Origin of the sequence: Cryobacterium sandaracinum, assembly GCF_004403415.1 — a bacterium.
Lineage (GTDB): Bacteria > Actinomycetota > Actinomycetes > Actinomycetales > Microbacteriaceae > Cryobacterium > Cryobacterium sandaracinum.
Genome location: NZ_SOGO01000018.1, coordinates 1 through 57671, shown reverse-complemented (window position 1 = coordinate 57671; position 57671 = coordinate 1). Strand labels below are relative to the sequence as shown.

General features: G+C 68.5%; 48 protein-coding genes, 1 tRNA gene and 1 pseudogene (1 of these 50 running past the window's edge). 30 read left to right on the top strand and 20 right to left on the bottom strand.

Translation table 11 applies throughout. The features are described 5' to 3' along the window. Positions 1 to 367 carry the end of a hypothetical protein gene (locus tag E3T25_RS06055; protein ID WP_104099573.1) on the top strand. The gene continues 656 nt to the left of window position 1, outside the view, so 367 of the gene's 1023 nt are visible here — the last part of the coding sequence; the start codon falls outside the window, past its left edge; its stop codon occupies positions 365 to 367. Positions 368 to 448: 81 nt separating this feature from the next. Further along, positions 449 to 521, top strand: a tRNA-Ala gene (locus tag E3T25_RS06050). Between the two features lie 214 nt (positions 522 to 735). Here E3T25_RS06050 and E3T25_RS06045 read toward each other — a convergent pair. Beyond that, complete coding sequence (locus tag E3T25_RS06045) at positions 736 to 1623, bottom strand: alanyl-tRNA editing protein (RefSeq protein ID WP_134373064.1); 888 nt, start codon at positions 1621 to 1623, stop codon at positions 736 to 738. 79 nt (positions 1624 to 1702) lie between these two features. After that, positions 1703 to 1825 (bottom strand): hypothetical protein, encoded by a 123-nt coding sequence (locus E3T25_RS17665; protein WP_255408599.1) that lies wholly within the window; start codon positions 1823 to 1825, stop codon positions 1703 to 1705. Between the two features lie 186 nt (positions 1826 to 2011). Between E3T25_RS17665 and E3T25_RS06040 the strand changes: the two genes are divergently transcribed. Further along, on the top strand, positions 2012 to 2257 hold the full coding sequence (locus E3T25_RS06040; protein WP_104099571.1) for a hypothetical protein: 246 nt from the start codon (positions 2012 to 2014) through the stop codon (positions 2255 to 2257). Positions 2258 to 2284: 27 nt separating this feature from the next. Here E3T25_RS06040 and E3T25_RS06035 read toward each other — a convergent pair whose 3' ends face one another. From E3T25_RS06035 to E3T25_RS06025, 3 genes are read right to left on the bottom strand one after another with little or no spacing between them, the layout of a single operon-like run. Beyond that, on the bottom strand, positions 2285 to 3631 hold the full coding sequence (locus tag E3T25_RS06035) for a threonine/serine exporter family protein (protein WP_104099570.1): 1347 nt from the start codon (positions 3629 to 3631) through the stop codon (positions 2285 to 2287). After that, positions 3624 to 4790 carry an acyl-CoA dehydrogenase family protein gene (locus E3T25_RS06030; protein ID WP_241980670.1) on the bottom strand — a complete coding sequence of 389 codons (1167 nt, stop codon included), beginning with the start codon at positions 4788 to 4790 and terminating at the stop codon, positions 3624 to 3626. The genes E3T25_RS06035 and E3T25_RS06030 overlap by 8 nt, the downstream gene beginning before the upstream one ends. Positions 4791 to 4799: 9 nt before the next feature. Continuing rightward, positions 4800 to 5696, bottom strand: coding sequence for a DUF4349 domain-containing protein (locus E3T25_RS06025; RefSeq protein ID WP_134373058.1), 897 nt, complete (start codon positions 5694 to 5696; stop codon positions 4800 to 4802). A gap of 137 nt (positions 5697 to 5833) precedes the next feature. On the opposite strand from E3T25_RS06025, the gene E3T25_RS06020 reads away from it, so the two are divergent. Together E3T25_RS06020 and E3T25_RS06015 are read left to right on the top strand one after the other, a co-directional pair. Beyond that, positions 5834 to 6781 (top strand): alpha/beta fold hydrolase, encoded by a 948-nt coding sequence (locus tag E3T25_RS06020; RefSeq protein ID WP_104099567.1) that lies wholly within the window; start codon positions 5834 to 5836, stop codon positions 6779 to 6781. Next, the gene (locus tag E3T25_RS06015; protein ID WP_134373055.1) at positions 6736 to 7731 is read left to right on the top strand and encodes an aldo/keto reductase; all 996 of its coding nucleotides are present in this window, start codon (positions 6736 to 6738) and stop codon (positions 7729 to 7731) included. The genes E3T25_RS06020 and E3T25_RS06015 overlap by 46 nt, the downstream gene beginning before the upstream one ends. Before the next feature lie 275 nt (positions 7732 to 8006). Here E3T25_RS06015 and E3T25_RS06010 read toward each other — a convergent pair whose 3' ends face one another. Both E3T25_RS06010 and E3T25_RS06005 read right to left on the bottom strand, forming a co-directional pair. After that, positions 8007 to 8831, bottom strand: coding sequence for an aldo/keto reductase (locus E3T25_RS06010; RefSeq protein ID WP_134373052.1), 825 nt, complete (start codon positions 8829 to 8831; stop codon positions 8007 to 8009). A 114-nt stretch (positions 8832 to 8945) separates the two neighbouring features. Further along, on the bottom strand, positions 8946 to 10154 hold the full coding sequence (locus E3T25_RS06005; RefSeq protein ID WP_104099564.1) for an MFS transporter: 1209 nt from the start codon (positions 10152 to 10154) through the stop codon (positions 8946 to 8948). Positions 10155 to 10191: 37 nt separating this feature from the next. On the opposite strand from E3T25_RS06005, the gene E3T25_RS06000 reads away from it, so the two are divergent. The 4 genes from E3T25_RS06000 to E3T25_RS05985 all read left to right on the top strand — a co-directional run bounded on the left by E3T25_RS06000 (position 10192) and on the right by E3T25_RS05985 (position 13985). After that, positions 10192 to 11055 (top strand): sulfurtransferase, encoded by an 864-nt coding sequence (locus E3T25_RS06000; RefSeq protein WP_134373049.1) that lies wholly within the window; start codon positions 10192 to 10194, stop codon positions 11053 to 11055. 195 nt (positions 11056 to 11250) lie between these two features. Continuing rightward, the gene (locus tag E3T25_RS05995) at positions 11251 to 12150 is read left to right on the top strand and encodes an ABC transporter substrate-binding protein (protein ID WP_134342425.1); all 900 of its coding nucleotides are present in this window, start codon (positions 11251 to 11253) and stop codon (positions 12148 to 12150) included. Positions 12151 to 12153: 3 nt separating this feature from the next. Beyond that, positions 12154 to 13188, top strand: coding sequence for an amino acid ABC transporter permease (locus E3T25_RS05990; protein WP_104099561.1), 1035 nt, complete (start codon positions 12154 to 12156; stop codon positions 13186 to 13188). Beyond that, positions 13185 to 13985 (top strand): amino acid ABC transporter ATP-binding protein, encoded by an 801-nt coding sequence (locus E3T25_RS05985; protein WP_369827922.1) that lies wholly within the window; start codon positions 13185 to 13187, stop codon positions 13983 to 13985. Before E3T25_RS05990 ends, E3T25_RS05985 begins: the two co-directional genes overlap by 4 nt. A gap of 139 nt (positions 13986 to 14124) precedes the next feature. Here E3T25_RS05985 and E3T25_RS05980 read toward each other — a convergent pair whose 3' ends face one another. From E3T25_RS05980 to hrpA, 5 genes and pseudogenes are all read right to left on the bottom strand, one after another. Further along, complete coding sequence (locus tag E3T25_RS05980; RefSeq protein WP_104099560.1) at positions 14125 to 15135, bottom strand: aldo/keto reductase family protein; 1011 nt, start codon at positions 15133 to 15135, stop codon at positions 14125 to 14127. Between the two features lie 98 nt (positions 15136 to 15233). After that, a complete protein-coding gene (locus E3T25_RS17660; protein ID WP_255572976.1) occupies positions 15234 to 15503 on the bottom strand; it encodes an HNH endonuclease in 270 nt (89 codons plus the stop codon). 24 nt (positions 15504 to 15527) lie between these two features. After that, positions 15528 to 15827: pseudogene (locus E3T25_RS17655) on the bottom strand (DUF222 domain-containing protein); the annotation flags it as partial. 63 nt (positions 15828 to 15890) lie between these two features. Continuing rightward, the gene (locus E3T25_RS16690; protein WP_166785958.1) at positions 15891 to 16541 is read right to left on the bottom strand and encodes a hypothetical protein; all 651 of its coding nucleotides are present in this window, start codon (positions 16539 to 16541) and stop codon (positions 15891 to 15893) included. A 236-nt stretch (positions 16542 to 16777) separates the two neighbouring features. Next, a complete protein-coding gene (hrpA, locus tag E3T25_RS05965) occupies positions 16778 to 20689 on the bottom strand; it encodes an ATP-dependent RNA helicase HrpA (protein WP_134373040.1) in 3912 nt (1303 codons plus the stop codon). A gap of 120 nt (positions 20690 to 20809) precedes the next feature. On the opposite strand from hrpA, the gene E3T25_RS05960 reads away from it, so the two are divergent. The 6 genes from E3T25_RS05960 to E3T25_RS05935 all read left to right on the top strand — a co-directional run bounded on the left by E3T25_RS05960 (position 20810) and on the right by E3T25_RS05935 (position 27136). Next, complete coding sequence (locus E3T25_RS05960) at positions 20810 to 21577, top strand: helix-turn-helix transcriptional regulator (protein ID WP_134373037.1); 768 nt, start codon at positions 20810 to 20812, stop codon at positions 21575 to 21577. 136 nt (positions 21578 to 21713) lie between these two features. Further along, a complete protein-coding gene (gene pnuC, locus E3T25_RS05955) occupies positions 21714 to 22397 on the top strand; it encodes a nicotinamide riboside transporter PnuC (protein WP_104099555.1) in 684 nt (227 codons plus the stop codon). 81 nt (positions 22398 to 22478) lie between these two features. Further along, positions 22479 to 24482: a thioredoxin domain-containing protein gene (locus E3T25_RS05950; RefSeq protein WP_134373034.1), complete on the top strand. Its 2004-nt coding sequence runs from the start codon at positions 22479 to 22481 to the stop codon at positions 24480 to 24482. Between the two features lie 52 nt (positions 24483 to 24534). After that, positions 24535 to 24909, top strand: coding sequence for a DUF488 domain-containing protein (locus E3T25_RS05945; RefSeq protein ID WP_134373031.1), 375 nt, complete (start codon positions 24535 to 24537; stop codon positions 24907 to 24909). A 143-nt stretch (positions 24910 to 25052) separates the two neighbouring features. Then, positions 25053 to 25256, top strand: coding sequence for a DUF1761 domain-containing protein (locus E3T25_RS17355; RefSeq protein ID WP_134373028.1), 204 nt, complete (start codon positions 25053 to 25055; stop codon positions 25254 to 25256). Between the two features lie 149 nt (positions 25257 to 25405). Continuing rightward, positions 25406 to 27136 carry a stealth family protein gene (locus tag E3T25_RS05935; protein ID WP_134373025.1) on the top strand — a complete coding sequence of 577 codons (1731 nt, stop codon included), beginning with the start codon at positions 25406 to 25408 and terminating at the stop codon, positions 27134 to 27136. Here the strand turns inward: E3T25_RS05935 and E3T25_RS05930 are convergent. Then, on the bottom strand, positions 27066 to 28004 hold the full coding sequence (locus tag E3T25_RS05930) for a phosphodiesterase (protein ID WP_174720204.1): 939 nt from the start codon (positions 28002 to 28004) through the stop codon (positions 27066 to 27068). The two genes, E3T25_RS05935 and E3T25_RS05930, sit on opposite strands and share 71 nt — an antisense overlap. Before the next feature lie 283 nt (positions 28005 to 28287). Here E3T25_RS05930 and E3T25_RS05925 point away from each other — a divergent pair, with 283 nt between their 5' ends. Genes E3T25_RS05925 through E3T25_RS05910 form a run of 3 tightly spaced genes read left to right on the top strand, consistent with a single transcriptional unit; the run spans position 28288 to position 32646 of the window. Next, the gene (locus E3T25_RS05925; protein WP_134373022.1) at positions 28288 to 29139 is read left to right on the top strand and encodes a phosphatase PAP2 family protein; all 852 of its coding nucleotides are present in this window, start codon (positions 28288 to 28290) and stop codon (positions 29137 to 29139) included. Between the two features lie 55 nt (positions 29140 to 29194). Continuing rightward, the gene (locus E3T25_RS05920) at positions 29195 to 30448 is read left to right on the top strand and encodes a type III polyketide synthase (RefSeq protein WP_233191158.1); all 1254 of its coding nucleotides are present in this window, start codon (positions 29195 to 29197) and stop codon (positions 30446 to 30448) included. Between the two features lie 20 nt (positions 30449 to 30468). Next, positions 30469 to 32646 carry an FAD-dependent monooxygenase gene (locus E3T25_RS05910; RefSeq protein WP_338145469.1) on the top strand — a complete coding sequence of 726 codons (2178 nt, stop codon included), beginning with the start codon at positions 30469 to 30471 and terminating at the stop codon, positions 32644 to 32646. Positions 32647 to 33198: 552 nt separating this feature from the next. On the opposite strand, the gene E3T25_RS05905 is transcribed toward E3T25_RS05910, so the two are convergent. The 4 genes from E3T25_RS05905 to E3T25_RS05890 form a co-directional block, all read right to left on the bottom strand. Continuing rightward, positions 33199 to 35250: a glycogen debranching N-terminal domain-containing protein gene (locus E3T25_RS05905; RefSeq protein ID WP_134373019.1), complete on the bottom strand. Its 2052-nt coding sequence runs from the start codon at positions 35248 to 35250 to the stop codon at positions 33199 to 33201. A 200-nt stretch (positions 35251 to 35450) separates the two neighbouring features. Continuing rightward, positions 35451 to 36359 (bottom strand): carbohydrate ABC transporter permease, encoded by a 909-nt coding sequence (locus E3T25_RS05900; RefSeq protein WP_134373016.1) that lies wholly within the window; start codon positions 36357 to 36359, stop codon positions 35451 to 35453. After that, complete coding sequence (locus E3T25_RS05895) at positions 36356 to 37450, bottom strand: carbohydrate ABC transporter permease (protein ID WP_134373013.1); 1095 nt, start codon at positions 37448 to 37450, stop codon at positions 36356 to 36358. The genes E3T25_RS05900 and E3T25_RS05895 overlap by 4 nt, the downstream gene beginning before the upstream one ends. A gap of 6 nt (positions 37451 to 37456) precedes the next feature. Continuing rightward, entirely contained in the window at positions 37457 to 38716 is a 1260-nt protein-coding gene (locus E3T25_RS05890; protein ID WP_134342176.1) for a sugar ABC transporter substrate-binding protein, read from the bottom strand. 212 nt (positions 38717 to 38928) lie between these two features. On the opposite strand from E3T25_RS05890, the gene E3T25_RS05885 reads away from it, so the two are divergent. The 5 genes from E3T25_RS05885 to E3T25_RS05865 all read left to right on the top strand — a co-directional run bounded on the left by E3T25_RS05885 (position 38929) and on the right by E3T25_RS05865 (position 45229). Continuing rightward, a complete protein-coding gene (locus E3T25_RS05885) occupies positions 38929 to 39978 on the top strand; it encodes a LacI family DNA-binding transcriptional regulator (protein WP_134373010.1) in 1050 nt (349 codons plus the stop codon). 16 nt (positions 39979 to 39994) lie between these two features. Next, entirely contained in the window at positions 39995 to 40843 is an 849-nt protein-coding gene (locus tag E3T25_RS05880) for an SDR family oxidoreductase (protein WP_134373007.1), read from the top strand. 63 nt (positions 40844 to 40906) lie between these two features. Next, complete coding sequence (locus E3T25_RS17350) at positions 40907 to 42817, top strand: DUF7059 domain-containing protein (protein WP_241980668.1); 1911 nt, start codon at positions 40907 to 40909, stop codon at positions 42815 to 42817. 334 nt (positions 42818 to 43151) lie between these two features. Beyond that, on the top strand, positions 43152 to 44603 hold the full coding sequence (locus tag E3T25_RS05870; RefSeq protein ID WP_134373004.1) for a flavin monoamine oxidase family protein: 1452 nt from the start codon (positions 43152 to 43154) through the stop codon (positions 44601 to 44603). Positions 44604 to 44824: 221 nt separating this feature from the next. Beyond that, entirely contained in the window at positions 44825 to 45229 is a 405-nt protein-coding gene (locus tag E3T25_RS05865) for a hypothetical protein (protein WP_134373001.1), read from the top strand. Here the strand turns inward: E3T25_RS05865 and E3T25_RS05860 are convergent. The 3 genes from E3T25_RS05860 to E3T25_RS05850 all read right to left on the bottom strand — a co-directional run bounded on the left by E3T25_RS05860 (position 45216) and on the right by E3T25_RS05850 (position 47744). Beyond that, a complete protein-coding gene (locus E3T25_RS05860) occupies positions 45216 to 45869 on the bottom strand; it encodes a Pr6Pr family membrane protein (protein ID WP_104099339.1) in 654 nt (217 codons plus the stop codon). The genes E3T25_RS05865 and E3T25_RS05860 overlap by 14 nt on opposite strands. Positions 45870 to 46087: 218 nt before the next feature. Further along, a complete protein-coding gene (locus tag E3T25_RS05855; RefSeq protein ID WP_104099340.1) occupies positions 46088 to 46357 on the bottom strand; it encodes an acylphosphatase in 270 nt (89 codons plus the stop codon). Positions 46358 to 46721: 364 nt separating this feature from the next. After that, positions 46722 to 47744, bottom strand: a complete 1023-nt coding sequence (locus tag E3T25_RS05850; RefSeq protein WP_104099341.1) for a LacI family DNA-binding transcriptional regulator — start codon at positions 47742 to 47744, stop codon at positions 46722 to 46724. A gap of 192 nt (positions 47745 to 47936) precedes the next feature. Between E3T25_RS05850 and E3T25_RS05845 the strand changes: the two genes are divergently transcribed. The 7 genes from E3T25_RS05845 (at position 47937) to rraA (ending at position 57376) form a co-directional block, all read left to right on the top strand. Further along, complete coding sequence (locus tag E3T25_RS05845) at positions 47937 to 49973, top strand: beta-galactosidase (RefSeq protein ID WP_134372995.1); 2037 nt, start codon at positions 47937 to 47939, stop codon at positions 49971 to 49973. Beyond that, positions 49970 to 50932, top strand: a complete 963-nt coding sequence (locus E3T25_RS05840; RefSeq protein ID WP_104099343.1) for a carbohydrate ABC transporter permease — start codon at positions 49970 to 49972, stop codon at positions 50930 to 50932. The genes E3T25_RS05845 and E3T25_RS05840 overlap by 4 nt, the downstream gene beginning before the upstream one ends. After that, a complete protein-coding gene (locus E3T25_RS05835; protein ID WP_369827914.1) occupies positions 50929 to 51846 on the top strand; it encodes a carbohydrate ABC transporter permease in 918 nt (305 codons plus the stop codon). The genes E3T25_RS05840 and E3T25_RS05835 overlap by 4 nt, the downstream gene beginning before the upstream one ends. A 57-nt stretch (positions 51847 to 51903) precedes the next feature. After that, positions 51904 to 53235, top strand: coding sequence for a sugar ABC transporter substrate-binding protein (locus E3T25_RS05830; RefSeq protein ID WP_104099344.1), 1332 nt, complete (start codon positions 51904 to 51906; stop codon positions 53233 to 53235). A 13-nt stretch (positions 53236 to 53248) separates the two neighbouring features. Beyond that, positions 53249 to 55519 carry an alpha-galactosidase gene (locus E3T25_RS05825; protein ID WP_134372992.1) on the top strand — a complete coding sequence of 757 codons (2271 nt, stop codon included), beginning with the start codon at positions 53249 to 53251 and terminating at the stop codon, positions 55517 to 55519. A gap of 183 nt (positions 55520 to 55702) precedes the next feature. Beyond that, positions 55703 to 56812, top strand: a complete 1110-nt coding sequence (menC, locus tag E3T25_RS05820) for an o-succinylbenzoate synthase (RefSeq protein WP_104099346.1) — start codon at positions 55703 to 55705, stop codon at positions 56810 to 56812. Between the two features lie 99 nt (positions 56813 to 56911). Further along, complete coding sequence (rraA, locus tag E3T25_RS05815; RefSeq protein WP_104099347.1) at positions 56912 to 57376, top strand: ribonuclease E activity regulator RraA; 465 nt, start codon at positions 56912 to 56914, stop codon at positions 57374 to 57376. Positions 57377 to 57671 lie beyond the last annotated feature (295 nt).

Sequence of the window (57671 nt, the reverse complement as noted above, 5' to 3'; positions counted from 1 at the left end):
CGCCCGTGTCGGGCAGGCCTTCGAGTCCGTGCACCTCGAGGAGACGCCGGTCGTCGCTCCGAGCTGGACGCCGCTGCCGCTGCCTCGGCCGATGCACCTGTCGCGCGGATCCGTCGCCCAGGCGGCGATGGCATCCGTGGATGCCGCCGCCGAGCTGCGGAAGGTAGCCGCAGAGGCGGAACTCGCCCGCCGGGCCGCGGCGCTCGAGGTGGCCGTCACCCCGCTCACGCGTGCGGCGCCCGGTCGCGAGAATGCTCCGGCCGTGCCCGCAGCGAGCCGGTTCGCGTCGATGGGGGTCGTCGGAGACACCGCTCCCGGCATGAGCGACCTCGACGACGTGCTACGCCGTCGCCGCGCCGTCGGCTGACCGAACCCGGGCCCATTCGGGCTCTAGCGGGCGGTTCGGCGAAACTCGGTCGCCGCGCGTGATATTCTGCATAAGCGGTTAGGGGCTATGGCGCAGTTGGTAGCGCGTCTCGTTCGCAATGAGAAGGTCAGGAGTTCGAATCTCCTTAGCTCCACCGAGATAGTGACAATCGTCAGTCGCAGGCCCCTGGGAAACCGGGGGCCTTCTTCTTTCTGTCTTCGTCTTCAGGCCGACGAGCCATTCCGTCGCCGAACTCGGAGATTTCGGTTCATGCGGCGTGGTGCGCCGGGGTGAACAGCGTGTCGCAAAAATCTCCGAAATGGGAGTTTCTGATTCAAGCCGAGTTCACGTGCCGACCTGCGCCGGCCTCAGCCGCCGAGCGCCGATCGGCCGACGAACGTCTCCATGGTGAGCACGGTCGTGCCCTCCACGTCGGTTGTGGACAGCGCCACGCGCACAGCACCGAGCTCGGCCAGGGAGGAAACGTGGGTGCCGCCGCAGGGGATGCGCACGTCGTGTGCCGGCAGCTCACAGACCCAGTACCGGCGGTCGGTCAGCAGTGGGCCGTCCCGGTCGATGCGCACGCTCGCGTCCGTAGCCACCCACCCGGCGAGAGAGGTGTTCAGCATCGATTCGATCTCGGCCAGTTGGTCGGCCAGTTCCTCCGTGACGAAGCCCTTGCGGCGCAGGGATTTGCCGAGCCGGTAGGTGTCCACGGATTCGTTCTCGCCGATGAGGGACACGTCGATCGCGGTGCCGTCGAAGTCGGGGCTGCCGAGAGCGTCGGTGCGCACGTCCTTCTTCCACCGGTTTGCGAGAGCCAGGTTGAGGGCGAGGGCGGCGAGGTGGCACGCGGTGTGGCCCGCGGACATCCGTCGCCGGTAGCCGGTGTCAACGACGGCGTCGACCGGCTGCCCCTCGATCAGGGCGGCATGGGGCTGCACGATGTGGGCCACGACGAACGCCCAGCCGGGCGTTCCCTTCGGCACCGGGATGTCCCGGCCGAGATGCAGCGCCGACCCGTCCGTTGCTCCGACGACGCAGTCCAGCACCGGCAGCTCGATTCCCTGGGCGCGCAGCACGGCCCGGTCGGGACCCTGGTCGGGCCAACCCGCGTCAACCGGGTGCACGGGGGTGGTGTCGAGGAGCACGGCGAGCAGTCCGGTCGGGAGCGGCTCGACGTGCAGCACCGTCGCGGTGCTCTCGGTCTGCCCGGCCGGGTAGCTCACTTGGGTGTCCATGGTGGGAAGGGTCATCGGCAGGTCCTTTCGGAACATAAAAGGGTGTTGCCGCGGCTAGCGCGGCAACACCCTGAGTTTAATCGTGGAGCAGGCGCTAGGCCTTGCGCGCCTTCTCGGTCGTCTCGTTCGCCTTGGCATGCTTGTCGGCACGCTTCTCCTTCAAGGACTTGCCGGCAACCTTTTTGGATGCGTCCTTCTTGGGTGATTTGTCAGCCATGTGTACTCCTTCGAACCGAGCCCCAGCGGCACCGTGACTTCGACCCTACGCGGGTTGCCGCGAAACGGCACCTTCCCGCTCGCACCGGCACCCGGGCCTGTGCAACTTGCGCGCCCGGCCGTAGGCTGAGACCGACGCGCCCCGCCAGAGAGGCAGACGTCTCCACCCGGAGAAAGGGATCCAAATATGAGCGACACGACCACCTACGAGGCCATTTTCTACGGACCCAACGTGATCGCCGCCGGCACGCCCCGGAAACTCGAGTACGTGAACGGCGAGTACCAGCAGGAGGTCGTGCTCGAGGAGACGGAAGACGGCTCAACCGTGCGCCGCAGTTTCCGGATCGGCCACGAAACCGAGGAACCGATCCCTTACCGCTTCGTTGAGGAGGATACCGAAGACCCGCAGGGCGAAGCGGATATTCCCAACTAGCCGGAACCGCTTGATTCGTCCACCGGGTCAGATCCGGGTGCCGGGGCCGCGGCCGAGCCGAACGGGCAAAGCCATCAGCGGCCCCACGAAGCGGCGCTGCAGCCTGCGCGCCGGACCCCAGACGAACTGCACCACGTACTGGGCGAGGATGGCGCCCGCCGCCAGCGCGGCGGCCACGGCACCTGCGGTCAGCATGCTGAGCAGGCCGTCGATGTTGCCGTCGGACAGCTGCAGCAGGCCGCGGAACAGGATCAGCCCCGGAACGAGGGGGACGAGCGCGGAAACGACGATCACCAGCGGGGGAGTGCGCACGATCCGGGCCGCGATCGCGGCCAGCAGACCGACACCCATTGCGCTGAGAGCCGACGACCAGACCAGGCCGAAGCCGGCGCTCGCCCCACCCAGATAGAGCAGCTCGGCGACGGCGCCGAGCAGGCAGACCACCCAGAACGCCCGCCACGGCACCTGCACGGCGAGGCCGAAACCGGCGACGATGACCATGGCGGCGGCGAGCATCACGGGCAAGTCGGCCAGAGTCGGCGTGAGGTTGGCATCGACGCGCAATTGGAACCCGAAGCGGGCCACCAGCAGTGACGCCCCGGCCACGCCGGTGACCAGGCCGCCCGTGATCAACAGGGCCTCCATCATCCGTGCCGTGCCGGTCAGGTAGAAGCCCGACAGTGTGTCGTGGACCGCGCCGAAGGTGGTGACGCCGGCCAGGAGCATGATGATGGTCGCGATGACGACCAGGGACGGATTCGCCGAGGTGTCGATGAGTGCGACGATCGCGGCGACAATCGGCCCGATCGCCCCGCCCACCACGTTTTGGTAGAAGACGGGAACCTGCCGGCGGTCGAGCGAGGTCGTGATCAGGTCGATGAAGAAGGTGGCGACGAAGGCGGCGACGCAGACGACCAGGCCGCCGCCGATGAGCACGGCGGCCCCGGCTCCGACGAGGCTCCAGCCCAGCCGGCGGTACAGGGCCGGTACCTGCGGCTTGGCGCTGACAATGGTGGCCAGACGTTTGCGGGCATCGGCGACATCCGGCGGCGAGTCGAGGATCTCGGCGATCAGCTCGGAGGTGGCCGCGAGCTTGCTGTAGTTGAGCGAACGGTACTTGACGTTGCGGCTCCGGGTGATGGACTCGTGCGTGGCCGGGTCCTCGTGGGTGAGCGCGATGATCGTGTGCGTGACGTTGGCCTCGGTTCCCCTCAGCCCGTAGGCGCGGGTGATGGCTTCCATGGCGGCCGTGGCATCTTCGGCTCCGGCGCCAGCCGCGAAGATGACCTCCGCGAGCCGCATGGTGAGGTCGAGGACCGAGCGGGTGTAGGCGGCGCTGTCGAAGACGTTGATCGCGCGGGTGACATCAGACATCGAGCGGACCCAGCCAGGCGGCAGCCACGGTGGCGTGCGCCGATTCGGCGTCGGACGGGTGGAAGAGCCCGGCAAGAACGTCGCGGTACAGTCGCCCGAGCTCGTTCCCGGCAAAGTACGACGAGCCGCCGCTGACCCGCAGCGCCTGGTCGACGACCAGGCGCGCGGTCTCGGTGGCGCGATACTTCAGGCCCGACAGGAGCGGGAACCACCGCGGGCCGTGGTCGGCCTGAGTGGCGAGATCGTGGGCGAGGGCGTCGAGCTGGGGGTACAGGCCATCCATCATCATCGCGGCCTCCGCGACGCGCCAACGGATGTCCGGGTCCTGCGCCAGGGTTCGGCCGTCGTGCTTGAGCGACGTGCGCCGCTTCGCCGCCAGCACGGCCAGCTCGACCGCGCGCCGGCCGATGCCGGTGTACACGGCCGCCAGCAGGATCTCGAAATTGGCGAAGATCGCAAAGATCAGCGGGTCAGGGTTCGGCCCGGGATCCAGCCGCCGGAAGACCTGCTCCGGGCGGGCGGATGCGTCGGTGAGCACCGTGCTGCGGCTCTGGCTGGCTCGCATGCCCAGGGTGTCCCAGTCATTCTTCTGACTGACGCCCGGGTCGCCCCGATCGATGAACGCCCAGACGATTTTCGGGCCGTCAACGGAGTCCCGATCGATCCCCATGGTGCCGAGCCGGGTCCAGGCCGGGGAGAGCGTGGTGAAAATCTTGGTGCCGGTGAATCGGTAGCCGCCGTCTGGCTGTGGGGTGGCCGTCGTGATCGAATCGGAGAGCACGAGGTCGTTGCCCGGCTCGCTCACGCCGAAGCCGAAGATCTCGCCCGCGGCGGCGCCGTGCAGCACGCAAGCGAGGCTGTCGTCGCCGCGCTGATGCAGGGTGAGAGCCACGCCCGTCCAGACGAGGTGCATGTTGACGGCGAGGGCCGTGGCCGGGGCGTGGGCGGCGAGCCGGATCTGGTCGTCGGCGACCTGCTGCACGCTGCGCCCGAGGCCACCATGGGAGACAGGCACGAGCGAGCGGAGGTAACCGCGGGCGATCAGGTCGGCCAGATCGTCGGCGGGGAACGTATTGTCCCGGTCATGCTTCGCGGCACGAGAACGGATGCGTTCGAGCAGCTCGTCACCGAGCGGGGAGAGTTCGGTGGACGTGTACACCAAATAAGTTTACGCAGGCGTGCGCCGCTTGCGTGCCAACCGGATCACCAGGTAGACGATTGCTGCGACCAGGCCGAGAGCGAGCAGCCAGGGCAGCGCGAAGCCGATGGCCACGATCGCGGCACCGAGGGCTGTCAGGAGGGCGTTCCAGCCGGCCGCGATGGCATCCCAGAAGTCGTCCGGGGTGCCGGGATCCACTGTGCCGGTCGAGTACAGGTCGAGCGTGATGGTCGAGAAATCAACCTGGTCGGACAGGTAGTCTCGCTGCGCCTGCAACCCCTCGAGCTCGCTCTGCCGCTCGGCCAGCGCGTTCTCGACGGCGATCAGGTCGGTCGTGTTCGTGGCGCTCGTCATCAGGGCGAGTAACCGGTCGACCGAGGTCTGCAGCGAGGTGATCCGGGCATCGAGGTCCTGGGTCTGCTGGGTGATGTCCGAGGCATTGAGTGACACGAAGTTGACGGTGCCGAGCTGCTTCAGCTCCGCCAGCGTGCGGTCGAGCTCATCCGAGGGGATGCGCAGGGTGAGGTTCGCGCTCGCCGGCTGGTTGCCGGTGGCGGGGTTCTCGGTGCGGCTGTCGATCCGACCACCGGCCTGCTCGGTGATGGTGACGGCATCCTGCACGGATGCGATCGGGTCCTTCACGGTGATCGACACCATCCCGGTGGTGATCACGTCGCGCTGGCTGGAGGCGATCTCGCCCGTGCTGCCGTCCGGGAAGGTGCGCGAGTCGAGAGACTCGCCGGGTTCGGCGCCGGGTGTGACGGTCCCCGGATTGACGACGCCCGGTTCGGCGAGGCCCGGGGACGTGGCGGTGCCGCCGGAGTCGGTGGAAGCGCCGGGCACGGAGCATCCGGCCAGCAGCAGTGCACTCAGGAGTACCGCGGCGATCGCGGGCAAACGCTTCATGGCCCCACTGTACGACCGCTGTCGCCGGCTCTGGATCACAATCGAGTCTCGGCATGCGGCGCGCGCTTCGCGTGCATGCGCCGCCTACACCGGTCGCTGAATGGATCGGGGACGCCGTTCACGGCGATACTGGAACCATGACCTGGTGGGCGACCCTCTGCGAACGGCTCGGCTGGACACGCCCGCCGCTGCTGCACATCGCAATCGATGAGGGAACCGGTCCGGTCGTGATTCTCGTGCACGGCATCGCCTCCTCCTCGGAAACGTTCCGGGAACTGGTGCCACTGCTTGTGCCCAGGCACCGGGTCATCGCCGTCGACATCCTGGGTTTCGGCGAATCGCCGATCCCCGAAGGGTGCGAGTATCGGCTCGAGGACCACGTCGAGGCCCTGGCCACCACGATCCGGTCGCTGAAGCTCCGCGAGCCGTTCATCCTGGTGGGCCACTCCCTCGGCAGCCTGATCGCGGCCCGGCTGGCGGCGATGCCCCGCACCCGCGCGTCCCGTCGAACCCAGGTGTCCCGGGTGGTGCTCGTGGGGCCGCCGGTCTATCTGTCGCCGACCGACATCGGTGAACGCTGGGTGCGGGCCCGGGTGAACGCCTACCTGCGCGCCTACGATTTCCTGCGGCTGAACAAGGAGTTCACTCTCGCGAACGCGGCCATCATCGCACGGCTGCTGCCGAAGGGCATCTTCGAGCTGACGGAGCGCAACTGGACCCCGTTCGTGAAATCGCTGGAGCACTGCATCGAATCGCAGACCGTGGTCAGCGACATCGCGGCCGTGCGAGTGCCGGTCGACGTGGTCTACGGTGTGCTGGACGCCTTCATCGCGGCCGGCTCCATGACGGTGATCGAACGGATGCGCCACGTCACCATGCACCGCGTCGAAGCGAACGACCATCTCATCCGGCCGCGGCTCGCCCGGGCACTGGCCCGGGTTATCGACGCGGACGACAGGGCCGGGGCCGGGGCCTTGTCCGCGGCTGCTGCCTCGTCGGTCACTGCTTCCACTTTGACTTCCGTGGCTAGGCTGGAGACATGGACACACGAACCCTCGGAAAAACCGGCCGAATCGTCTCCGTGATCGGGTTGGGCACCTGGCAGCTGGGAGCGGACTGGGGTGACGTGTCGGAGGCCGACGCGACCGCGGTGCTCGCGGCATCCGTCGACGCCGGCGTCACCTTCTTCGACACCGCCGACGTCTACGGTGACGGCCGCAGCGAGCAGATCATCGGTCGATTCCTGGCCGGCAGCGCCGCCGCAGCCGGCATCACCGTGGCCACCAAGATGGGCCGACGGGTCGACCAGCTGGCCGAGAACTATACGCTCGCCAACTTCCGGGCCTGGACCGACCGGTCCCGCACGAACCTCGGCATGGACACCCTGCACCTCGTGCAGCTGCACTGCCCGCCGAGCGACGTGATCGAATCCGACGAGGTCTACGACGCGCTCGACACACTCGTCGCCGAGGGAGCCATCGCCGGCTACGGGGTGAGCGTCGAGACCTGCGACCAGGCTCTCGCAGCCATCGAACGGCCCGGCCTGGCCAGCGTGCAGATCATCCTGAATGCGTTCAGGCTGAAGCCGCTCGAGGCCGTCTTGCCGGCCGCGCGCGCCGCCGGTGTGGGCATCATCGCCCGCGTTCCGTTGGCGAGCGGCCTGCTGACCGGAAAGTACACCCGGGAGACAACCTTCGCGGCGAACGACCACCGCAACTACAACCGCGACGGCAGCGCCTTCGACGTCGGCGAGACCTTCTCCGGTGTGGACTATGAGACCGGCCTGGCAGCCGCCGCGGAGTTCGCGGCGCTCGTGGGCTCCCTGACCGAGGAGCTCACGCCCGCGCAGGCCGCGCTGGCCTGGGTGGCCCAGATTGACGGCATCAGCTCGGTCATCCCCGGGGCCCGATCGTTGCAGCAGGCTCGCGGCAACGCCGCTGCCGGTTCGGTCGCCCCGCTCAGCCTCGGGCTCAACGAGGGCGTGCAGGATATCTACGACCGGATGCTGCGCGAGCAGATCCACCGCCGCTGGTAGCACCTGTCCGGTCGGGAGTGCCCGCTCCGCGGGTCGCTCTCGACCGGAACGGGGACTCTCGCGTGGACCTGTGGGGGCGGCATTGTCGCAAGGCACTGCGGCTCCGGCGAACCAATTCGACGGAGATTTTTGGGTTGAAGCCGGTTTCCGGCTTGTTTGGGCGGGATTCGGTCGAAATCTCCGTCGAATTCGTCAGGGGTGCGGGGAGGGGCGCGGGAGAGTGGCGCGGGGCCCTCAGCGCGACCCGCGGGCACCGATCCGGGTCGAGCCGAGATTCAGTCCAGGTCGTCGGGATCTCTGCCGGTGCGCTGGCCGGCGTCGATGGCGGCGATGGCGGCATGGTCGCCGGCGTCGAGTGTGAAGTCGAAGACGTCGAAGTTTTCCCGGATGCGCACCGGTGTCACCGACTTCGGAATCACCACATTGCCCAGCTCGAGGTGCCAGCGGATGACCACCTGTGCGGCCGTCTTGCCGTGCCGGGCGCCGATGGCGTCGAGGGTCTCGTTGCCGATCGCGCGGCCGCGGGCCAACGGCGACCAGGCCTCGGTGAGGATGCCGTGGGCCGCGTCGTACTCGCGCACGGTGGACTGCTGCAGCCACGGGTGCAGCTCCACCTGGTTGAGGACCGGAACGACATCCGTTTCGGCCAGCAGACGGTCCAGGTGGTGCGGCTGGAAATTGGACACCCCGATCGACCGGGCGCGACCTGAGGCGCGCAGCGTCTCGAGGGCGCGCCAGGTGTCGACGAAGAGGTCCTGGCGGGGTGCGGGCCAGTGGATCAGAAAGAGGTCGACGTAGTCGAAGCCGAGTTTGCCGAGGCTCACGTCGAAGGCGCGCAGGGTCTTGTCGTAGCCGTGCTGGTCGTTCCAGACCTTCGTGGTGACGAACACGTCCTCACGGGGCAGGCCGGAGCGGGCGATACCCTGGCCGACGCCGGTCTCGTTGTCGTAGAGCGCCGCGGTGTCGATGTGGCGGTAACCGGCCTCCAGGGCGACCTGCACAGCGTCGGCCGCCGCGGCATCCGCGATCTTGTACACGCCGAGCCCGAGCTGGGGGATACCGTGTCCGTCATGCAGGGGAAGTAACGGTGAGAGCGTCATTCCCCCATCTAACCTCGTCCTACTGCGCCGAGGCGTGAAACGACACGATTGAGGGGTGCGCGCGACGCTTAACCCCGCAATTGTGTCGGTTCACCGCGCGATGAGCGGAGGCGGCTAGGAGACCTGCACCTGGATCGGTGCGGTGTCGGGGAGCGGGCTCGCATCGCGGCCGCGCAGGTCGGGGTGCCAGCGCCGGCCGAGCGCGGGGATGATCGTGCCGAGCCCCGCGAAGCCGGCCGCGACCAGGATGGCCGCCGTGGCGCCGCTCTGGTCGATCATGAAACCGGCGATGGCGGAACCCAGGGCGGCGCCCATCAGCTGGCCGGTGCCCACCCAGCCGTAGGCCTCCGCGGTGTCACTGAACTTGACGCTCGCGGACACGATGCCGAACAGAACGGCGAAGGCCGGAGCGATTCCGATTCCCGCCAGCAGCAAGGTGGCGGCCAGCCACCAGAAGCTGAGCCCGAGAGTGGCGAGCCCGAGGCCGACGGTGACGATGAGCATCCGTGCGGCCAACGCCCAAGGGCCGATCGGGGCGTGGCCGAGGGCGAGCCCGCCGATCAGCGAGCCGAGAGCGAAGATGCCGAGCACCCAGCCCGAGTCCGCGCTGCCGTGCCCGAACGCGGCCACCACACCCGCCTCGACCGAGGCGCAGGCGGCTACCAGCATGAAGCCGACGATGGTGCTGAGCATGACCGCCGGGCGTTTGAGAACGACGCCGAGTTTGCGGCGGCTACGGGGGATGCGCACCCGGCCGACCTCGGGCAGCACCAGAAACCAGACGCCGCCGCCGATGAGGAAGATGGCGGCGAGCAGGATGCCGGCGACCGGGCTGACCTGGATGGCCACGAACGTGGCAATCACCGGGCCCAGCACCCAGATGATCTCCTGGGCCGACGCGTCGAGCGAGAACAGCGGCGTGAGCTGGCGGGAGTTGACGATCTTCGGGTAGATGGTGCGCACGGCCGGCTGAATCGGCGGTGTGGACAACCCGGCGATGAGCCCCACGGCCATCAGAACATAAATGGGCATGCTGACCAGAGCCATTGTCACGATGGAGGTCGCGCAGACGACGAGGGTGGCCGTGATCACCGGACGCATGCCCCAGCGGCCCATCAGTCGGCTGGTGAGCGGCCCGGCGACGGCCTGGCCGATGCTCATGGCGCCCAGCACGAGGCCGGCGGCGCCATAGGAGTCGAAGACCTGCTCGATGTGGATCAGGAACGCGAGCGACAGCATCCCAAAGGGGAACCGAGCTGTCAGTTGTGCGGCGATGACGCGAGCAACGCCCGGAGTCTTCAAAAGGGTCCAATAGCTGCTCACTTACTCAAGTCTACGTCCGCCGAGGTAGCGTGAGCGCGTGCGAATACTGATCACGGCCGACGAATTGGCAGCCATGCTTGAGTCCCGAAACGACGTTCGGGTGCTGGACGTGCGCTGGAAGCTGGGTGGCCCTCCCGGGCCGGACGAATACCGGGCCGGCCACATCCCCGGCGCCGTGTACGTCGACCTGGAGACCGAGTTGGCCCGGCCCGGCGAACCGGCCGACGGGCGGCATCCGTTGCCCACCCGTGCGACGCTGCAGGCAGCCGCGCGCCGCTGGGGGCTTCGTGACGGCCACACGGTCGTGGTTTACGACGACCTGGGCGGGGTGTCGGCAGCCCGTGCCTGGTGGCTGCTGCGTCACGCCGGGGTGCGCGACGTGCTGCTTCTCGACGGGGCGCTCGCCGCCTGGCGCGCCGCCGGCCTGCCGCTCGCGGTCGGCGAGCTGGCCACGACAGAGCTGAGCGCGGAAACGGTCCGTCCGGGCACGATCACCCTCTCCGACGGGGTGCTGCCTGTGCTCGACACGGATGCCGCCGCCGCGCTCGCGCAGACCGGCGCGCTCCTCGACGCCCGCGCTGCGGAACGCTACCGCGGTGACACGGAGCCGATCGATCCTCGTGCCGGCCACATCCCCGGCGCGATCAGCGCGCCCACGGCCGACAACCTCACCCTCGACGGGCGCTTCCTCCCGGCCGCCGAACTGCGCGCCCGGTTCGAGGCGCTCGGAGTCACGGCGGGCGGCACGGTGGGCGTCTACTGCGGCTCCGGCGTCACCGCCGCGCACGAGGCGGCCGCTCTGGCCATCGCCGGGTTCTCACCGGCGCTCTACCCCGGCTCGTGGTCGCAGTGGTCTAACCTGCCGGGCCGCCCGGTCGCGATGGGCGACCCGCGGGCGTGAAATCCGCGCGAAACACGCTTCCGGTCATACTGAGACACGGGGAAGCCCGTCCACGCTCAGTAGGGCTGGCCCAAAACGTTATCTGCGCACGGAATCCGCGTGAGCGTGCTGTTATATGCTCGCTTTTGTCGAATTCCGTTAACGGACCTCAAAGACGAACCAGACACATCCGACAACCACGAAAAAGGTTACGCAATGCGCGCTCAATACCTGCTCCCGGCTCTCGCCGCCGTCACGGCACTCCTGCTCACCGGCTGCGTGGACAACTCCACGGACACCACGGGCGGAGCGATGGCCGACTCCTCCGCCAGTGAGATCGCCGTGGACGACGCCGCCGCCGCGATGCTTCCCGCCGAGGTCGCCGACTCCGGCACGCTCGTCATCGGGACCGACCCGACCTACGCTCCCAACGAGTTCAAGAACGAAGCCGGTGAGCCGATCGGCTGGGGCATCGAGATCGCTGAGGCCGTCGCAGCCAAGCTCGGCTTGGAGCCGGAATTCCAGGTCGCGAAATTCGACAACATCATTCCGAGCGTGACCGGCGGCAAGGCCGATATCGGCGTGTCCTCCTTCACCGACAACGTCGAGCGGGAGAAGCAGGTCGACTTCGTCAACTATTTCGTCGCCGGCATCCAGTGGGCCTCGGCCGTCGGCAACGACGTCGATCCGGACAACGCCTGCGGGCTGAAGGTCGCCGTGCAGGCCACCACGTATGAGGACACCGACGAAGTGCCGGCCAAGAGTGACGCCTGCGTCGCGGCCGGCAAGCCGGCGATCGACAAGCTGAAGTACGACACCCAGGACCAGGCCACCAACGCGGTCGTGCTGGGCCAGGCCGACGCGCTCAGCGCCGACTCGCCCGTCACTCTCTACGCGATCGCCCAGACCGAGGGCAAGCTGCAGCCGGCCGGAGAGACCTTCGATGTGGCGCCGTATGGCATCGTGGTCGCCAAGGACTCCGAGCTGACCAAGGCCGTGCAGGCTGCGCTGCAGTCCATGGTCGACGACGGCACCTACGGTGACATCCTCGACGAGTGGGGTGTCGCGGATGGTGCGATCGAGACGATCACGATCAACGCCGCGTCGAACGGATAACGTATGAGCATCACAACTCCACCGAAGGCGGGCGGGGCAACCCGCCCGCCCGGGGAACCGGCCCCATCGGTGCCTATCAAGGCCATCAAGCTGCGGCATCCGTGGAGGATGGTGTTCGCCATTCTGCTCGTGGTGGTCTTCGTCTCCATCGTCGTCGACGCCGCGCTCCGGCCGGCCTACGACTGGCCCGCCGTCGGCAAGTACCTCTTCGACCGCCGCATCTCGCAGGCGGCCGTCGTGACCCTGCAGCTGACCGTGTACTCCATGGTCATCGCGATCGTCCTCGGGGTGATCCTGGCCGTCATGCGGCTCTCGCCCAACCCCGTGGTGAAGAGCCTGGCCTGGTTCTACCTGTGGATCTTCCGTGGCACCCCGGTCTACGTGCAGCTGACGATCTGGGGTCTGATCTCGCTGATCTACTCGAGCATCGACATCGGCATCCCGTTCATGGACCCGTGGGTGTCCTTCTCGACCAACGCGGCACTGAGCACGTTCACCATCGCCATCATCGGGTTGGCCCTGAACGAAGCGGCCTACATGGCTGAAATCGTGCGCGCCGGCCTCCTGGCCGTGGACAGCGGCCAGGAGGAGGCTGCGACGGCGCTCGGAATGAGCTGGTCGCAGACCATGACGCGGGTGATCCTGCCGCAATCGATGCGCGTGATCATCCCGCCGACGGGCAACGAGGTCATTTCGATGCTGAAGACCACGTCGCTCGTCACCGCCGTGCCGTTCAGCTTCGAGCTGTTCACCCGGTCGCGGGATATTTCCGCGGAGACGTTCAACCCGATCCCGCTTTTGATCGTGGCCTCGATCTGGTACCTGTTCTTCACGTCCATCCTGATGGTCGGCCAGTACTTCCTCGAAAAGCGGTTCGCCCGCGGCGTGGGCGACCGGCAGCCGGATCGCAAGGATGCCGTCGGCACCGGAACGGGAACCCTCACCGGGGTCGTCCCCGTCATCGGTTCCGGGCAGCCGTCGGTGATCGCACCGCCGCGCGAGAACGATCCACCAGCCAACCCCGGAGGCGTGAAATGACCGACGTGAACACGCAGGCCGGGGCATCCGTCACGATTCCTCCCATGGTTCTGGCCGAGCAGGTATCGAAGAGCTTCGGCTCAAACGAGGTGCTCAAGAGCATCTCCCTCGAGGTGAAGCGTGGCGAGGTGATGTGCCTGGTCGGGCCCAGTGGGTCGGGCAAGTCCACGTTCCTGCGCTGCATCAACCACCTCGAGGTGCTTTCCGCCGGTCGGCTCAGCGTCGACGGCGAGCTGATCGGCTACCGGGAGACCAACGGCAAGCTCTACGAGATGGCACCCAAGGAAGCGTCCCGTCAGCGACGGGACATCGGCATGGTGTTCCAGCGGTTCAACCTGTTTCCGCACATGACGGCGCTAGAGAACGTGATGGAGGCGCCGATCCGGGTGAAGGGGCTGCCGAAGGCCCAGGTGGAGCGGAGCGCTCTCGATCTGCTGGCCAGGGTGGGTCTGGCCGAACGCGCCGACTACTACCCGGCGCACCTGTCGGGTGGGCAGCAGCAGCGGGTGGCGATCGCCCGCGCACTCGCGATGGAACCCAAGCTCATGCTCTTCGACGAGCCGACCAGTGCGCTCGACCCTGAGCTCGTCGGCGAGGTGCTCGACGTGATGAAGGGTCTGGCCAAATCGGGCATGACCATGATCGTGGTCACCCACGAGATGGGCTTCGCCAAGGAGGTCGCCGACTCGCTCGTCTTCATGGACGGCGGTGTGGTCGTCGAAGCGGGCGACCCGGACGAGATCCTGACGAACCCGCAGCACCGCCGCACGCAGGCGTTCCTGTCGAAGGTGCTCTAGAAATGGCGCTCTAGAAATGTTGCTCTAGGAAAACCGCAGCCACCGTTGCCGTTTGTGCCGAGAGTACCCGCCGTTGCGGCGACTCTCGGCACAAACGGCGACTCTCGTTCGGGCCGAGCAGTGTGACGCCGAGCCTGCCCTACGCCGGGCGGCTCTGCGGTGCGGTAGCCGCGGTCATCGCGGAATCGTGCTCCACGACGTCGCCGAGTACCTCGTCGATCTGCCTCATGCTCTCGGCCGGGATCTTCACTCCCGCGGCCTCGACGTTCTCGCGCACCTGCTCGGGGCGGGAAGCTCCGACGAGGGCTGCTGAGACGTTGTCGTTCTGCAACACCCAGGCCACGGCCAGTTGCGCCATCGACAGGTTGAGGTCGGCGGCGATCGGCTCAAGCTTCTGCACCCGGGTGAGCACGTCGTCGTTCATAAAGCGGCTGATCATGTCGGCGCCGCCCTTGAGGTCGGTGGCGCGCGAGCCGGCCGGCGGGGCCTGGCCTGCCTTGTACTTGCCGGTAAGCACACCCTGGGCCACGGGGGACCAGACGATCTGGCCGACGCCGAGCTCGCGCGAAGTCGGCACGACCTCGTCTTCGATGACGCGCCACAGCATCGAGTACTGCGGCTGGCTCGAGATCAGGCTGAAGCCCAACTCCTGGGAGAGGGCGTGGCCGGCTCGCAGCTGCGCGGCGGTCCACTCGCTGACGCCGATGTAGAGCGCCTTGCCCTGCCGAACGATGTCGGCGAAGGCCTGCATCGTCTCCTCCAGTGGGGTCTCGGTGTCGAAGCGGTGGGCCTGGTAAAGGTCGACGTAATCGGTCTGCAGTCGGGTCAGAGAACCGTTGATCGACTCCATGATGTGCTTGCGGGACAGCCCGACGTCGTTGTGGCCGCGCGGGCCGGTCGGCCAATAGACCTTGGTGAAGATCTCGAGGCTTTCGCGGCGGTGGCCCTTGAGGGCGTCGCCGAGAACGGACTCCGCCTTCGTGTTGGCGTAGACGTCGGCGGTGTCGAAGCTGGTGATCCCCACGTCGAGCGCGGCATGCACGCACTGCGTGGCGATGTCGTTCTCGACCTGCGAACCGTGGGTGAGCCAGTTGCCGTAGGTGATTTCGGAGATTTTCAGGCCTGATGAACCGAGATAGCGGAATTCCATGCCTACAGCCTAAGCGGAGCGGTCCCACTGTCGCTGGGTGAAAAAGCGAACGCATGTCGAGCCTGTCGAGCATGTCGAGACCAGGGGCCAGGGACCCCCTATCCGTTTTCCCGTTCGGCCGCGTCCGTCATTCGGGGGCAGGACTTGGTCTCGTTCCGCCATTTGCGGGCCCCGGTCTCCAGCCAGGGTGGTGCCATGATCTGCACGGCGCCGCGGACCATCCGGATTGCCCAGCCGGAGGCGGCGAGGTAGCGGTGATGCCACCAGCACAAACAGACGCCGTTGTCGGTGTGCGTCGGTCCGCCCTCGGAGTGCGGGATCACGTGGTGGATCTCGGTCATCCCGGCCGGGATTTTGCGGCCTGGGATGATGCAGGTGCCGTCGCGGAGCTGAATCGCCCGGCGTTGCGCGGCGGTGAAGCACCGTTCGGGTGAGCCGAGGGCGATGATGCGTCCCTCGTCGGTGATGACGACTTTCTGCTGACCGCCGTTGCTGATCAGGTCCGTGACGGCGCTGATCGAGATCGGGGTTTCGACGCCGTCGATCCAGCCGATGCCGCGGCCCTGACCGAAGTCCGCGTTCAGGTCCTGTTCCCGCACACTGACCAGAACCGTGGCCGGGGCGCCGCCGATGGTCGGGGCCTCCCCGGCCCGGGAGACGACGTCGAGGATCACGGCGAGCACGTCGTGGCGCCGCTGGTCGGGACCCGTCGGGCGCGAGCACGGCCCTCCAGACCCGCACCCTGCAACCGGATCTCATCCGCCGGCAGCGACGCCGGCAGCGACGCCGGCAGCGACGCCGGCAGCGACGCCGGCACCGACGCCGGCACCGGGGTCTCGGAGCTGGTGCCGGTGGCCGAGGCGACCAGCTCGCTCTCGGCTGCCTGCACCGAGTCCAGGTCGGTGTACCGCAGCGTCGGCGTCAACGCGGTGAGGATCGCGTCGGCCGTGTCGACGCCGATCGCCCCGGCGGCCAGGCCGATGGCCGTGGCGGGGAAGGTGGGCGGCAGTGGTTCGCCACCCCGGGGAGTGGCCGGTGCGCAGCTGCGTGCCCAACCGCATCCGTCGCCCCGCGGTCGGCCCGGAGACGAGCGTCAGGCGCTCGAGTAGTTCTCCGGCGGTGCGGCAGCCCAGCTTCGCCGAGAGCTGCCCGGTGCCGAGCTCGGGCCGGGACCGGTCGGCGACCTCCGCCGCGGCCGCCACCCGCAGCGCGTCGACCCGCCGGCCGAGGACCTCGACCGCCGTGGTCACCTGCAGGAGGCCGTCGTCGTCGAGACCGCGCACCGCCGAGCACCGCAGGGATTCCCCGAGCCCCGCCGCGAGAGCATGCAGCCCCGCGACCGCCCGAGCCGCCGCGGACAGGCCGTGCGCGGCATTCGCTTCGGGCTGTTCCAGGAGGTTGATCACCAACCCAAGTTTATCTCATTGTGAACAAATAAACTATGTTAGCTTAGAAAAAACTAAGAATTTATCGTAGTTATATACGCCTTCCAAGGGAGCCCCGCCAGGAGCCCCGCCAGGAGCCCAGCCCGGACCCGTATCGATGAGGGATCGTTTGGAGGACCACCTCAACGCTGACTTCAAGCAGGTGGGCTACCGATGATCCAGCGCAGCGGTGCCGGATACCGAGAACGACGGAGACCTCAGCCGGTCAGGGTCTTGTGGATCCGCTGGAGGGAAACGGGCTCCGCGGCCTTCAGTTCCTGGGCGAAGAGGCTGATCCGAAGTTCCTCGATCAGCCAGCGCGCACGCACCAGGTTGGCGGCCGCGTTCGCCTGCAGGGGGATCGTGCCGCCGGCATCCTCGAACCGGCCCGTGGCTGCCTGGCTCTCATTCATCCAGACCCGGTCGCGGCTCGGATTGTCGCTGAGCTTCACGATGCGCGCGGTGATGCCGCCGAGGTATCGCGGCAAGTGCCGCAGCTGCACGAGTCCCGTGGCGCTCACGAAACCGGGGTAGACGAGCCCGGTCAGCTGCGCGCGGGCATCCGTCAGGGCCGGGAGCAGGGCCATGCTGGTGGACGCCTTGAGCGCCTTGTCGGCGGCGCGCGCGGCGGCGAGGATGCGGGCGACGAGGCCCACCGTATCGAACATGGAATCCATCACGACGCCGGACACCCGGTCCCGGATGGTGTCGAACTCGGCGTGCATGAACACCTGGCCGCCGGGCTTCACCCGGAAAAGCACGTCGTCGACGCTCGCCGCGAGGCAGTCGTCGAACAGCGCCTGGGTGGTGCGATACGGGCTGGTGGCCAGGCTGAGCTTCTCTGCCCCGGTGAGGTGCTGCTGCACGTAGGCCACCGGGGAGGGCGTGGCGAGCAGCAGCAGGCGACGCACGCCATCGGGCAGGGTGCGGGCCTGCTCGGCCTCCGTGCTCATCATGCGGATCGCCACCGACGCACCCTCGTCGACGAGGGTCGGGTAGCCGCGGATGGTGTTGTCACCCTGCCTGGTGTCGAGGAACCGGGGCAGCTCCGGGAAATCCCAGGTGGTGAGTCCGGTGCGCTCGATCGCATTGGTGGGGGTGGCAGCGGATGCCGCGGCCACGCTCTCGCGGGCCTGGGTGCCGAGCCGGCGCTGCAGTTCCAGGAGGTCCTTGCCGGAGGCGCTCGGGCGACCGCGTTCGTCCACGACACGGAACGTCATGCGAAGGTGGGCCGGAACCCGGACCAGCTCGAAGTCGTTCGCCTTCACGGACACGTAGGTGAGCTTCTGGATCAGGGCGGCGAGCGTCTCGGTGAAGGGGACATCGTCGCGGTCGAACATGGAGCCGCGGGTGGCTTCGCCCAGGCCCGACACCCCGACCGAGACCTCGCCCGGCGCCGGCGGCAACTCGTTCAGCAGTCGCTTGGCCCAGTCCCCCGCCGGCACCACGTTGCGACGGATGCTCTTGGGCAGCGACTTGATCAGTGCGGTCACCAGGTCGGCGCGGAGGCCCGGTACCTGCCAGTCGAAGCCGGTGGGAGAGAGCCTCGCGAGCAGGGCCAGAGGGATCTGCACGGTCACGCCGTCGTCGTCCGCGCCGGGCTCGAACCGGTAGCTGAGCGCGAACTTCTGGTCGCCCTGGCGCCAGATCGGCGGGAACACGGCCTCGTCGATCTCCGGCGCGTCCTCGGGCACCAGTGCCTCGGCGGTCATCGTGAGCAGATCGGGCGTCTGGGTGCGCGCCTGGCGCCACCAGGTTTCGAACGTGCGCGATGAGCATACGTCGGCGGGAATGCGTTTCTGGTAGAACTCGAACACGGCCTCGTCGTCGAACAGGATGTCACGGCGCCGCGTGCGCTCCTCGAGTTCGGCGAGTTCCTTGCGCAGGCTCGTGTTCGCCCGGTCGAAGGCCGTGACGCGCTGGTCGATTCGGTCAAGGTCCCATTCACCCTCGACGAGCGCGTGCCGGATGAATAGGTCGCGAGCGTAGGCCGGGTCGACCCGGGAAAACTGGATCCGGCGGCGCGGCACGATCGGCACCCCGTACAGGGTGACCCGCTCGTAGGCGACGACCGCGCCCTGCTTCTTCTCCCAGTGCGGCTCGGAGTAGCTGCGCTTGCAGAGGTCGCCGGCGAGCGGCTCGGCCCACGCGAGGTCGACGACCGCGTTCATCCGGGCGAACAGGCGGCTGGTCTCGACCAGTTCCGCGCTCATCACGGCGTTCGGTTGCTTCTTCGCGAGCGCCGAGCCCGGGAAGATCACGAAACGCTGCTGGCGCGCGCCGATGTAGTCCTTCTTGGCGGTGTCCTTGAGACCGATGTGGGAAAGCAGACCGGCGAGGAGCGAACGGTGGATCCCATCGGGATTCACGCTGGGATCCCCGATGTGGAGACCGAGCGGCTTGGCCATCTGGCGCAACTGCTTGTACACGTCCTGCCATTCGCGCACGCGCAGATAGTTGAGGAACTCGTTCTTGCAGAGGCGTCGGAAGGCGCTGGAACCGAGCTCCTTCTGCTGCGTCTCGAGGTAGTTCCAGAGGTTCAGCAGGCTCAGGAAGTCGCTCGTCGGGTCGGTGAACCGGGCGTGCTGCTGGTCGGCCTGCGCGCGGCGCTCGAGGGGCCGTTCGCGCGGGTCCTGGATGGTGAGCCCGGAGACGATCACCATCACCTCGCGGCTCACCGCCTGCGTCTTCGACTCGATCACCATTCGTCCGAACCGAGGATCGATGGGCAGCTGTGCGAGCTGCTGGCCGATGCGGGTCAGTGTGGAGATGCCGGGCTTGGAGATGCCGGGCTTGGAGATGCCGGATTTGTGGCCGGCGGTGAGCGCAGCCACCGCGCCGAGCTCGGCGAGCAGGTCGAGGCCGTCCTTGATGCCGCGCGAGTCGGGCGGGGTGAGGAACGGGAACGCGGCGATGTCGCCGAGGCCCAGCGAGATCATCTGCAGGATGACCGCGGCCAGGTTCGTGCGCAGCACCTCCGGCTCGGTGTACTCAGGCCGGCGGGTGAAGTCCTCCTCGGAATAGAGGCGGATGGCGATACCGTCGCTGGTGCGGCCGCTTCGGCCCGAGCGCTGGTTCGCGGAGGCCTGCGAGATGGCCTCGATCGGCAGCCGCTGCACCTTCGAGCGCACGCTGTACCGGCTGATCCGGGCGGTCCCGGCGTCGATGACGTAGCGGATGCCCGGCACGGTCAGGCTGGTCTCCGCCACGTTCGTCGCCAGCACGATGCGGCGTCGCACGCCGGCGACCTTAGACGGCTGGAACACCTTGTGCTGGTCGGCGGAGGAGAGCCGCCCGTACAGCGGCAGGATCTCGGTGGGGCTGGTGCGCCCCGAGGAGGCGTACTTGCCCTGCAGGGCGTCCGCGGCGTCCCGAATCTCGGTCTCACCGCTGAGGAAGACCAGAACATCGCCGTTGGACTCCCGTTCGAGCTCATCGAGCGCGGCGGAGATTCCCTCGATGTAGTCCCTGTCCACCGTGGGCGCGGCATCCGTCGTGTCGTCGTCGTCGCCGTCCATCGCCTCGACGACCAGCGGCCGGTAGCGGATCTCCACCGGGTAGGTGCGCCCGGAGACCTCGATGATCGGGGCCGGCGTGCCGTCGGGCGTGGCGAAATGCTCGGCGAAGCTCTGCGGGTCGATCGTCGCGGAGGTGATGATGAGCTTGAGGTCGGGGCGCTGCGGCAGCAGCTGACGCAGGTAGCCGAGCAGGAAGTCGATGTTGAGGCTGCGCTCGTGCGCCTCGTCGATGATGATCGTGTCGTACTTGCGCAGCAGACGGTCGCGGTGCATCTCGTTGAGCAGGATGCCGTCGGTCATCAGCTTGATGCGGGTGTCCGGGCCGACCTGGTCGGTGAACCGCACCTGGTAGCCGACCGTCTGGCCGACTTCCTGTCCGAGTTCCTCGGCGATGCGTTCAGCGATCGTGCGCGCGGCGAGACGGCGGGGTTGCGTGTGGCCGATGTTCTCCCGGCCCAGCTCGAGGCAGATCTTCGGCAGTTGGGTGGTCTTGCCGGAACCCGTCGCGCCGGCGACGATGACCACCTGGTTGTCACGGATGGCGCGCGCGATATCCTCCCGGCGCTGGCTGACCGGAAGCTCGGGTGGGAAGGTGACTTCGACGGGGATCATGAGCCTTCCATCGTATGACCTCGCGGTGAACGACGGATGCTGCCCGGGTTCGCCTGTGATCGGCCCGACGGCTGTGGCTGTATCGGCGCGTTTTTAACCGCACGATGTTAGCATCAAAGAATGATCAACGACGAAGGGACGGGGGACCGGCACGCCGCCCTTGCCTCCGACGCGCGCCGCCAGGTGCTCGACCTCCTGATGGGATCGGCCACCCCGCTCGACGCCGCCGCGGTCGCGGCGCGCATCGGACTGCACGTGACGACCGCCCGGTTCCATCTCGATCAGCTCGAGAACGCCGACCTGATCCGGCGCGCCGTCGGGCGCGCGGGGACGCGTGGCCGCCCGCGAATCCTCTTCACCGCTGGACCCGCCGCCCGGGAAGGCGGCGCCCAGCACGATCTGAGCCGGGTGCTGGCCACCGCGCTCGCCGAGGACGCCGACAGCGGTCGGGCCCGGGCAATCCGCGCTGGTGAGACCTGGGCCGAGAGCTACGCCGACGAGCTGCGGGGGAACGCCGCGGAGGGCATCGCGCCGCTGCTGAGTATCCTCGACCGGCTCGGCTTCGATCCGGAGCTGGTTTCGGCGGTGGAGCCGGCTCCGGCTTCGGAAGCCGAGTCCGCGGCGGACGACGGTGCCTCCGACGGTGCCTCCGACGGTGTCGCCGACGCTGCCGCCCCGCTGATCACCCTGCTGGCCTGCCCGTTTCGCGCCGATGCGCGGGACGCCCCCGACGTCATCTGCTCGGTGCACCTGGGCCTCGTGCGCGGGGTCGCCCGCGAGCTCGGCCACGACCCGGACCAGGTCGGGCTGCGCCCGTTCGTGGGTCCCGAGCTGTGCCATTTGCACCTCGGAAGCGAGTGGGCCGAGCCGAGCCCGCCGGCCGGGTAAGCGCGCAGCCCGACGACGTGAACTGACGCGCTCCGCCTCGCGCGGTCTCGTTCCGCCCTGCCGCCACCGGGAATAACAGCCCGGGAGGAGGGTTAGGTTGGGGAGGGCGGGAACCGCCCGGCGAGGAAGATGACGGATGAACCCGATCGAGTGGCTTTTCGACGCACAGCTGCAGATCGGAACCCAGACCATTCTTTGGCGCGAGATCATCGGCAACGCCTTCGGCATCCTGAGCGCCGTCGGCGGGATGCGCCGTAAGGTGTGGGCCTGGCCGATCGGAATCGCGGGCAACGTGCTGCTGTTCACGGTGTTCCTCGGCGCCGTGTTCGGCACGCCCAACCCGGTCAATCTGCTCGGCCAGGCCGGGCGGCAGATCATGTTCATCGTCGTGTCGATCTTCGGCTGGGTCCAGTGGTCCACCCATCGTCGGGGGAGCGCGCAGGCTGCCGTGGCCCCGCACTGGGCCGGTGCTCGCGCGCGCATCCTGCTCGGATTCGGGCTCGTCGCGGGCACTCTGGTGCTCACGCCGGTCTTCCGTGCGCTCGGCTCGTTCGAGCCCGTCTGGGCCGATGCCTGGATCTTCACCGGCTCGTTGCTGGCCACGTACGGCATGGCGAAGGGCTGGACCGAGTTCTGGCTGATCTGGGTGGCGGTCGACATCGTCGGGGTGCCGTTGCTGCTCAGCGCCGGCTACTACGCCTCGGCCATCCTCTACATCTTCTACGGCGCGTTCACCCTCGCCGGCTTCTTCGTCTGGATGCGCGTGCAGCGCCGCGCCCGCAGGGCCCTCGCGGTCGACCTGGTGGCCGCCCGGCTCTGACCGGCCCTGACCTGCTCCGCTCAGGTTCGTTGAGGAAATACGCAGGGAGCGTTGGGCCGGGGACAGCGGCACAATGGAGGCATGTCCAATCACCTCGCCGACGCAATCAGCCCCTATCTGCGCTCGCACGCCGACAATCCCGTTGCCTGGTTCGGCTGGGGTTCGGAGGCTTTCGTGGAGGCTCGGCTGCGGGATCTGCCCGTGCTCGTCTCGATCGGCTACTCGACCTGCCACTGGTGCCACGTCATGGCCCGGGAGAGCTTTAGCGACCCGGAGCTCGCCGATTACCTGAACCGGCACTTCGTGAGCATCAAGGTCGACCGGGAGGAGCATCCCGAGGTCGACGCCAGCTACCTCGCCGCGGCCAGCGCCTTCGTGGGCGGGCTCGGCTGGCCGCTCAACGTGTTCGTCACCCCCGACGGGCAGGCTTTCTACGCCGGCACCTACTTTCCGCCGCTGCCGTTGCCGGGGCATCCGTCGTTCCGGCAGGTGCTTGAAGCGGTGACGGATGCCTGGACGAACCGCCGCGCCGAGGTCACCGCGAGCGCGTCCCTCGTCGCCGAGACGCTCGCGGCCGCCGCCGCACGACAGGGTGCCGGCGGAGCGCTGCCCGGCCCCGCCGCGCTCGACCGGGTCCAGGCCGAACTCGTGGGCCTGGAAGACCCCCGCTTCGGCGGATTCGGCGGCGCGCCCAAGTTTCCCGTAGCGCCGGTGCTGGGGTTTCTGCTCGGCCGGCCGGGTGTCGTGGGACAGGTCCCGGAAGCGCAGGCCCTCGCCCTGCGCACCCTGAAGCGCATGGGTGCCTCGCCCCTGCGCGACCCGGTGGAGGGCGGTTTCTTCCGCTACGCCGTGAACCGGGACTGGAGCGACCCGCACTACGAGCGGATGCTCTACGACAACGCGCAGCTGCTCGACCTCTACACCCAGGCCTGGCAGCTCACCGGCGAGAAATGGGCGCAGACGGTCGCGGAGGGTGTCGCCGGGTTCCTCACGACCGTGCTGCGCCTGCCCGGCGGCGGGTTCGCCAGCGCCCAGGACTCCGAGAGCACCGTTGCCGGTCGCCGCGTCGAGGGCTTGTACTACACCCTGGACGAGGACGCCCGGCGGCAGGAGGAGCCGCCCGCGCTCGATGAAAAGGTGCTCACCGGCTGGAACGGCCTTGCCATCAGAGCCCTGGCCCGCGCCGGGTTCGCCCTCGCCGATCCCGACCTCACGACGGCGGCCGCGAGGGCCGCCGACCACCTGCTCACGCGTCACCTGCGCTGGGACGGCAGCCTCGTGCGGGCCTCCATCGCGGGGCGCACGTCTGCCGCTCAGGCCACCCTGGAGGACTTCGGGATGTGTGCACAGGGTCTCCTCGAGCTTGCTCTGGCCACGGGCGAGGTGCGCTATGCCACGGCCGCGCGCCGGCTCATCGACGGCACGCTGGGGGGAACGGATGCCAAAACGGTACCGTCCGCCACCGACATCCCCGGCTCCGGCACTCCCGGCACCAATGCCCCCACCGACGCCGCCGGCACGGCCGGCACTGTCGCCGGCGGGATGCCGTTTCGCGCTCCCGACGGGCCCGACCCGGTGCTTGCCGCGCAGGGACTCGCCCTGGACGTCGACCCGTCGGAGGGGGCCTACCCGTCCGGGATCACGGCGACCGCAGAGGCGGCGAACCTGCTCTACCTGCTGACCGCCGACGACCGCTATCGCGCGGCCGCCGTTGCCGCGATGGCGGCCCTCGCCGAGCGCGCACTCGAACGCCCGCTCGCCTTCGGGGCGGCCCTGCGACTGTCCGGCATTCTGACCGGCCCCGTGGAACAACTCGTGGTGGTCGGGGCGGACGTGGTCGGGCCGGGGGCAGGGCCGGACGCGGCCGCCCCCGAGCAACCCGCCGCACTGCTCGACGCGGTGCGCCGACGCGGGAGCGGGCTCGTCGCATCCGTCACCGAGGTTCAGGCGCAGGCCTTCGCCGACGCCGGCTTCGAACTGTTCCGCGGCCGGGTCGCACACCAGGGTCTGCCGACGGCCTACCTCTGCCGTGACTTCGTCTGCCGCCTGCCCGTCACCGATCCCGCCGACCTGCCGATGGCCTGACCCGGACGGAGGCTGGTCGGCCCGGTGGCCGCGCCGGGAACAGAATGGACAGATGGGCATACAGATCAAGCGGGTCTACGACGAACTTTCCGCGAGCGACGGGACCCGGGTGCTGGTCGACCGGCTGTGGCCGCGCGGAGTCTCGAAGGAGGAAGCCCGGCTCGACGCCTGGCTGAAGCAGATCGCGCCCAGCCCGGAGCTGCGCCGGTGGTGGAACCACGACCGGGCACTTCTGGATGAGTTCGCGGTGCGCTACCGGGCCGAACTCGACACCGCACCCGAGACGACGGCGGCCGTGCAAAAACTCCGCACGCTCATCGCCCGCGACGAGGAGAAGCAGACGACAACCACGCTGGTCTACGGCGCTCGGGACCCGATGGTGAACCACGCCAGGATCCTGGCCGAGTATGTGATTGACAGGGCCTGACCCGTTCGCCTGACCCGATACCTGAGCGGAAATCGCGCCGGCCGTCGGGCCTCCGAAGTAACTACAAGCCGGTAACCTCAAGCCGGCAACCTCACGCCAGCCGACCTCATCGGTCTGCGCCGACGACCGAACGGACTCCGGCGATGGTTCCCGAAATCACCATCGGGGCCGTACTCCTGGCCACCGCGTCCAGCATGGTCGTCGGCGCGATCGGGTACTCGCACCTGGCGTTCGGTACCTCCTGGATGACAGCCGTCGGCCACGACGAGGAAAGCCTGCGCACGGGTTCGACCGCGATCACCGGGCGGTCCCGTCACCGCGGCGAGCGGGGGACGCAGAAGACGTAGAATAACAACGGCGCCACCGCGTTCCGCCGGCTGCTTCGCTCCGGTCTCTGAACCGGTCGTTGCTGTCCGGCATCAACGGACGCACTCTCCCCGGCACTGCGTGTGGTTGCCTCGTGAATGAGTGTTCCCAATTCTTCTCGAGGAGGACCATGGCCACGTTCGATCGCCCGGAAACCGAGCGTCGCTCCTCGAACGAACCGGCAGACAACCTGCCCGTGCTGACGCTGAGCCAGGAACCCGAGCTCGTGCTGCTCTCACCCGACCCGCGCACCCGCCGTTTCGATCGTGATGACGTGGTCGTGCGCAAGGGCGAGATCAACTTGATCAACGGTCACTTCACCCCCCACGAGTCGATGGTCAAGGACCTCCTCGCGGTCCGCGACGCGCTCGAACGGGCCGGCATCGACTTCCTGCTCGTGCGCGGCGACGGGGACCGCCCGGTGATCGCGGTCGACCGCAAACGCCGCAAGAACCTCACCCGCATCCTTGCGGAGGCTTTCGCGAACGAGCCCTTCTACGCCAAGCCCCTCGACGGGAATCTGGCCCCGGCCCTGCTCCTGGCGGACGGCGCCCTGACGACGCTGCGCAAGTCATCCGTCTTCCGGGTCTACCGACCGCGCATCGAGCCGATCGGCCGCCTGCGCTACGGCGCCGAGACGGCCTTCCAGTTCGAGCTCTGGCACTTCGGCGACGATGAGATCGTCGCGCCCGTCGAGAACTCGCTGATGCGGGCACGTCTGCCGCGTTCGGAGGCCCGCGAGACCACGATCGACCTCTTCGGGCGCACCTGGCGCACCCTGCAGCACATGTTCGACGACCTGGCCAGCGACGTCAGTTTCGATATCGACATGGTCTTCTCCTGGGTCGACGGCTCGTCCAGTGATTTCCAGCGTGAGCGGGCCAAGCGTATGCAGGCCTATGTCGTCGGAGACGGCGACGATTCGGATGCCCGTTTCCGCCAGATCGACGAGCTCAAGTACGCCCTCCGCAGCGTCTACATGTTCGCGCCCTGGGTGCGCCGCATCTTCATTGCCACGGATTCGCCGGCCCCGGTGTGGCTGGCCGAGCACCCGCGCGTCACCATCATGCGCAGCGAGGATTTCTTCCCCGACCTGAGTGTTCTGCCCACGCACAACTCGCACGCCGTGGAGAGTCAGCTGCACCGCATCCCCGGACTGGCCGAGCATTTCCTCTATTCCAACGACGACATGTTCTTCGGCCGCCCTGTCGGACCGGAGCTGTTCTTCTCTCCGGGCGGCGTGACCAAGTTCATCGAGGCATCCACCCGGATCGGCCTCGGCGAGAACAACACCAGCCGCAGCGGGTTCGAGAACGGCGCCCGGGTCAACCGCGCCCTGCTGCGCGATCGGTTCGGCAAGGTCACCACGCGGCACCTCGAGCACACGGCGGCGCCGCTCCGCAGGAGTGTGATGCAGGAACTCGAAGCGGAGTTCCCCGGCGATTTCGCCCGCACTGCGGCCAGCCAGTTCCGCTCAGCGACCGATATCTCGGTCACGAACTCGCTGTACCACTACTACGCGCTGATGACCGGGCGGGCGGTCGAGCAGACCCAGGCGCGCTCACTGTACATCGAAACCACGCTGAAGCTGGCACTGCGTCAGATGAACGCCCTGCGCAAGCGCCGCGACCAGGACATGTTCTGCCTGAACGACGGAAGCAACCCGGAGATCTCCGACGAGGTTCGCCGCGCGGCCGTGACCGACTTCCTCGAACGTTACTTCCCGATCGTCGCCCCGTGGGAACGCGAGAACCAGCTCGTTCCCGGCCAGGCCGGGCACACGCCGCCGTCTAGTGCAGAACCGGGATCGGTGTGGTCATCGGGGGTTCGCGGAACGTTGGCAGAGTACCCGCGGGCATGATCCGGATGTTGTCGCCGGCGAGCCGTCGCGCACTTTCCGTCGCGTCGACGTAGTCCAGCGCCGGGTAGTCACCCAGCGGAACGACCGAGTGCAGTATCGTGTCAGCAAACACATGCACGAGGTTGAAGGTGCGTGCCCCGTCGCGGCCCCGCGTGCCGCCGACCGGAACATTCAGGTCCTGGGTGTAGCAGGTGGCCGACGCCACCGACACCGGAATGCCCGCGAACGTCGCGGTCGAGGAGTAGTGCAGGTGCCCGGCGAGGATGCTGCGCACATCCGAGCCGCGCAACACCTGTGCAAGACGGGCCTGGCCGCGCAACTCGACCGACACGGCCAGGTCGAGCACGCTCGGCACGGGCGGGTGGTGCATGGCCAGAATGGTGCCGTCCGGCGCCGGAACGCTCAGCTGGCCGGCCAGCCAGCGCAGTTGGTCGTCGGTCACGGCGCCGTGGTGGTGGCCGGGAACGGAGGTGTCGAGCGTGATCAGGCGCAGGCCGCCGATGTAGTCGACGTGGTCGATCGGCTCGGTGGTCGCCGGCTCGTTCAGCAGCGTGCTGCGGAACGCCGCCCGATCGTCGTGGTTGCCCATCACCCAGAAGACGCGGGCACCGAGCCGCGCCGCGGCCGGCTCGACGATTAGTTGAGCGGCCCGGTAGGCATCCGGTTCGCCCTTGTCGGCCAGGTCACCCGTGATGATGATGGCGTCGGGTCGGCCGGAGGAGGCTTCGACCTCCGCAAACAGCTGCGCGAGATGGGCGGTGCTGTCGACCTGGTCGTACAGGCGCCCGCCGTTCGCAAGCAGGTGGGTGTCGCTGAGGTGGAGTAGAAAATGATCCGGCTTGGGGTATTCGGCCGTTCGAATGTTCACGGAGCATCCATTCGTTGGGGCTAAGAGCTCTTCGAAGAGTTGGCTGACTCTACTCTGATTATTTGAGCAGCATGAGCTGAACCTTAGGTGAATGCCAGGCGAACACGGTGAAGAGCCCGGGTGTTTCGCCTCCGGGTCCGTCGTCACCGCGAGATCAGGGCGTGGTCTCCTTCGTACCCTCTTGCGCCTGCAACGGCTGCTCGGCCGAGGTGGCTCACCAAGGGATGGGTCAGGCCCGAGGTCCGAACGGAGTCAACCGCGCCGCCGCGTGCGAAGCTAGAGCGTGCGCACCTCTTCGTCGATCAGCCCCGTTCGCTACCTGGCGGGGGCGTTCGTCGCAATCATCCTGTTCGCCGGGCTCTACCTCTACTTCGTGCGCACCCTCTCCGGCCAGACCATGGACCAGCTCGCCTTCGACGGCGCGGAGTTCGGACGCCGCAGCGTCACCCCGCTCGCGCAGGAGCTGCTGGATGCCGTTCCGCTGGTCTCCGTCATCGCCGGACTGCTGCTCACCGGGGTCGTGACCGTCGTTCGGCGCAACGGCAGGACCCTGATCGTGGCCTGCGGGGTAGCGCTGGCCGCCGTGTTGAGCACTCAGCTGCTGAAGATCATGCTCCTGACCCGGCCGGACCTCGGGGTGGAGGGCTACGACGGCAACTCGTTCCCCTCGGGACATACAACGGTGGCGGCGGCATCCGCTCTCGCCGTTTTCCTGGTCGCGAGTCCCCGCACGCGCGGCCTCGCCGCCCTCGGCGGTTCCGGCTTCGCCATCCTGGCCGGGGTCGCCACGCTGGCGAACGGCTGGCATCGGCCCAGCGATGTCATCGCGGCTCTGCTCGTCGTGGCGGTCTGGGGTTGCGTGGCCGGCCTGGTGCTGACCCGCGGCCCGTGGTCGATGGGCGGTGCACCGCGCGGCGGGACGAACGCCCGCCCGCCCAGAGTCGACCGCCTGCAGCTGCGCATCCTGATCCCGTTCGCCGCGGTCGCGGTCGCCGCGTTCCTGGTCACGTACTTCCGTGCGTTCGGCGATACCCCGGGAACCCTCATCGCGTACATCGGCGGCGTCACCGCGATCGTTGCCGCGGGGCTCGGGATCGGGTTCACGGGCATCCGTTTGTTCGCCCCGCTGCCCTGATCTGACGGCATTTACGGGGGTGTGCCGGGCCGTGCCCACGTGTAACACTTGGGCTATGCCCGTCACTCTTAGAGCGCTCCAGACCGTGGTCCCCCCGACAGTACTGATCCAGGATCAGGTGCGCGACATCTTCGCCGCCCAGCCGGGACTCAGCCGCCTGGCCCAGCGCCTGGTGACCGCGTCGTTCAACCTGTCCGGGATCGACACCCGGCACACCGTCATTGACGAGCTCACTCTCGACAAGGCGTCGTCCGATCCCCAGTTCTTCGACGCCGCCACGCAGGAGCTGCTCAAGCCGAGCACCCGGGTGCGCAACGAGCTCTACATCGTGGAGGCGACGAAGCTGTTCGTCGAGGCCGGGCGACGGGCCCTCGAGGCGTGCCCCGGCATCGAGGCCTCGGACATCACGCATGTGGTTACCGTGTCGTGCACCGGGTTCTACGCTCCGGGACCCGACTACATGCTCGTGCGCGAGCTGGGCCTGAACCCCGCGACCCAGCGCTACCACCTCGGCTTCATGGGCTGCTACGCGTCGATGCCGGCCCTGCGCACGGCGAAGCAGTTCGTCGACGCCGACCCGAACGCCGTCGTGCTCGTCGTCAGCGCCGAGCTGTGTTCGCTGCACCTGCGCACCTCGGACGACCCGGACACGATCGTCGCCTCCTCGCTGTTCTCGGATGGAGCTGCGGCTGGGATCGTCAGCTCCCGCGCCCCCGCGGCGGGCGAGAACGCCCTCAACCTCGACCTGTTCGAGACCGTGATCACTCCCATCGGCGAGGGGGACATGGCCTGGAAGATCGGCGACGAAGGGTTCGAGATGATCCTCAGCACCTACGTGCCGCACATCATCGACCAGCACATCGAGGGGGCGCTGGCACCCCTCTTCGCGCGGGACGTCGCGCTCAGCGCAGTGTTGGCGCCGGCGCTTGTGCCTTCCAGGGTGCCGTCGCTCCTGCCTGCCGGGGTGCCGGAGGGTGTCTCGGCCGGGTCGGTCGCAACCCTGGTCGCACCGGTTGACGTCGCACCGGTCACCACACCGGCCACCGCGATCGCGCACTGGGCGATCCATCCGGGCGGGCGCAGCATCCTGGACAAGACCGAGGCGAAGCTCGGGCTGAGCGAGGCGCAGCTCGTGCCCTCGCGGGAGACTCTCCGCACCTACGGCAACATGAGCAGCGCGACGATCCTGTTCGTGCTCAAGGCCATCCTCGACTCCCCGGCCACGGATGACGGCGAGCGGGTCTGCGCGATGGCGTTCGGCCCGGGGCTCACGGTCGAATCCGGGCTGATGACCGTCACCGCCGGGTAGCGGAAGTGGGCATCCCGTCGATGCATTTCCCTTCGGCGCGCCGATCGTCGCGGAGTCGTCCCTTCCTGGGCGTCTCGTCGCTGGGCGTTCCGTCACTGGGCGTTCCGTCGCTGCGCCGGCGCGCGAGTGACGCCGTCGAGCTCATGGACGACCCCGACTGCGACCCCGTCAAACTCGCCAGCACCTACGCGAACTTCCGGTTTGTGAACGGCGTGGTGTCGGGGTGGCGCGGGATGTACCGCCGCGATATCCGGCCATTGCTGTCGAGCACTCGGGAGAGCACCCTGCTCGACGTCGGCTGCGGCGGCGGCGACGTGGCGCGGGCGCTGGCCCGCTGGGCCGCCCGGGACGGCCTGCGCCTGCGCATCACGGCCGTTGACCCGGATGCCCGCGCGCACGCCTACGCGATGAGTCTGCCCCCACTGCCCGGACTGACGTTTCGGCGGGCGCTCAGTTCCGATCTCGTCGCAGAAAGGCGCCGGTTCGACGTCGTCGTCTCCAACCATGTGCTGCACCACCTCACCGGCGAACAGCTCGGCGGACTGCTCGCCGACTCGGAACGGCTCGCCGCGCACCGGGTGCTGCACGCCGACATCGAACGCAGCCGGTTCGCGTACCTCGGCTTCGGGCTCGGCACCTGGCCGCTCTTTCGCCGGTCGTTCATCCGCGACGACGGGCTCACCTCCATTCGCCGCAGTTTTACGGCGGCCGAGCTGCGCGAGGTGGTGCCGCCCGGGTGGCAGGTGACGCGGGAACATCCGTCGCGCCTCGTGCTGCGCCGGGTGGTGCCGACCGGACCGGCGTCTGCCGGGCTCGCGTCGGCTGTGTCGGCGTCGGCTGGGTCGGTTCTTGCTGACACGGTGCCGGCGAGAGTGTCCTTTCCGGTCAAAAGTGACCGGCGCAACGGGCATTCTCGACCGGAAAGGGAACCTGAACGCGTGCACGTGCACGAGCGGGGGCAGGCGAACGACAGCGGGGCACGGGTTCGGGACGTGATCGTGGTCGGCGGGGGACCGGTGGGCATCCTGCTCGCTGGACTGCTGGCGGTGCGCGGTGTCGACGTGGAGGTGGTCGAGCAGCGAGCCAAGCCGTCGCTGCGATCCCGGGCCATCGGCATCCACCCGCCGTCGTTGCGGGCTCTGGAGCAACTGGGCGTGGCAGAAGAGGTGCTCGCCCGGGCGGTGCGCATCCGCGGCGGTGTGGTGCGCTCGGACGGGCGCACGCTGGGCCGACTGGCGTTCACCGAAACCGTCGACCGGATGCAGAGCGTGATCTCTCTGCCGCAGTTCGAGACCGAGGCCGTGCTGCGCGCGCGCTTCGCCGAACTCGCGCCCGGCCGGCTGCGCGGCGGCGTAACGGTGACCGGGGTGTCCGAGCGCGGTGGTCGGGTCGCGGTCGAGACGGCTAAGACAGTCGAGACGGCGAAGCCAGGCGGGACTCACGGGACGGTCGAGGGGATCGGGACGGGCGGGACGGGCGAGGGGGGCGTGTCTGCCGGCGAAACTCTCGAGGCTCGCTACGTGGTCGCCGCCGACGGCGCCCGCAGTCTCGTGCGCGACCTACTCGGCATCCGCTGCACCGCGCGCACCGGCGGCGAGACGTATCTGATGAGCGACTACCCCGACACGGGGGAGCATCTCGGGGAGGCCGTGCTCTTCTTCGAGCGGGGTGGTGTGGTCGAGTCGTTCCCGTTGCCGGGAGGCCGACGCCGCTGGGTGGCCATGACCCCGACCCTGCAGGCCGATGCGACGTCCGACGACCTGGCTGCGCTCATCCGTGCCCGCACCGGCACGCAGCTGCCTCCGACGACCGCGGAGGCCAGCGCCTTCTCGGTGCAGCAGCGCCTCGCCACGAGACTTGTAGCGGGACGGGTCGTGCTCATCGGCGACGCGGCGCACCAGATCAGCCCGATCGGCGGGCAGGGCATGAACCTCGGGTGGCTCGACGCGCTGCAACTGGCCCCGGCGCTGGAGCGGGCGCTGCGGGATCCGGAGGCCGCTTCAGGCGTGCTCGGGGATTACGACCGCCGCCGCCGGCGCAGCGCTCGGATGGCCGCCCGGCAGGCCGACTTCAACATGGCGATGGGCGGACCCGTGCAGGGGCTTCGCCTGCGCGCGCGGAACGGCCTCGTGCGCGCCCTCGCGGCGCCGCCCGCCAGCGCCGTGCTCGCCCGCGCCTTCACCATGCGCTGGCTGTAGCTCGCCGCCGCTGGCGCGCCCGCTCGACTCGATCGGCCCGGTGCGCTGGGGCTAACTCAGGAGAAACGTGCGGATGGTGTGGCCGACTCGCAGAACTCCGCGCAAACATGCGGAAATTTGCGGGGGCGCGGCCGCCGCTCGCCGGAATCTCCTGAGTTGGCCACGACGTGTGCGCGGCTGCTGCTGCTGCTGCTGCTGCTGCCCGATTCGGGGTGCAGGTCGGTCCGTGCGCACAACTCCTCCAATTCGGCGGAGCTGCTGCACGGATGCCCGGGACGCCTGGGCGGTTCCGGGCACGCACCGGAATTGGCAGGAGTTATGCGCCGGGGCGATGGATGACCCGGGCCGGCCGGGTGGTGCGGGCTGGGCGGGGCTGGCCCGGTCGGGCAGGTCATTGGGGCTAACTCAGGAGAAACGAGCGCACGGTGCGGTCGGCCCGCAGAATCATGCGGAACTTCGCGGGGCTGGGACCGCTGCTCGTGGAATCTCCTGAGTTAGCCACGGAATGAAAGGTTCAGCTGGGTGTGCACGGCGAGCCGGGCCGGGCCGCGGCTAGCCGGCGCGGGCCGGCGCCGGCGGGGTCCGGAGGCCGCGCACTGCAACGTCGCCGACGACCGCGGGGATGATCGGGGTGGAGGTGACCTGGCCGGTGACCGGATCGGGTTCCAGGCCGAGCACGGTGCCGAGCACGGAGACCGCCGCCGCCGCCGACCAGGCCTGCGGGCGGCAGGCGGCCGGGTAGGGAACCGCGGCGGCAACCAGGGAGGACGCGTCGCCCGAGTGCAGTTCCGGCATGCGGTAGTCGAATGATTCGGCCGCCGCGAGCAGCCCCTCGATCAGGATGCCGGCCTCGGCACCGAAACCGGCGCGCCCCAGGCCGGCGATCGCGATCGCTGTGTCGTGGGTCCACACCGAGCCGCCGTGGTAGCTCAGCGGCCAGTAGCCGACGGAGTCCGTCGACATCGTGCGGAGACCGTAGCCGGAGTTCAACTCCGGGGACACGAGCCGGGCGGCCACAAGGGCGGACTCCTCCGCGGAGAGCAGCCCGGTTCCGAGCAGGTGGCCGATGTTGCTGGTCACAGTGTCGACCGGGCACTTGAAGGCGTCGAGGGCGACGGCCGGGTAGCGGCCGGCGGGCGCGTCGATCCAGAACGAGTCCCGGAACCGGGTCTGGAGCGCGGCCGCCCGGGCGCGCCAGGCGTCGCCGCCGGCCCTGCCGAAGGCGTCGAGCAGTTCGGCGCCGCCGATGTAGGCCTCGTAGGCGTAGGCCTGCACCTCGCAGAGGGCGATCGGTCCATCGGCGAGGCTGCCGTCGCGCCACTGGATCGAGTCGCCGGAGTCCTTCCAGCCCTGGTTCGCGAGGCCGTGGCCGGTGATGTCGACGTATTCGAGGAAGCCGTCGCCGTCGCTGTCGCCGAAGTCGCGCATCCAGCCGAGGGCCGCTTCGAGGGCAGGCAGCAGAGCCTCGACTTCTTCGGTGGCCAAACCCCAACGGTAGGCGTCGCGCAGCAGGCAGATCCAGAGCGGGGTGGCGTCGACGGTGCCGTAGTACAGCGGCGGCAGCGACAGGCTCTCGCCGGGCATCGAGTACACATCGGGGCGCAGTTCGTGCATGATCTTGCCGGGCTGTTCCGCGGTCTCGGTGTCGCTCTTGGTGCCCTGCAGCTGCGCGAGCAGGCGCAGCGTGGAGCCCGCGATCTCGGTGCCGAGCGGCAGCAGGAAGCGCGCCGCCCACAGGGAATCCCGGCCGAACAGGGTGAAGAACCAGGGGGCGCCGGCGGCCAGGAACGGCTCGGCCGGACTCGTCGTGGTGGCCATCCGCAGACCGGTCAGGTCGTCGAGCGCACGTGCCACCCAACGTCCGAGGCGCTCATCGCCGGAGCGCACCGACACCCCGGACCACTCAGGCAGCCCCGATGCGGCCTGCACCACGGTGGCCGCGTGCGCGATCTCGACGGTCCACTCCACGGTGACGCTGCTTTTCGCGGGCACGGTGACCGACCAGGTGCCGGTGACCTCGGTGTCAGCCTCGGCGGTCGAGCCGGTCAGCACCCCGTCGTCGCTCACCCCCACCAGCGCCGCCACGGTGTCGGTCGACAGACGGATGCCCCCGCTCGCCTCCGTCACAACGACATCCGGTGCCGCGGGCAGGTCCACGCCCCCGAAAGCGTCGCGCTCGGCGGCACCCGCGAGGCCGGCCTTTACGGTCTGCATATCGGCGAAATCGGGCGTCAGGCGCACGGACACGGTCGTGTCGACAGCCTGCTCGAGTCCCGAGATGATCTCGATCCGTTCGGTCAGGCGCCCCGCGGTGACCGTGCGGGTGACTTCGAGCCGCAGCCGGGGGTCGGCGGTGCGGTCGTCGAGGTGGCGGAGCAGCGACGTGAAGGTGACCTCTCCCGCGCCGCGCTGGGCGTGTCCGATCGCTTCGCCGATCCGGCCGCCGATCAGCAGGGACCAGCCGGAGAGGATCCGGGTGTCCGCGTGGTACAAGCCGTGGATGGGTTTGTCGGTCTGCCCGTCGGACCGCGACCACGCCTGGGTCGGGGCCGCCAGAACGATGGCGGAGTCATGGAGCAGAGGCTGAACGGGGTGAGAGAACATGAGCGAGGTACGACTCCAGAGGGGGTTGTGGTGCGGATCTGCAGAAGAAACAGAAGGAACAGAAGGAACAGATGGAATGGAAGTAGAGAAGGAACAGAAGGAACAGAAGAAACAGAAGAAACAGAAGGAACAGAAGGAACGGAAGGAACAGAAGGAACGGAAGTAGCGAAGGAACGGAAGGAAAAGGGTGGAGAGAAGGACTACTCCTTCACCGCCCCATCGGTGGTGTTCATGATGCGTTTCTGGAAGATGAAGAACATCACCGCGACCGGGATGGTCATGATCGCCGCCGCGGCCAGCTTGAGTGGGTATTGCGTGCCCTGGCTGAGCTGCCCGGAGGCCAGTGACGCCACGCCCTTGGTCAGCGTCGTCAGCTCGGGGGACTGCGTGGCCACGATGAAGTGGGACAGCTCGTTCCAGGACCCTTGGAACGACAGGATGATGATGGTCACCAGGGCCGGCCGGGCCATCGGCAGAACGATCGACCAGAACACCCGGAAGGTGCCGGCCCCGTCGATGCGTGCCTGCTCCTCCACACTCGCCGGAATCGACTCGAAGAAGTTCTTCATGATGAAGACGCCCGCGGCATCCGTGAGCAGCGGCACGATCATTGCAACGTAGGTGTCGTAGATGCCGAGCTGGTTGATCACCAGGAACTTCGGGATCAGGAGCACGACCCCGGGCACGCTCATCACGGCGATGAGCAGCGCGAAGATCACGGTGCGGCCCCGGAAGTGCAGCCGCGCGAGGGCGTAACCGGCCAGGGAATTGAAGAAGACGCGGCCGAGGGTGACGAAGACGGTGACGATGGCGGAGTTCTGGAACCAGACCGGGAAGTCCGAGTTGAGGAACAACCTCTCGTACGCGGCCGTGGACCAGGTCTGCGGCAGCAGCGACATGGGATTGCTGGCGGCATCGCCATCCGTTTTGAAGGAGGTGGCGACCTGAATCAGAAACGGGGCGATGTAGATGATCGCCAGCACGACCAGGATCGCGTACAGCAGTGACCGGCCGGCGATCGCGCGGGTCGGCAACTGTTCTCGGCCCAGGGCGCGCAGGCGTCGGGAGGGAGAGACGGTGCGCTCGCGGGTTCTCACCGTGGTGCTCATTTCGAACCTCCGGATGTCGGGCTCTGCAGATACGGACGCATCCGCCGGTTGGAGACCTTGCGTTCGGCGAGCAGAGCGCGCTGGAACAGCGTGAAGGCCACGATGATGACGAACAGGATGAAAGCGATCGCGGCGCCCTGGCCCCAGGCCTGGTTGGTGAAAGCGGCCTGATAGGAGAGATAGGCCGGAGTGAGCGTGGTCTTGCCTGGTCCACCCTGCGTGCCGGTATAGATCTGGTCGAAGACCTGCCAGGCACCGATCAGGCCGAGGGTGAGCACGGTGAAGAGGGTCGGTCGCAGCTGGGGGAGGGTGACCCGCCAGAACCGCTGCCAGCCGTTGGCGCCGTCCATCATGGCGGCCTCGACGACGTCGCCGCTGAGGTTCTGCAACGCGGCGATGAACAGCAGCATGAACGTGCCGCTGGTGGTGAACACGGCCATCAGGATGAAGGCGCTCATGGCCACGGATGGCCCGGCGAGCCACTCCCAGAAAGAGATTCCGAGGAACGTGTTGCCCGTGAGCGCGGCTGGGCCGGTCTCGACGCCGAACGCTCCGAGGATGTTGTGCAGCACGCCGCTGGGGTCGTTGAACCAGTTCGGTCCGTTGACGCCGATGAACGCCAGCAGTTTGTTGACGGCGCCGCTGGCGCTGAACAGGAACAGCCAGAGCACCGTGATGGCCACCGAGCTGGTCACCGACGGGAAATAGAACGCGGTGCGGAAGAAGCCGCGGCCGCGCAGGATCTGCCGGTTGACCAGCACGGCCAGCAGCAGCGACAGCATGGTCTGGGTCGGCACGACCAGGAGGACGTACCAGGCGTTGTTACGCAGCGCTATGCCGAAGTCCTGTTCGGCCAGGCCGCCGCCGCCGACCAGGGCGGAGTAGTTGTCGAGGCCCACGAACGACACTGTGCCGCTGAAGGGGCTGCCGCGGCCGTTCCAGTCGGAGAAGCTGACCCAGAGGGCCATCAGCACCGGGATGACCAGGAACAAGCCGAGCAGGATGATCATCGGGGCGGTGAAGAGCCACCCCGAGGCGGTCTCGCCGCCCCGGATATTCGAGCGGCGAGCCGTGCGTGCAGGCGTCGACATGGTGGACTACTTCAGCAGTGCTTCGAGGTTCTTCTGCACGGAATCGAGAATCGCTTGCGCGTCCCCGGTCTTCAGCGACTCGAGCTGGGCGTTCAGGTCGCTCGTGACATCCGCGGCGCCCTGCACGTTGGGCACGCCCTTGGCGTAGTCGGCGCCGTCGAGGAAGGCCACCAGGGTGGGGTTGGCGCTCTTCCAGTCTTCGGCGGCCGACTTGATCGAGGGCATCGGGCCGAATTCTTCCGAGAAGGTGAGCTGGGCATCCTTGCTGGTGAGCTGTTCGACGAGCTCGAGCGCGCCGGCCTGGTTGGGGCTGTCGGCGGCGATGCCCCAGCAATTGGTGAACTGCAGGGTGCCCTGGCCCTCCGGGCCTGCAGGCAGCTCGGCGACCGTGTAGTTGACGTCGGGGAAGTCGCTCTTCATCGCGCCCGTGATCCAGTTGCCCTCAATGGTCATGGCCGAGAGCTGCTTGCCGAACGCCTCGCCACCCCACCCGGCACCGATTTCGCTGGCGTAGCTCATCACCCCGTCGTTCAGGAGGGTCTGCGCGTATTCGAGGCCCGCGACGTTCTCCGCGCTGTTCGCGGTGACCTCGGTGTTGTCTTCGCTCATCAGGCTGCCGCCGGCCTGGGCCATGAACGCGCCCAGACGGGCGTATTCGCCGCCGAGGGCGAGTCCGACCTGGCTGTCGGTCGTGAGCGTCTTGCTGACGGCCGCGAGCTCGTCCCAGGTGGTGGGGATGTCGGCATCCGTCAGCCCGGCCTGAGCCCAGAGGTCGTCGTTGATGATCAGACCCAGGGTCGAGAAGTCCTTCGGCGCGCAGTAGAAGTCGCCCTCGTACGTGAAGGAACTGACCAGGCTCGGGTAGAAGTCGTCCTTGTTGGCCAGATCGTCGCCGTAGGCCAGGAGCGAGCCGTTCGAGGCATAGCCGGCGAGCGCATCCGTCGACAGGTAGAAGACGTCGGCGGGCTTCTGGGCCGCGAAGCCCTGGGCGAGCTGCTGGTTGAGGTCGCTGGCGACGCTGACCTTGGCGTCGGTGCCAGAGGTCTCGGACCAGGCGGCCACGGCGGCGTTGACGGAGGCGGTCTCGGCGTCGCCGCTGGAACCGATCAGAATGTTGAGCCCCTGGGTGGAATCGCTCGTGAGCTCTCCGCCCGAATCGGCGGTGTCGCCGCCGAAGCCGGATCCGGAACCGCACGCGCTGAGGGTGAGGGCGCCGGCCACGGCGAGCCCGGTTCCGATCAGCCAGCGGGAGTTGCGTCGTTGCATCTTGTTTCTCCTTGAGTCGCGCATCGATGCGCGTTTGCTTGTGTAACGGTCACGATAGCTGAATTCATTTGATCGATCAAACTTTTTTTTGATCGATCTAATCACCGTGTTTCCGCGATCCGTCGAGACACGGTATTCTGTGCAGAACAATATTTGATCGTTCAATTCACGGGGGCAGGCGCGTCCGACAAGGGCATGGGGCAGGAGCGGCGATGGGTGGGTTCCCCACGGTGACGGATGTCGCGCTCGCGGCCGGCGTCTCCAGGCAGACCGTCTCGAATGTGATGAATTCGCCCGGCATCGTGCGCACCGACACCCGCCAGCGGGTCGAGGCTGCCATCGCCGAACTCGGGTACCGGCCGCACGCCTCCGCCCGCCGGCTGCGCACGCGGCGCAGCTCGACCATCGGCATCCGGCTGGACCCGGTGATCGACGGCATCTCCGGTTCGGTGCTCGACCGGTTTCTGCACGCCGTGACCGAGCAGGCCGACGCCCAGGGGCTGCGGGTGCTGCTGTTCACGGCCACGAGCCCCGAAGACGAGATCATCCAGTTCCGGCGCCTGAACGACGGCGCGGATGTCGATGGTTTCGTGCTCACGTCGACGTTCGCCGGCGACCCACGCACCCGATGGCTGATCGAGAACGGCATCTCCTTCGTCACCTTCGGGCGGCCGTGGGGAGTCGACGATATGAACGACCCGCAGCACCTGTGGGTGGATGTGGATGGCTGGTCCGGCCTGCACGCTGCCACGCGGACACAGCAGGAGACCGGAGCCCGGCGCATCGCCTACATCGGCTGGCCCAGCCCGTCGGGCACCGGCGATGACCGCCGACGAGGCTGGTACGACGCGATGATCGAACGCGGCGACGTCTCGGAGCGGGACTTGGCCGAGCTGGAGATCGTCACCACTGACGGCGTCAGCCAGGGCACCGCGGCCATGCAGCAGTTGCGGCAGAACGCCGGCCAGATCGATGCCGTGCTCTGCGCGAGCGACTCGCTCGCCCTCGGGGCGATGATCGCGAACCCCGAGCGTTTGCCCGTCACCGGCTACGACAACACCCCCATCGCCGCCGCGATCGGGCTTTCCAGCGTCGACCAAGCAGTGGACGAGGTGGCCGCCGGAGTGCTCGAACTGCTCACCGGCGAGTTCGGCGGCAAGGTGCACGGAGCCCCCGAGTCGGCCGAACCCCGGCACCGGATGGTCACGCCCCGGCTGGTCGTGCGCGAGTTCGCCGCCATCCCGATGGACGTGCCGCGGTAGCCGCTAGCATGACGCCATGACTCTCCCCGAGGTTGTCGGACTCCCTGTTTCTATCGGTGTCCCCGTCCCTCTCGCTTTCGCCCTGCCCGACGCGTGGAACCTCGCCGGTCGTACGGCCCTGGTCACCGGGGCCGGCAGCGCCTCCGGGATCGGATTCGCCGCGGCACGGATGCTGGGTGAGCTCGGTGCACACGTCGTGCTCACCGCCACGACCGAACGCGTGCACGAGCGAGCGGCTGAGCTGACGGAACGGGGCATCGCGGCATCCGGCATCGTCTGCACCCTCCACGCCGAGGCCGGCGCGCTGGCGCTCGCCGACTCCCTCGCGACCGCCGGGCTGGCGCCCACGATTCTGGTGAACAACGCGGGCATGGTCGCGGTCGGCGACGCCGAGATGCTGCACGGCGACGTGAGCACCACGTTGCCGGACGAGTGGGACCGCGGCCTCGCGATCAACCTATCGACTGCCTTCCACGCCACGCGCACCGTGATCGGCTTCATGCACGCGGCGGCCTGGGGGCGCATCGTCACAGTGTCCAGCGTGTCTGGGCCGGTGATGGCGTCGCGCGGGGACCTGACGTATGCGGCCGCGAAGGCTGGTCTGGCCGGGCTCACCCGAGCGCTCGCCGTGGATGAGGCCTGGCTCGGCATCACCGCCAACGCGGTCGCACCGGGCTGGATCGAGACCGGGTCGCAGCTGGAGAGCGAGGCAGTCGAGGGCGCGCTCGTGCCCGTCGGGCGCAGCGGCACGGCTGCCGAGGTGGCCTCCGTGATCGCCTGGCTGGCCTCGCCCGGCGCGTCATACGTCACCGGCCAGACGATCGTCGTCGACGGCGGTAACAGCGTGGCGGAGGAGCGCCGCTAGCGGCGGCCGGTCCGGCAGACGGTGCGGCGGCCGGTCCGGCAGCCGGTGCAGTTGAATAGACGGGTGACTTCTGCACTGATCGACCGGCTTCGCGCCGACCTCGCCGCCGCCAACTTCTCGGTCTCGGCCCTCACTGGCCTGTGGGGGATCGAAGCGGATGCCGCGTTGCGCCGCAACCAGCGGGTCCCGGCGCTTCGGGGGCTGGACGGTCTCCGGGAGAGGCTCGGGCACGCCGAACCCTGCGCCACACTGGCTCGCCTGTTCGTTCTCGGCCTGCCCGTCGACCGTGCGGATCTCGATGTCGCCCTCCCCGCGCTGGGTGCCGCCGGGGCCGAGGAGCTCGGCCTCGCGGTATCCGTCGACGCCGGTGTCGACGCCGATGTCGACGCCGATGTCCTTCCGGGTGTCGGCCCTGTCGCATCCGGTGCATCCGTTGCGGCCGGCACCCTCTGCCCGCTCCTCGAACTGCGGCCCTACAGCTTCGTCGACGCGCATGGCGCCGGAAGCTGGTGGATCGTGTCCGACCTGGGAGAGCTCGCACTCGGCCACCCGCTCGGCGAAAGCCATGTGCTCGGGGTGGGTGGGGCATCCCTCACATTGACCGGGCTCCTGATCCCGACCCCGGTGGCCAGCGCCCTCGACCTGGGCACCGGATGCGGAATCCAGGCGATGCACGCGTCCCGGCACGCCGACCGGGTGGTAGCCACCGACATCTCGGTGCGAGCCCTGGAGCTTGCCGCGCTCAACGCCGAGCTGAACGAGATCGGGAATATCGAGTTTCGCCTCGGGAGCCTGTTCGAACCGGTCGCGGGGGAGCGCTTCGACCACATCATCTCCAACCCTCCGTTCGTGATCACCCCGCGTGTGCCGGGTGTGCCGGCCTACGAATACCGCGACGGCGGCCTGGTCGGCGACGCGCTCGTCGAGGCGGTCGTGCGCGGCGCTGCCGAACATCTCACCCCCGGCGGCGTCGCCCAGCTGCTCGGGAACTGGGAGTACCACGCCGGCCAGGATGCCTTCGAGCGTCTGGCCGCCTGGCTCGCCGCCCCCGTCACCCCTGTCACCCCTGTCACCCCTGTCACCCCTGTCACCCCTGTCGCATCCCCTGTCACCCCTGTCGCATCCCCTGCATCGCCAGCTTCCGCCCCGCTGCGCCCTGACGAATTCGACGGAGATTTTGCCCCAAACAGCCTGAATTCGGCGCGTTTGGCCCCTCTGGGAGCAGAATCTCCGTCGAATTCGCACACGCCCGGGGCGGAGGGTGCCGCCGGGGCGGAGGGTGCCGCGGGGGCCGGTGCCGAGGGTGCGCACGGGGGCCAGCAGGAGACCGTGCAGGCCACGGATGCCGCCGCACTCGACGCCTGGATCATCGAACGCGAGGTGCAGGCCCCCACGCTCTACGCCGAGACGTGGATCCGCGACGGCGGCACCCGCTCCGACACCGCCGACTTCGACCTCCTCTACGGGGCCTGGCTCGACGACTTCGCGGCGCGCGGCGTGAGTCAGGTCGGCTTCGGCTACATGCTGCTGCGCCGCCCGGCCGCCGGCACCCCCACCTTCCGTCGGCTCGAACGCCTCCCCGGCACCCTCGGCCACAATCCAGGAGGCATGGGCAGCCATCTTGCCGCTTGCCTCGCCGCCCACGACTGGCACGCGGCAACGGATGACGCCCGCCTCGCCCGCGCGCGGCTCGCCGTCGCATCCGATGTCACCGAGGTACGGCACTACTGGCCCGGCCAGGAGGACCCCACCCTGATGACGCTGCACCAGGGCACCGGCTTCGGTCGGTTGATCGCGCTGGACACCGGCCTCGCCGCCCTGGTCGGCGCCTCTGACGGCGAGCTCGACGTCGGCTCGATCGTCGCTGCGCTGGCCGAACTGCTCGACGTCGATGAGCGCGAACTCGCCGCGGACCTGCTCCCGCGCGTGCGGGAGCTGCTCGAGGACGGCTTCCTGCAGCATCGGCTCGCCTGACGTGCTGTGTGCTGCCATCGTCTGCTGCCAGCCACGTGCTGTGAGCTGACGCGCTGACGAGGACCCCGCCCGCCACCAACGCACGCTAGACCGCCACCAGCGCACGCTAGACCGCCACCGCGTCACCGGCGAACGCAAACTCGGAGATTTTCGCGAAACGCCGTATTTCAGGGTGGGATGCCGCGTGTCGCGACAATCTCCGAAGTAACGTGCGCACACCCCACCCCACCCCCACCCGACCGGCCACTTCACCCGGCTCTGCGGTAGCTTGGTCGTACTGCCCGGCCCGCTCGGAGAGGAGGACGTCGGCGCCATACCTGGCGCCGAGACAGCGATGAAACGACGAACCTTTCTGCTCGGCTCAGTCTCCGGCCTGGGCCTGGTCGCGCTCACCGCGTGCGTGACGCCGACTCCGCGGCCCTCGGCATCCGTCACGCCGAAGCCGACGTCGACACCCTCGCTCGTCCCGAAGCCGGCGGCCATGCGCCGCACATCCTGGTCGGCCGACCCGTTCGCCCGCGGCTCCTTCAGTTACCCCGCGGTGGGCGCCACGCCCGAGCAGCGCGCCGCGCTCGGCCAGCCCGTCGACGACCGCCTCTTCTTCGCCGGTGAGGCCACCTCCACCGACGCGCCGGGCACGGTGCAGGGCGCCCGCGATTCAGGGAAGCGCGCCGCCCGCGACGTGCTCGCAGCGGCGAGCCTGGGGGAGCGCATCGCCGTGATCGGCGCCGGAATCGCCGGACTCACCGCGGCCCGAGACCTGCAGGACGCCGGCTTCGACGTGTTCCTGGTCGAGGCCCGCGACCGCATCGGCGGCCGCATCGACACCGTCACCGACAAGGACTGGCCATTCCCGATCGAGCTCGGCGCGGCTTTCGTCCGGCGCACCGGCCAGACCACCCTCGACGAGGACCTCACCGACCGCGGCGTCGCCACGGCCCCCTTCACCGATCCGCCGGAGGTCCGCACCGCGGCCGGCACGGTCGTGGAGGTGCCCGACACCGGCGCGCAGGCGGTCGCCACGGCGCTGGCCTGGGCCGCCGAGCAGCCCACCGACGTGTCCATCGCGCAGTCCCTTGCTGATTCGGGAGCCTCCAAGCTCTCGACGACGGATGCCGACACCGGCGTTTCCGACGCCGACTGGCTCGACTACCAGATCACGGTGGTGCTCGACCCACTGGCAGGGGGCCCCGTTCCGGAGCAGTCCTCCTGGTACTCGGACGCCAACCCTCAGGCCGACCCTGACACCGACCCCGGCGAGGATCGTATCGTGCTGGGCGGCTTCGCCACCCTGCTTACCGACCTCAGCGACGGCATCGACATGCTCGGGTCGAGCGTGGTCACCAAAATCGCCTACAGCGAAGCCGGCACCAGCCTCCGGCTCGGCACCGGCGAGTCGCTCTCCGCCGACCGGGTCGTCGTCACCGTGCCGCTGGGGGTGCTGAAGACCACGGTGATGGAGTTCGACCCGCCGCTGCCCTTCACGCACCGCGGCGCCATCTCGGCCCTGGGCATGGGCACGCTCGACAAGATCTGGCTGCAATTCGACAAGCCGTTCTGGGACACGGATGCCCCGCTCTGGTCCACGGTCGGCGGCGACGACGACTTCCGCGTCTGGATCAACATGGTTCCGCTCACCGGCGAACCGGTGCTGGTGGGCCTGGTTGCGGCGGAGACCGCTCTGCGCCTCGCGGAGGTCGACGACGACGAGTTCCTCGCCGCCGCCTTGAGCAGCCTCGAGCCGTTCTACTCGGCCGTGCCGACCGACAACCCGACCACGGAGTAGGTCCGCACCACGCCGCTCCCCGAATCCCGGGCCGGCGCCTCGCGATTGTCAACCCGTCTTATTTCTGAGATTCGTGGTGTACTCACCTGCCAACGTCCAGTCGATGAATTCTGGCTCCCATTCGGGGCACGTTCTCATGCAGTCGCAGCCCGTCGTGGTGCAGCGCCCAGAGGTCCAGTCGTTATCCTGACTGGCCTTGCCGACGGATTCCTGACGGGTGGATGCCCCCGTTCCAGGCCGGGCTCGTTCCGCTGGCCATCCCAGTGCGGTCGTCACCGGGATGCACCACCCCCGCCCGCGACTGCTCCACTTTTCTGCTTGACCGTGCGATTGCTGTGCTCCCCATGGATATCCTCCTCGACATCGACATCGACATCGACCGCGAATCCGTCGTCCTTCTGGACGTCGACCCTGACCTGCCCTGTGAAGGCACTCACCACATTCGTGGCCTGAGCGGGCACCAACCCACCGCCCCCGGCGCCTACCTGGCGGTCTCGCCGTGCTGCGGCTCCAAGGTAGTGCAATGCACACCCCGGGTCCTCGCGATGCGGGCATCCGGGGTGCTCTACTGCGGCGCCTGCCGGGGCGAGCACCTGACCAGCGAATACACCTTCACGCCGCTGTAGGTTCGCGCCCCTGCGCCCGCGGGGGCAGCCGCGACGTGGCCGTGAGTACGGCGGCGATCGCGATGAAGAGCAGCAGCGCGACCAGGCAGTAGATCACGGTCTCGAGCGGGCCGCGCACCTGCACCGGGTCGAGGAAGAAATACGGGTACCACCCCACGATCGACCCGCGGATGAGCGTGAACACTCCCCAGATCGAGGGCACCACGAGAACCCAGACCAGGATTTTCCAGGGCAGGCGGGCCTTGCCGGCATCCGTCAGCCAGTCAAGGAGTGCGATCGTGGGAATCCAGAAGTGCAGCAACTGGCTCGACCAGGGCACCTCGATCGTGTAGTCCAGCGAGGAGGACTGGATGACGATGGTCAGGAATACGATCCCGGAGACGGTGATGTAGGTCGTCACAAGCAACCGGAACCAGTTCAGCCAGGGTGGGTCGGTCGTGTGCCGAAATGCGACGAATGCGGCAGCGGCGAAGGCGACGATCGCGGCCATACCGCTCTGCACGGTGAAATAGCTGAAGTAGTTGTAGATCTGAAACGTGGCGAAACCGAGCACGTAATCGAAGTAGCCGGCGAGGGCCACCACGCCCAGGCCGGCGAGGAGCAGGCGGCCGATGCCGAACCCGCGGCGCACGGTGTGCACGGGCTGCGTCCGAGAAGTTCGGGCGAGGGCCCGGCGTACGGGTGCCGCAGTGAGTGCGCGCACGCCCGATCTCGTCGCCGCCGAGTGAACGCGCTTCGGGGGGTCCGTCCGAGCGGGATCGGCAGCTCGCGCGCACATGCTCCCACGCTACGCCAGCCGGTCGGGTGCCCGCTGACCTCGGTATCAACCGGATGCCGCCGCTCAGCCGGCCGTTCCGCTCAGAAGCCGATCCGGAACCCGGTCTCGCCGAGCGGCGGAATCGTGGTGACCTCGACCGCCTCGACCCGGGCCGACGGCGGGCCGTGCTGCAGCCACGAGAGCATCACCCAGACGGTTGCCGCGTCGCCCTCCAGCTCGACCTCCACCGCACCGTCCCCGCGGTTGCGCACATGACCCGCGAGCCCGAGTCGGCGCGCCTCGGTCTGGGTGTAGTAGCGGAACCCGACTCCCTGCACCACCCCGCGCACGACAACCTGCTTGCGAACCATGCTTCCAGTGTGCCCCGCCGCAGGCGAGCCCGCATCCATCGTTCACCCGACCCGTTCACCAACCCGCGCTGTGGCTGACTCAGGAGATCCAGCGCGGGCATCCGTCGTGCACCGAAAATCCCACGGAAACACGCGGATGCCCCTAACCGGCCCGAGCATTCTCCTGAGTTAGCCACGCGGGGTGGGGGTTAGTCACGCGGGGTGGGGGTTGGCCACGCGGGGTGGGGGTTGGCCACGCGGGGTGGGGGTTGGCCACGCGGGGTGGGGGTTGGCCACGCGCGGTGGGGGAGACGCGCAGCCGGAGTGCTCCGGCCAGCCCGAAGCCAGATGCTGCCGCCATGGCCCTGCACCGCCAACCCCCGATTCAGGCGGAGTCACGCCAGACGATCGGAGTCTCGAGCAATATGCCCTCGGCCGGCTGCTCTTCGCCGCGCAACTGGCCCAGCACGCACTCGGCCGCCCGCTCACCGAGGCCGAAGGCGGGCTGGTGCACGGTGGACAGGTGCGGCTGGGTGCGCAGCGCCCAGGAGCTGTCGTCGAAGCCGACGATGCCGACGTCTCCGGGAATGGTGCGCCCGGCATGGCGCAGCGCCTCCATAGCACCGGCCGCGACCGCGTCGGAGGCGGCGAACACGCCGTCGATCAGCGGGTCACGCTGAAGCAGCGCACGCATGCCGAGGGCCCCGTCGGTGAAGGTGTACAGCGGAACGCGGGCCACGAGAGCCGGGTCGAAGCGGTCGCCGAGGGCATCCGTGAAGCCGGCCAGACGGTCGGCGCCGGAGTCGCGGTCGAGCGCGGCGGCAATCATGCCGATGCGCGTGCGGCCGGTCTGCATGAGGCGTTCGGTGATGGCGCGCGCCGACGCCCGGTTGTCGATGCCCACGAAGGGAAGCTGGCGCAGGTCGGGCGGATGTCCCACAAAGGCGGCCGGAAGGCGCAGCTTCTCGATCACCCGGGTGATCGGGTCTTCCTGGCGAGCGGAGACGATGACGACCCCGTCGACGAAACCGCCGCTGAGGTAGCGGGCGACGCGCTCGGTGTCGCGCTGGGAGTCGATGACCAGGCTGACCATCTGGTAGTCGGCGCGGGAGAGCACGGTGTTGGCGCCGAGTAGGATTCCGCCGATGTTGGGGTCGTCCAGAAACAGGGAGTGCGGCTCGTGCACGATGAAACCGACGGCCTCCGAGCGCTGCATGACCAGGCTTCGGGCTGCGTTGTTCGGCACATAACCGACCTTCTCGATGGCCGCCTCGATGGCGATGCGGGCCGACGCCGAGACGTAGGGCTCGTCGTTCACGACCCGGCTGACCGTGCCGCGGGAGACTCCGGCTTCCACGGCGACGTCGTGGATCGTCGCGCGTTTGCGTCGAGACGGGATTGTCACCATTCGATAACTGTAACGCTCCCGCACACACTCCGCGCTTGACACGACCGCCGGGAGATACATACTCTGTGTACGTTCACAGAAAACCCGACGGAGTGTTTTTCTCCCGACTCTGTGCACGTTCACAGAACAGTTAGCACAGAGTCGTCACCACGGTGTCGTCACCACGAAGTGCACGCCACAGTCAGGGAGCACATGAACTCGCGAGCAGCCACTTCGAACGGTGCGGCCCCGGCCCACCCGTTCGTGCACGAGGGCATCGCCTACGGCTGTGACTACAACCCGGAGCAGTGGGGTCCCGAGACCTGGGCCGAGGACGTGCGCCTCATGCGCGAGGCCGGCGTCGACCTGGTGGCCATCAACATCTTCGGCTGGTCGCACCTCGAGCCGCGTGCGGGCGAGTACGACTTCGACACCCTCGACACGATCATCGAGCTGCTCCACGCCAACGGGATCCGGGTCAACCTCGGCACCGGCACCTCGTCGCCGCCGCCGTGGCTGACCACACTTCACCCCGAGATCCTTCCGGTCGCCGACGACGGCACGACCCGTTTCCCCGGCGGTCGCCAGGCCTGGTGCCCGAGCTCGGCCGTGTTCCGTGAGCACGCGCTGGCCCTGGTCGAAAAGGTCGCCGAGCGGTACGGCCACCACCCGGCCATCGCCCTCTGGCACGTGTCCAACGAATTGGGCTGCCACAACGCGCTCTGTTACTGCGACGACACCGCCGCCGCGTTCCGTCTCTGGCTTCAGGCGCGTTACGGCACCATCGATGCTCTCAACGCAGCCTGGGGTACCTCCTTCTGGAGCCAGCGGTACGGCCAGTGGGCTGAGATCCTCACCCCGCGGCTCACGCTGTCCAGCCACAACCCCGGCCAGGTGCTCGACTTCCACCGGTTCAGCTCCGCCGAACTGCTCGACTACTATCGGCGCGAGAGCGCGGTGCTGCGCCGCCACTCGAACGTGGCCGTGACCACCAACTTCATGGTCACCGCGCACATCCGCAACCTCGACTACTGGTCCTGGGCCGGCGACATGGACATCGTCGCCAACGACCACTACCTCGACCACCGCCTCGCCGACCCGGCCACCGAGCTCGCCTTCGCCGCGGACCTCACCCGCGGGCTCGCCCAGGGTGAGCCCTGGCTCCTGATGGAACAGGCCGCCGGTGCCGTCAACTGGCAGCCGCACAACCTGGCCAAGGCGCCCGGCGAAATGACCCGCAACTCCCTCGCCCACGTCGCCCGCGGTGCGGACGGCGTCTGCTTCTTCCAGTGGCGCGCCTCCCCGCAGGGGTCGGAGAAATTCCACTCCGCCCTGGTGCCCCACGCCGGCACCGACACCGTGCTCTGGCGCGAGGTCGTGGCCCTGGGCGCAACCCTGGATCGTCTTGCCGAGGTCACCGGCAGCCGGGTCGTCGCGGATGCCGCGATCATCTTCAGCTGGGAATCCTGGTGGGCAGGCGACGGCGAATCCCGTCCGTCCCACGCTGTGCGCTACCTCGACCAGGTGCACGCCGCCTACGCGGCCCTGCACGAACTCGGCGTCACGGTCGACATCGTCTCCCCGGATGCCGACCTCTCGGGCTACCGCCTCGTCGTCGTCCCGTGCCTCTACCTGGTCTCGGACGCGCAGGCCGAGAATCTCAACACCTACGTCGCCGCCGGCGGCCACGCCCTGATCACCTTCTTCAGCGGCATCGTCGACGTAGACGACCGGGTGCGCACCGGCGGTTACCCCGGCGCGTTCCGCGAGATCCTCGGCATCACAGTGGAGGAGTTCTCTCCGCTGCTGCCCGGCCACGTTCTCGCTCTCGACACCGGCGCCGCCGCGAGCCTGTGGAGCGAACGCCTGCGCGTCGACACCGCCGAGGTGGTCGCGAGCTACATCGACGGGCCGCTGCCCGGCATCCCCGCCATCACCCGCAACCGGCACGGAGGCGGCACCGCCTGGTACGTCGCCACCGCGCTGGAGGCCGGCGCCCTGCGGGACGTCCTGCGCAGGATCGCCCAGGAGGCTCGGGTCACCGCGGTCGGCCCGGAGCGCACCGGAGCCATCGAGGTCGTGCGCCGCGTGAGCTCCACCAACAGCTATCTGTTCATCATCAACCACGGTTCGGGCGACGTCGAGCTTCCGGCCGCCGGCCACGAGCTCGTCACCGACGAACCCGTCGGTCGAATCGTGCGCGTGCCGGCCGGAGCCGTCCGCGTGATCAGAGAGGACCCCTCATCATGAGCGCACCTGCCGTTCCCCTGACGGATGCCCCGGGCAGCGCTGCCCGAAAGAGACCCCGCGCCGCCAAGCCAGCCAAGGCCCCCGGAGCGAAGCCCCGCGTGCAGCACACGGGCGCGATCCTCGCGTTCGTGCTGCCGTTCGGCACCCTGTTCGCCCTGTTCTACCTCGTCCCGATCGGCTACGCGATCTACCAGTCACTGCTCGTGATCGAGCGCGAGGGCACCTTCGGCCAAGCCACCGAGGTCTTCGGCGGACTGACCCAGTACATCCTGGTGTTCCAGAATGGGCCGTTCTGGGAGTCGATCACCCGGGTGCTCGCCTTCGGCGCCGTGCAGGTTCCGATCATGCTCGGTCTCGCGCTGCTGTTCGCCCTGTTGCTGGACTCGCCGCTCGTGCGCGGCAAGAGATTCTTCCGGCTGGCGTTCTTCGTCCCCTACGCGGTCCCCGGCGTCATCGCCGCGATCATGTGGGGCTACCTCTACTCACCCAATCTGTCGCCGTTTCGCGCCGTCACCGAGAACATCAACTTCCTCTCGGCCGATCTCGTGCTCTGGGCCATCGCCAACGTCGTCACCTGGGTGTTCGTGGGCTACAACATGCTCATCATCTACTCCGCGCTGCTGGCGATCCCGACCGAACTCTACGAGGCCGCCCGCCTCGACGGCGCCGGCCAGCTGCGCATCGCCTGGTCGGTCAAGATTCCGCTGATCATGCCGGCGATCATCCTGACCGCCATTTTCTCGATCATCGGCACCCTGCAGCTGCTCGCCGAACCGCAGGTCTTCCGCAGCTTCAGCTCGGCCGTGACCAGCACGTTCACCCCGAACCTGACGGTGTACTCCACCTCGTCGATCCCGAACTTCAACCTGGCCGCCGCGTTCTCCGTTGTGCTGGCCCTGGCCACGTTCATCCTCTCCTTCACGTTCCTGAAGTTCACGCAGCGTAAGGAAGCCAAGTGAGCACCCTGACCCCCACCACCCCCGCCAAGCCGGCTCGCGGCATCCGTTCAACCGAGGCGAAGGCACCGCGCGCCCAGCGCGAGAGCCCGTTCGCCCGGGTCAGCGCCATGGTCGTCATGGGCGTCTTCACGATCTACTTCCTGGTGCCGATCTGGTGGCTGCTGGTCGCGGCCTCGAAGAACCGATCCCAGTTCAACAGCACGAACCCGCTCTGGTTCGCCGACTTCTCCCTGTTCGAGAACATCGGAAACCTGGTGGCCTACCGCGACGGCGTCTACCTCAAGTGGATGCTCAACAGCGCGCTGTACGCCGGTGGCGGTGCCCTCGTGGGCACGATCATCGCCGGAATGTGCGGGTACGCACTGGCCAAGTACAACTTCCCGGGACGCGAACTGATCTTCAACGTCGTGCTCGGCGGGGTGCTCGTACCCGCCACGGCGCTGGCTCTGCCGCTGTTCCTGATCTTCAGCCAGATCAGCCTGACCAACACGTTCTGGTCGGTGTTCCTGCCCAGCCTGGTCAGCCCGTTCGGGGTCTACCTCTCCCGCATCTACGCGTCGGCTAGCGTTCCCGACGAACTGATCGAGGCCGCCCGCCTCGACGGCGCCGGCGAACTGCGCACCTTCTTCACGGTCTCGGTGCGGATGATGGTGCCGGCCCTGGTCACCGTCTTCCTCTTCCAGTTCGTCGCCATCTGGAACAACTTTTTCCTGCCGCTGATCATGCTGCGCGACGAGACCCTGTTCCCGGTCACGCTCGGCCTCTACGCCTGGAACTCGCAGGTCAACCAGATCCCCGTGCTGCGCGATTACGTTCTGATCGGCGCCCTGCTGTCGATCATCCCGCTGATCATCATCTTCCTGCTGCTCCAGCGCTTCTGGCGAAACGGCCTCAGCGCCGGTTCGGTGAAGTAGCCGGCCTCACCCCCCCCTTAGCTGCACCACCCCCACCCCCAAGAGAAAAGAAGAACAATGCAGATCAAGAAGAGAGCAGCCGCCGTCGCCTTGCTCACCGCAGCCACGGTCGTTCTGACCGGCTGTGCGTCGGGCTCGAGCACGTCCGGCGGTGGCGACGCCGCCGCCTGCGAACCCTCCGAGGGCAAGGTCGACCTCACGTTCACCACCTGGATCCCCGGGATGGAAGACGTCGCCGCAGTCTGGAATGAGGAGAACCCCGACGTTCAGGTAAAGGTGCAGACCGGCCCGAACGGCAACGGCGGCACGTACCAGAACTTCTTCAACCAGCTCAAGGCCGGCAACGCGCCCGACCTCGGCCAGATCGAATACGACGCCCTCCCGAACTTCCGCGTGCAGGACGGCCTGATGGACCTCGCCGCCTGTGAGGGTGTTCTCGACGCCAAGGACGACTTCGTGGACTGGACCTGGGGACAGGTCAACTTCGGTGAAGAAGACGCAGCCTACGCGGTGCCGCAGGACGCCGGGCCCATGGCGATGTTCTACCGTGCCGACCTCTTCGCCGCCAACAACATCGCGATCCCGACCACCTGGGAAGAATTCGCGGTTGCCGCCGAAGCCGTGCGCGCCACCGGCGGCTACATCACCAACTTCTCGCAGAGTGACATCAACCAGTTCGCCGGATTCGTCTGGCAGGCCGGGGGAAGCTGGTTCGAGAACGACGGCGAGAACTGGACCATCGACCTGACCAGCCCCGAGTCGGTCAAGGTCGCCGACTACTGGCAGGACCTGATCGACCGCGACCTCGTCTCGACCAACCCGCCGTGGACCGACGAGTGGAACAACGCCTACAACACCGGATCCAACTGGACCTGGAACTCCGCAGCCTGGGGTGCGAACTCCATCGCCAGCGGCGCTCCGGACACCGCCGGCAACTGGTCCGTCGCCCTCTCCCCGCAGTGGGCTGCCGGCGAGAACGCCGCCGGCAACTGGGGTGGCTCGTCCACCGCAGTCTTCAAGGGCTCCGAGCACCCCTACGAGGCGGCCCAGTTCGCGCTGTGGCTGAACACCTCTGACGAGGCGCTCACGATGCTGAACAAGTCGGCCAACCTGTACCCGGCCGCCAAGAGCGGCCTCGAACTGCCGGCCCTCAAGGAAGGCGTCGAGTTCTACGGCGGCCAGGCCATCTACGACGTGTTCGCCGAGGCATCCGATCACGTCTCGCCCGACTTCATCTGGGGCCCGACCATGACACAGGTCTACAACGACACCTCCGACGGCTTCAAGGGTGCCGTCACCGGTAGCGGAACTCTGACGGATGCTCTCACGAGCGCCCAGCAGAGCACGATCGACGCTCTCGAGGCTCAGTCGATCCCGGTCACCAAGTAGCATCAGCTCCACTGTGTCGATTCCCTACCTCCGTGCCGCGGGTACCAGCCTTGTGCTGGATGCCCGCGGCACGGGCGTGCCCGTCATCGTGCACTGGGGTGCCGACCTGGGTGACCTGAACGGTGAACTGCTGGAAACGCTGGCCGACGCATCCGTGCCGGCCATCTCGCCGAGTTCGATCGACGTGCCCCTGCGGCTCTCGCTACTGCCCACCCTCGCGGCAGGCTGGAGCGGGCGTCCGGGCGTGAGCGGGTTCCGGCCCGGTGGGCGCGGCGGCGTGGCCCTCGATCTGCGCCTCACCGAGGTTCAGTCGGGCGGTGTGCGGGCGGGCGTGCCGTCTGCCTCCGGCCGCACGCTGCCCGGCACACAGGCCCTGACGATCTTTCTAACGGATGCCGCGGCTCAGGTGACCGTGCGCACCGACCTCGAACTCTCGGTCGAGGGTGTGCTGCGACTGCGCCACACCCTCACCAACACCGGTGACGACCCTGCCTCCGCACCCTTCGAGCTCGGCTCGCTCGACGTCATCCTGCCGGTGCCCGACCGCGCCGGGGAACTGCTTGACTTCACCGGGCTGTGGACCCACGAGCGTCGGCCGCAGCGCAGTACGCTCGGCCACGGCGTGTGGAGCCGGGAGTCCCGTCACGGCCGCCCCGGCCACGACGACTCCTATCTGATGGCGGCCGGAACGCCCGGGTTCGGCTTCCGCACCGGCGAGGTATGGGCCACCCACTTGGCCTGGAGCGGCGACAAACACGTCTGGGCCGAGAACAGCGCGCTGGGCTACTCGGCGCTCGGCAGCGGCGAGCTGCTGGCACCCGGCGAGCTGAGAGTGGCCCCCGGCGCGAGCCACACCACCCCGTGGACGGTGGCCGTGTACTCGGCTGCCGGGCTGGACGGGCTCTCGGCGCGGCTGCATCCGTGGGTCCGTTCCTGGTCGACCATCACCGGGCACCGCCCGGTCGTGCTGAACACCTGGGAGGCCGTGTACTTTGACCACGACCTGACGACTCTGGCCCGCCTGGCCGACGCGGCGGCCGTGGTCGGGGTGGAGCGCTTCGTGCTCGACGACGGCTGGTTCACCGGCCGCTCGGACGACCGGCGGGCCCTCGGAGACTGGTTCGTCGACCCGGTCACCTGGCCCGGCGGATTGCACCCGCTGATCGAGCATGTGCACGCGGCCGGCATGGACTTCGGTCTCTGGGTCGAACCCGAAATGGTCAGCGCCGACTCGGACGTCGCCCGCGCGCACCCGGAGTGGGTGCTCGGCGGGGTGGACGCGGCTGGTGTCGGGGGTTCTGGGGCCGTTATTGGTTCGGCATCCGTCGGTGTTTCGTCGCCGGCGCTGACCTGGCGGTTCCAGCGCGTGCTCGACCTCGGCAACCCGGATGCCTTCGGCTGGGTGTTCGCCCGCCTCACCGCCCTGCTCAACGAGTACCCCATCGCCTACCTGAAGTGGGACCACAATCGCGACCTGCTGGCCGGCTCCGCCCACCGGCAGACGGTGGCGCTGTACCGGCTTATCGATGCCGTGCGTGCCGAGCACCCGGGCGTCGAGATCGAGTCCTGCGCGTCGGGGGGAGCCCGGGTCGATCTCGGAATTCTCGAGCGCGTCGATCGGGTCTGGACAAGCGACACCAACGACCCGCTCGAGCGGCAGCAGATCCAGCGGTACTCGAGCGTGCTCCTACCGCCGGAGTACCTCGGCGGGCATCTCGGCGCGGCCACCGCACACACCACCGGGCGCACCTCCGAGCTCAGTTTCCGGCTGGCGACCGCCCTGTTCGGCAGCGCCGGCATCGAGTGGGACCTGACCCGCGCGAACGAGTCCGAGCGGGTGCAGATCGCCACCTGGATCGCCCGCTACAAGCAGCTGCGGCCGCTGCTGCACTCCGGTGTCGTCGTTCGGGCCGACCCCAGCGACCCGGCCCTCGAGCTGCACGGTGTCGTCTCGCCCGACCAGAACTCGGCCCTGTTCGCCCAGGTGGCGCTCGCCGCCCCGCGCGCGGCACTGCCGGAGCGGATGCGGTTCCCCGGTCTCGCGCCCGAGCGGCGCTACCGGGTGGCACCGCTTTCGCTCGGCGTGCCCCCGCGCACGATCCAGGATGCCCCGCCGGCCTGGCTGGCGGAGCCAGGCTCGTCCGGTGCCGCCGGTGCTTTTGGTACCGACGGTTCAGTGACGCTGACCGGAGCTGTGCTCGCTCTCGTCGGGCTGCCCGCGCCGCTGCTCGCCCCGGAGCAGGCCGCGCTCTTCACCGTCGACGCGGTCGACGGCCGCCGCTGAGCAGTCACCGACCAGGCATCCGTCACCCGGGCCGAGCAGGTGGGCGGTGCAGGTCGTGGCAGGTTTCGCCCGGTTGCGGTCGGGTTGCGGCACCGAAAAACCAGCCCCGGGCAGTACCCTCATCGAAGCACTCGCCTCGGGGAGACCGCCTCCGCGGGGCACCCTCGCACCGAAGGAACTGTCATGAAAATCGAGAACATCGAACTGCGGCGCGTGCACATTCCCCTCGTGCGGCCCTTCCGCACCTCGTTCGGCACGTCGACCGAGCGGGCGGTCACGATCGTGCGGGTGACCACCGCGGATGCCGAGGGCTGGGCCGAGTGCGCCGCCGATACGAGTCCGCTCTACAGCTCGGAGTTCCTCGACGGCAGCGACCTCGTGATTCGCGACCACCTGATCCCGAGGCTGCAGGCGCTCGGCGACCGGCTCACCGCCGAACGCGTCGCCGGGGCCGTGGAGCCGGTGAAGGGGCACGCGATGTCCAAGGCCGCGCTGGAAACGGCCATCCTCGACGCGCAGCTGAAGGAGGCCGACATCTCGTTCGGCGGCTACCTCGGCGCCGTGCGCGACACGGTGCCGGCCGGTGTGTCGGTGGGCATCATGGACTCGATCGACGAGCTGCTCGAGGCCGTGGCCGGCTACCTGGAGGAGGGCTACCTTCGGATCAAGCTCAAGATCGAGCCCGGTTGGGACCTCGAGCCGGTGCGTGCCGTGCGCGAGCGCTTCGGCGAGGAGCTGCTGCTGCAGGTCGACGCGAACACCGCATATACCCTCGCGGATGCCCGTCACCTCGCCCGGCTCGACCCATTCGACCTGCTCCTGGTGGAGCAGCCGCTGAAGGAGGACGACCTGCTCGGCCACGCCAACCTGGCGAAACGGATCAGAACCCCCATCTGCCTCGACGAGTCGATCGAATCGGCCCGGGATGCGGCCACTGCCATCACCCTCGGTGCCTGCAGCATCATCAACGTCAAGCCGGCGCGGGTGGGCGGCTACCTGGAGGCCCGTCGCATCCACGATGTGGCGGCCGCGCACGGTGTGCCCGTCTGGTGCGGCGGAATGCTTGAAACCGGAATCGGCCGGGCGGCGAATGTGGCCCTGGCCGGGCTGCCGAACTTCGTGCTGCCGGGGGACACGTCGGCCTCCAGCCGATACTACGAACAGGACCTGACCGCGCCGTTCGTGCTCGAGAACGGGCACCTGCGCGTTCCCACGGGACCGGGCATCGGCGTGGAGGTGCTGACCGATGTGCTGGCCGGCGTCACGGCATCCGTCACCGACATCAGATTTTAGACCTGACGGCTGACGGATGTCCCGCAGCGCAGCGAGCCTGAGCGAGCAGCTAGCCTGAGGGAGAAAGCCTGCACCGCACCGGACCCCTGGAGGACACCAATGCTGTTGACCGCCGACCTGTACGACCAGCGCGGGGAAGACCTGCAATCCGTTTCGCTCCAGTTCCTGAACCTGGGTGGCCTCGCCCGGTTCAGCGGCCCGATCCGCACCGTGACCTGCTTCGAGGACAACGCCCTGCTCAAGTCGGTGCTGTCGACGCCCGCCGCCGGCGAGGTGCTCGTCATCGACGGCGGCGGCTCGCTGAACACGGCGCTGATGGGCGACATGATCGCCGACCTCGCGGTGCAGAACGGCTGGGCCGGCGTGGTGATCAACGGTGCGATCCGCGACCGGGTGGCCATTGGAGGGATGCCGCTGGGCGTGAAGGCCCTCGGCAGCAACCCGCGCAAGAGCTCGAAGGCCGGCGCTGGAGTCACGGATGCCGTCGCCCGGTTCGCCGGCGTGACGTTCACCCCCGGCCGCACGATCTACTGCGACGAAGACGGGATCCTCGTCGAGCGGTGACGCCCAGCGGACGCGACACAGCACGCGCCCGGGCAAGACGCGCGGCGCCACCCGAGGAACCTCACTCAGGTGGAGCCGCTGGTGCGGGGGGCCGACGTCATTGTTGTTCGTTCTGAGTACGCAATTTCAGACCTACTCGGCAACGGTACTTCGTCACCGGTCACCTTGTCACCATCTGCGAGCTAACGATTCGTACCGGCCGGGCGGCGCAGCGCCGCCCGGGCCGGCGATCTCGGCGCAGCTCGGCGCAGCGCCGCCCGGCCGGCGATCTCGGCGCAGCTCGGCTCAGCGCGGC

What these genes read in the sequence shown, in the direction of transcription:
- E3T25_RS06040 (WP_104099571.1), top strand. Translation starts at nt 2,012, where the DNA reads ATGAGCGACACGACCACCTACGAGGCCATTTTCTACGGACCCAACGTG.
- E3T25_RS17665 (WP_255408599.1), bottom strand. Translation starts at nt 1,825, where the DNA reads ATGGCTGACAAATCACCCAAGAAGGACGCATCCAAAAAGGTTGCCGGC.
- E3T25_RS05985 (WP_369827922.1), top strand. Translation starts at nt 13,185, where the DNA reads ATGACCGACGTGAACACGCAGGCCGGGGCATCCGTCACGATTCCTCCC.
- E3T25_RS06045 (WP_134373064.1), bottom strand. Translation starts at nt 1,623, where the DNA reads ATGACCCTTCCCACCATGGACACCCAAGTGAGCTACCCGGCCGGGCAG.
- pnuC (WP_104099555.1), top strand. Translation starts at nt 21,714, where the DNA reads ATGAACCCGATCGAGTGGCTTTTCGACGCACAGCTGCAGATCGGAACC.
- E3T25_RS05980 (WP_104099560.1), bottom strand. Translation starts at nt 15,135, where the DNA reads ATGGAATTCCGCTATCTCGGTTCATCAGGCCTGAAAATCTCCGAAATC.
- E3T25_RS05840 (WP_104099343.1), top strand. Translation starts at nt 49,970, where the DNA reads ATGAGCGCACCTGCCGTTCCCCTGACGGATGCCCCGGGCAGCGCTGCC.
- E3T25_RS05990 (WP_104099561.1), top strand. Translation starts at nt 12,154, where the DNA reads ATGAGCATCACAACTCCACCGAAGGCGGGCGGGGCAACCCGCCCGCCC.
- E3T25_RS05885 (WP_134373010.1), top strand. Translation starts at nt 38,929, where the DNA reads ATGGGTGGGTTCCCCACGGTGACGGATGTCGCGCTCGCGGCCGGCGTC.
- E3T25_RS06025 (WP_134373058.1), bottom strand. Translation starts at nt 5,696, where the DNA reads ATGAAGCGTTTGCCCGCGATCGCCGCGGTACTCCTGAGTGCACTGCTG.
- E3T25_RS05865 (WP_134373001.1), top strand. Translation starts at nt 44,825, where the DNA reads ATGCCCCCGTTCCAGGCCGGGCTCGTTCCGCTGGCCATCCCAGTGCGG.
- rraA (WP_104099347.1), top strand. Translation starts at nt 56,912, where the DNA reads ATGCTGTTGACCGCCGACCTGTACGACCAGCGCGGGGAAGACCTGCAA.
- E3T25_RS05910 (WP_338145469.1), top strand. Translation starts at nt 30,469, where the DNA reads ATGCATTTCCCTTCGGCGCGCCGATCGTCGCGGAGTCGTCCCTTCCTG.
- E3T25_RS05905 (WP_134373019.1), bottom strand. Translation starts at nt 35,250, where the DNA reads ATGTTCTCTCACCCCGTTCAGCCTCTGCTCCATGACTCCGCCATCGTT.
- E3T25_RS05900 (WP_134373016.1), bottom strand. Translation starts at nt 36,359, where the DNA reads ATGAGCACCACGGTGAGAACCCGCGAGCGCACCGTCTCTCCCTCCCGA.
- hrpA (WP_134373040.1), bottom strand. Translation starts at nt 20,689, where the DNA reads ATGATCCCCGTCGAAGTCACCTTCCCACCCGAGCTTCCGGTCAGCCAG.
- E3T25_RS05880 (WP_134373007.1), top strand. Translation starts at nt 39,995, where the DNA reads ATGACTCTCCCCGAGGTTGTCGGACTCCCTGTTTCTATCGGTGTCCCC.
- E3T25_RS05960 (WP_134373037.1), top strand. Translation starts at nt 20,810, where the DNA reads ATGATCAACGACGAAGGGACGGGGGACCGGCACGCCGCCCTTGCCTCC.
- E3T25_RS05895 (WP_134373013.1), bottom strand. Translation starts at nt 37,450, where the DNA reads ATGTCGACGCCTGCACGCACGGCTCGCCGCTCGAATATCCGGGGCGGC.
- E3T25_RS06020 (WP_104099567.1), top strand. Translation starts at nt 5,834, where the DNA reads ATGACCTGGTGGGCGACCCTCTGCGAACGGCTCGGCTGGACACGCCCG.
- E3T25_RS05890 (WP_134342176.1), bottom strand. Translation starts at nt 38,716, where the DNA reads ATGCAACGACGCAACTCCCGCTGGCTGATCGGAACCGGGCTCGCCGTG.
- E3T25_RS05920 (WP_233191158.1), top strand. Translation starts at nt 29,195, where the DNA reads ATGCCCGTCACTCTTAGAGCGCTCCAGACCGTGGTCCCCCCGACAGTA.
- E3T25_RS05945 (WP_134373031.1), top strand. Translation starts at nt 24,535, where the DNA reads ATGGGCATACAGATCAAGCGGGTCTACGACGAACTTTCCGCGAGCGAC.
- E3T25_RS05950 (WP_134373034.1), top strand. Translation starts at nt 22,479, where the DNA reads ATGTCCAATCACCTCGCCGACGCAATCAGCCCCTATCTGCGCTCGCAC.
- E3T25_RS06015 (WP_134373055.1), top strand. Translation starts at nt 6,736, where the DNA reads ATGGACACACGAACCCTCGGAAAAACCGGCCGAATCGTCTCCGTGATC.
- menC (WP_104099346.1), top strand. Translation starts at nt 55,703, where the DNA reads ATGAAAATCGAGAACATCGAACTGCGGCGCGTGCACATTCCCCTCGTG.
- E3T25_RS05830 (WP_104099344.1), top strand. Translation starts at nt 51,904, where the DNA reads ATGCAGATCAAGAAGAGAGCAGCCGCCGTCGCCTTGCTCACCGCAGCC.
- E3T25_RS05845 (WP_134372995.1), top strand. Translation starts at nt 47,937, where the DNA reads ATGAACTCGCGAGCAGCCACTTCGAACGGTGCGGCCCCGGCCCACCCG.
- E3T25_RS05870 (WP_134373004.1), top strand. Translation starts at nt 43,152, where the DNA reads ATGAAACGACGAACCTTTCTGCTCGGCTCAGTCTCCGGCCTGGGCCTG.
- E3T25_RS05855 (WP_104099340.1), bottom strand. Translation starts at nt 46,357, where the DNA reads ATGGTTCGCAAGCAGGTTGTCGTGCGCGGGGTGGTGCAGGGAGTCGGG.
- E3T25_RS17355 (WP_134373028.1), top strand. Translation starts at nt 25,053, where the DNA reads ATGGTTCCCGAAATCACCATCGGGGCCGTACTCCTGGCCACCGCGTCC.
- E3T25_RS05995 (WP_134342425.1), top strand. Translation starts at nt 11,251, where the DNA reads ATGCGCGCTCAATACCTGCTCCCGGCTCTCGCCGCCGTCACGGCACTC.
- E3T25_RS05935 (WP_134373025.1), top strand. Translation starts at nt 25,406, where the DNA reads ATGGCCACGTTCGATCGCCCGGAAACCGAGCGTCGCTCCTCGAACGAA.
- E3T25_RS05850 (WP_104099341.1), bottom strand. Translation starts at nt 47,744, where the DNA reads ATGGTGACAATCCCGTCTCGACGCAAACGCGCGACGATCCACGACGTC.
- E3T25_RS06010 (WP_134373052.1), bottom strand. Translation starts at nt 8,831, where the DNA reads ATGACGCTCTCACCGTTACTTCCCCTGCATGACGGACACGGTATCCCC.
- E3T25_RS06035 (WP_104099570.1), bottom strand. Translation starts at nt 3,631, where the DNA reads ATGTCTGATGTCACCCGCGCGATCAACGTCTTCGACAGCGCCGCCTAC.